The organism is Micromonospora sp. RTBAU3-60 (assembly GCF_054963695.1).
Map to the genome: position 1 here is coordinate 1 of NZ_JBUEGB010000047.1, position 48,897 is coordinate 48,897.

Annotated in this window: 46 protein-coding genes, 1 pseudogene and 1 riboswitch; of the genes and pseudogenes, 16 read left to right on the forward strand and 31 right to left on the reverse strand. The window is 73.9% G+C overall.

Going from position 1 to position 48,897, the window contains the following annotated elements:
* Positions 1-152 precede the first annotated feature (152 nt).
* Both ACY34I_RS29675 and ACY34I_RS29680 read left to right on the forward strand, forming a co-directional pair.
* Entirely contained in the window at positions 153-1,370 is a 1,218-nt protein-coding gene (locus tag ACY34I_RS29675) for an RNA-guided endonuclease InsQ/TnpB family protein (protein WP_462758361.1), read from the forward strand.
* Positions 1,371-1,543: 173 nt separating this feature from the next.
* Positions 1,544-1,632: riboswitch (ZMP/ZTP riboswitch) on the forward strand.
* Between the two features lie 18 nt (positions 1,633-1,650).
* Positions 1,651-3,087: a glycine hydroxymethyltransferase gene (locus tag ACY34I_RS29680; protein ID WP_462758362.1), complete on the forward strand. Its 1,437-nt coding sequence runs from the start codon at positions 1,651-1,653 to the stop codon at positions 3,085-3,087.
* 154 nt (positions 3,088-3,241) lie between these two features.
* On the opposite strand, the gene ACY34I_RS29685 is transcribed toward ACY34I_RS29680, so the two are convergent.
* The 6 genes from ACY34I_RS29685 to ACY34I_RS29710 form a co-directional block, all read right to left on the reverse strand.
* The gene (locus ACY34I_RS29685) at positions 3,242-3,493 is read right to left on the reverse strand and encodes a hypothetical protein (RefSeq protein WP_148799430.1); all 252 of its coding nucleotides are present in this window, start codon (positions 3,491-3,493) and stop codon (positions 3,242-3,244) included.
* Positions 3,494-3,561: 68 nt separating this feature from the next.
* Entirely contained in the window at positions 3,562-4,875 is a 1,314-nt protein-coding gene (locus ACY34I_RS29690) for an aminotransferase-like domain-containing protein (RefSeq protein ID WP_462758363.1), read from the reverse strand.
* A 1-nt stretch (position 4,876) separates the two neighbouring features.
* On the reverse strand, positions 4,877-5,983 hold the full coding sequence (locus ACY34I_RS29695) for an alpha-hydroxy acid oxidase (protein WP_462758401.1): 1,107 nt from the start codon (positions 5,981-5,983) through the stop codon (positions 4,877-4,879).
* Between the two features lie 4 nt (positions 5,984-5,987).
* A complete protein-coding gene (locus ACY34I_RS29700) occupies positions 5,988-6,974 on the reverse strand; it encodes an alpha/beta hydrolase (protein ID WP_462758364.1) in 987 nt (328 codons plus the stop codon).
* 9 nt (positions 6,975-6,983) lie between these two features.
* The gene (locus ACY34I_RS29705; RefSeq protein ID WP_462758365.1) at positions 6,984-8,201 is read right to left on the reverse strand and encodes a cytochrome P450; all 1,218 of its coding nucleotides are present in this window, start codon (positions 8,199-8,201) and stop codon (positions 6,984-6,986) included.
* A 60-nt stretch (positions 8,202-8,261) separates the two neighbouring features.
* Entirely contained in the window at positions 8,262-9,572 is a 1,311-nt protein-coding gene (locus ACY34I_RS29710; RefSeq protein ID WP_462758366.1) for an SGNH/GDSL hydrolase family protein, read from the reverse strand.
* A gap of 333 nt (positions 9,573-9,905) precedes the next feature.
* Here ACY34I_RS29710 and ACY34I_RS29715 point away from each other — a divergent pair, with 333 nt between their 5' ends.
* Together ACY34I_RS29715 and ACY34I_RS29720 are read left to right on the forward strand one after the other, a co-directional pair.
* Entirely contained in the window at positions 9,906-11,480 is a 1,575-nt protein-coding gene (locus tag ACY34I_RS29715) for a class I adenylate-forming enzyme family protein (RefSeq protein ID WP_462758367.1), read from the forward strand.
* Positions 11,477-12,700: an MFS transporter gene (locus ACY34I_RS29720; protein ID WP_462758368.1), complete on the forward strand. Its 1,224-nt coding sequence runs from the start codon at positions 11,477-11,479 to the stop codon at positions 12,698-12,700. Before ACY34I_RS29715 ends, ACY34I_RS29720 begins: the two co-directional genes overlap by 4 nt.
* A 155-nt stretch (positions 12,701-12,855) precedes the next feature.
* On the opposite strand, the gene ACY34I_RS29725 is transcribed toward ACY34I_RS29720, so the two are convergent.
* Positions 12,856-13,326, reverse strand: coding sequence for a hypothetical protein (locus tag ACY34I_RS29725; RefSeq protein ID WP_462758369.1), 471 nt, complete (start codon positions 13,324-13,326; stop codon positions 12,856-12,858).
* A gap of 189 nt (positions 13,327-13,515) precedes the next feature.
* On the opposite strand from ACY34I_RS29725, the gene ACY34I_RS29730 reads away from it, so the two are divergent.
* The 3 genes from ACY34I_RS29730 to ACY34I_RS29740 are packed head-to-tail and all read left to right on the forward strand — an operon-like array spanning position 13,516 to position 15,724.
* On the forward strand, positions 13,516-14,646 hold the full coding sequence (locus ACY34I_RS29730) for a CGNR zinc finger domain-containing protein (RefSeq protein WP_462758370.1): 1,131 nt from the start codon (positions 13,516-13,518) through the stop codon (positions 14,644-14,646).
* Positions 14,647-14,663: 17 nt separating this feature from the next.
* Positions 14,664-15,056: an MmcQ/YjbR family DNA-binding protein gene (locus ACY34I_RS29735; RefSeq protein WP_462758371.1), complete on the forward strand. Its 393-nt coding sequence runs from the start codon at positions 14,664-14,666 to the stop codon at positions 15,054-15,056.
* Complete coding sequence (locus ACY34I_RS29740; protein ID WP_462758372.1) at positions 15,053-15,724, forward strand: HAD family hydrolase; 672 nt, start codon at positions 15,053-15,055, stop codon at positions 15,722-15,724. The genes ACY34I_RS29735 and ACY34I_RS29740 overlap by 4 nt, the downstream gene beginning before the upstream one ends.
* A gap of 6 nt (positions 15,725-15,730) precedes the next feature.
* Here the strand turns inward: ACY34I_RS29740 and ACY34I_RS29745 are convergent, their stop codons facing one another.
* Positions 15,731-16,201, reverse strand: coding sequence for an SLOG cluster 4 domain-containing protein (locus ACY34I_RS29745; RefSeq protein WP_462758373.1), 471 nt, complete (start codon positions 16,199-16,201; stop codon positions 15,731-15,733).
* A gap of 98 nt (positions 16,202-16,299) precedes the next feature.
* Between ACY34I_RS29745 and ACY34I_RS29750 the strand changes: the two genes are divergently transcribed.
* From ACY34I_RS29750 to ACY34I_RS29760, 3 genes are all read left to right on the forward strand, one after another.
* Complete coding sequence (locus ACY34I_RS29750) at positions 16,300-16,908, forward strand: hypothetical protein (protein ID WP_462758374.1); 609 nt, start codon at positions 16,300-16,302, stop codon at positions 16,906-16,908.
* 71 nt (positions 16,909-16,979) lie between these two features.
* Positions 16,980-17,699 carry an SGNH/GDSL hydrolase family protein gene (locus ACY34I_RS29755; RefSeq protein ID WP_462758375.1) on the forward strand — a complete coding sequence of 240 codons (720 nt, stop codon included), beginning with the start codon at positions 16,980-16,982 and terminating at the stop codon, positions 17,697-17,699.
* 15 nt (positions 17,700-17,714) lie between these two features.
* The gene (locus tag ACY34I_RS29760; protein WP_462758376.1) at positions 17,715-19,232 is read left to right on the forward strand and encodes a hypothetical protein; all 1,518 of its coding nucleotides are present in this window, start codon (positions 17,715-17,717) and stop codon (positions 19,230-19,232) included.
* A gap of 6 nt (positions 19,233-19,238) precedes the next feature.
* Here the strand turns inward: ACY34I_RS29760 and ACY34I_RS29765 are convergent, their stop codons facing one another.
* The 11 genes from ACY34I_RS29765 to ACY34I_RS29815 all read right to left on the reverse strand — a co-directional run bounded on the left by ACY34I_RS29765 (position 19,239) and on the right by ACY34I_RS29815 (position 29,707).
* Complete coding sequence (locus ACY34I_RS29765) at positions 19,239-20,594, reverse strand: ATP-grasp domain-containing protein (RefSeq protein WP_462758377.1); 1,356 nt, start codon at positions 20,592-20,594, stop codon at positions 19,239-19,241.
* Between the two features lie 3 nt (positions 20,595-20,597).
* Positions 20,598-21,563, reverse strand: a complete 966-nt coding sequence (locus tag ACY34I_RS29770) for an alpha-ketoacid dehydrogenase subunit beta (protein WP_462758378.1) — start codon at positions 21,561-21,563, stop codon at positions 20,598-20,600.
* Positions 21,563-22,534 (reverse strand): thiamine pyrophosphate-dependent dehydrogenase E1 component subunit alpha, encoded by a 972-nt coding sequence (locus ACY34I_RS29775; protein WP_462758379.1) that lies wholly within the window; start codon positions 22,532-22,534, stop codon positions 21,563-21,565. The genes ACY34I_RS29770 and ACY34I_RS29775 overlap by 1 nt, the downstream gene beginning before the upstream one ends.
* Positions 22,531-23,454, reverse strand: coding sequence for a phytanoyl-CoA dioxygenase family protein (locus ACY34I_RS29780; protein WP_462758380.1), 924 nt, complete (start codon positions 23,452-23,454; stop codon positions 22,531-22,533). Before ACY34I_RS29780 ends, ACY34I_RS29775 begins: the two co-directional genes overlap by 4 nt.
* The gene (gene hppD, locus ACY34I_RS29785; RefSeq protein WP_462758381.1) at positions 23,451-24,557 is read right to left on the reverse strand and encodes a 4-hydroxyphenylpyruvate dioxygenase; all 1,107 of its coding nucleotides are present in this window, start codon (positions 24,555-24,557) and stop codon (positions 23,451-23,453) included. The genes ACY34I_RS29780 and hppD overlap by 4 nt, the downstream gene beginning before the upstream one ends.
* A 71-nt stretch (positions 24,558-24,628) precedes the next feature.
* Positions 24,629-25,963 carry a beta-ketoacyl-[acyl-carrier-protein] synthase family protein gene (locus ACY34I_RS29790; protein WP_462758382.1) on the reverse strand — a complete coding sequence of 445 codons (1,335 nt, stop codon included), beginning with the start codon at positions 25,961-25,963 and terminating at the stop codon, positions 24,629-24,631.
* A complete protein-coding gene (locus ACY34I_RS29795; protein ID WP_462758383.1) occupies positions 25,960-27,609 on the reverse strand; it encodes a class I adenylate-forming enzyme family protein in 1,650 nt (549 codons plus the stop codon). The genes ACY34I_RS29790 and ACY34I_RS29795 overlap by 4 nt, the downstream gene beginning before the upstream one ends.
* A complete protein-coding gene (locus ACY34I_RS29800) occupies positions 27,606-28,112 on the reverse strand; it encodes a beta-ketoacyl synthase chain length factor (protein ID WP_462758384.1) in 507 nt (168 codons plus the stop codon). The genes ACY34I_RS29795 and ACY34I_RS29800 overlap by 4 nt, the downstream gene beginning before the upstream one ends.
* The gene (locus ACY34I_RS29805; protein ID WP_462758385.1) at positions 28,109-29,203 is read right to left on the reverse strand and encodes a beta-ketoacyl-[acyl-carrier-protein] synthase family protein; all 1,095 of its coding nucleotides are present in this window, start codon (positions 29,201-29,203) and stop codon (positions 28,109-28,111) included. The genes ACY34I_RS29800 and ACY34I_RS29805 overlap by 4 nt, the downstream gene beginning before the upstream one ends.
* Entirely contained in the window at positions 29,196-29,441 is a 246-nt protein-coding gene (locus ACY34I_RS29810; protein WP_148799472.1) for an acyl carrier protein, read from the reverse strand. The genes ACY34I_RS29805 and ACY34I_RS29810 overlap by 8 nt, the downstream gene beginning before the upstream one ends.
* A complete protein-coding gene (locus tag ACY34I_RS29815; protein ID WP_148799474.1) occupies positions 29,441-29,707 on the reverse strand; it encodes an acyl carrier protein in 267 nt (88 codons plus the stop codon). The genes ACY34I_RS29810 and ACY34I_RS29815 overlap by 1 nt, the downstream gene beginning before the upstream one ends.
* 17 nt (positions 29,708-29,724) lie before the next feature.
* On the opposite strand from ACY34I_RS29815, the gene ACY34I_RS29820 reads away from it, so the two are divergent.
* Complete coding sequence (locus ACY34I_RS29820; protein ID WP_462758387.1) at positions 29,725-30,333, forward strand: 4'-phosphopantetheinyl transferase family protein; 609 nt, start codon at positions 29,725-29,727, stop codon at positions 30,331-30,333.
* An 8-nt stretch (positions 30,334-30,341) separates the two neighbouring features.
* Here the strand turns inward: ACY34I_RS29820 and ACY34I_RS29825 are convergent, their stop codons facing one another.
* From ACY34I_RS29825 to ACY34I_RS29865, 9 genes and pseudogenes are all read right to left on the reverse strand, one after another.
* Positions 30,342-31,709 (reverse strand): class I adenylate-forming enzyme family protein, encoded by a 1,368-nt coding sequence (locus tag ACY34I_RS29825; RefSeq protein WP_462758389.1) that lies wholly within the window; start codon positions 31,707-31,709, stop codon positions 30,342-30,344.
* Between the two features lie 340 nt (positions 31,710-32,049).
* Positions 32,050-33,303: a beta-ketoacyl synthase N-terminal-like domain-containing protein gene (locus ACY34I_RS29830; protein ID WP_462758390.1), complete on the reverse strand. Its 1,254-nt coding sequence runs from the start codon at positions 33,301-33,303 to the stop codon at positions 32,050-32,052.
* A 106-nt stretch (positions 33,304-33,409) separates the two neighbouring features.
* Entirely contained in the window at positions 33,410-34,678 is a 1,269-nt protein-coding gene (locus tag ACY34I_RS29835) for a beta-ketoacyl-[acyl-carrier-protein] synthase family protein (protein WP_462758391.1), read from the reverse strand.
* Entirely contained in the window at positions 34,675-35,082 is a 408-nt protein-coding gene (locus ACY34I_RS29840; RefSeq protein WP_148799484.1) for a cupin domain-containing protein, read from the reverse strand. Before ACY34I_RS29840 ends, ACY34I_RS29835 begins: the two co-directional genes overlap by 4 nt.
* The gene (locus tag ACY34I_RS29845) at positions 35,075-35,800 is read right to left on the reverse strand and encodes an SRPBCC family protein (protein ID WP_462758392.1); all 726 of its coding nucleotides are present in this window, start codon (positions 35,798-35,800) and stop codon (positions 35,075-35,077) included. Before ACY34I_RS29845 ends, ACY34I_RS29840 begins: the two co-directional genes overlap by 8 nt.
* 326 nt (positions 35,801-36,126) lie before the next feature.
* Positions 36,127-37,470 (reverse strand): annotated as a pseudogene (locus ACY34I_RS29850) (acetyl-CoA carboxylase biotin carboxylase subunit); the annotation flags it as partial.
* Complete coding sequence (gene accB / locus ACY34I_RS29855) at positions 37,470-37,943, reverse strand: acetyl-CoA carboxylase biotin carboxyl carrier protein (RefSeq protein ID WP_462758393.1); 474 nt, start codon at positions 37,941-37,943, stop codon at positions 37,470-37,472. The pseudogene ACY34I_RS29850 and the gene accB, both read right to left, overlap by 1 nt.
* Positions 37,940-39,646: an acetyl-CoA carboxylase carboxyltransferase subunit alpha gene (locus ACY34I_RS29860; protein WP_462758394.1), complete on the reverse strand. Its 1,707-nt coding sequence runs from the start codon at positions 39,644-39,646 to the stop codon at positions 37,940-37,942. Before ACY34I_RS29860 ends, accB begins: the two co-directional genes overlap by 4 nt.
* Positions 39,643-39,975 (reverse strand): TcmI family type II polyketide cyclase, encoded by a 333-nt coding sequence (locus ACY34I_RS29865; protein WP_148799492.1) that lies wholly within the window; start codon positions 39,973-39,975, stop codon positions 39,643-39,645. The genes ACY34I_RS29860 and ACY34I_RS29865 overlap by 4 nt, the downstream gene beginning before the upstream one ends.
* Before the next feature lie 419 nt (positions 39,976-40,394).
* Between ACY34I_RS29865 and ACY34I_RS29870 the strand changes: the two genes are divergently transcribed.
* From ACY34I_RS29870 to ACY34I_RS29890, 5 genes are all read left to right on the forward strand, one after another.
* Complete coding sequence (locus ACY34I_RS29870) at positions 40,395-41,246, forward strand: AfsR/SARP family transcriptional regulator (protein WP_462758395.1); 852 nt, start codon at positions 40,395-40,397, stop codon at positions 41,244-41,246.
* A 165-nt stretch (positions 41,247-41,411) separates the two neighbouring features.
* Entirely contained in the window at positions 41,412-41,759 is a 348-nt protein-coding gene (locus ACY34I_RS29875; RefSeq protein ID WP_148799496.1) for a TcmI family type II polyketide cyclase, read from the forward strand.
* A 227-nt stretch (positions 41,760-41,986) separates the two neighbouring features.
* Positions 41,987-42,706: a helix-hairpin-helix domain-containing protein gene (locus ACY34I_RS29880; protein ID WP_462758396.1), complete on the forward strand. Its 720-nt coding sequence runs from the start codon at positions 41,987-41,989 to the stop codon at positions 42,704-42,706.
* A 243-nt stretch (positions 42,707-42,949) separates the two neighbouring features.
* Positions 42,950-44,152, forward strand: a complete 1,203-nt coding sequence (locus tag ACY34I_RS29885) for a low temperature requirement protein A (RefSeq protein WP_462758397.1) — start codon at positions 42,950-42,952, stop codon at positions 44,150-44,152.
* A 155-nt stretch (positions 44,153-44,307) separates the two neighbouring features.
* The gene (locus ACY34I_RS29890; protein WP_148799502.1) at positions 44,308-44,514 is read left to right on the forward strand and encodes a hypothetical protein; all 207 of its coding nucleotides are present in this window, start codon (positions 44,308-44,310) and stop codon (positions 44,512-44,514) included.
* 154 nt (positions 44,515-44,668) lie between these two features.
* Here ACY34I_RS29890 and ACY34I_RS29895 read toward each other — a convergent pair whose 3' ends face one another.
* The 3 genes from ACY34I_RS29895 to ACY34I_RS29905 form a co-directional block, all read right to left on the reverse strand.
* Entirely contained in the window at positions 44,669-46,768 is a 2,100-nt protein-coding gene (locus ACY34I_RS29895) for an APC family permease (RefSeq protein WP_462758398.1), read from the reverse strand.
* Between the two features lie 426 nt (positions 46,769-47,194).
* Complete coding sequence (locus tag ACY34I_RS29900; protein WP_462758399.1) at positions 47,195-47,665, reverse strand: UPF0158 family protein; 471 nt, start codon at positions 47,663-47,665, stop codon at positions 47,195-47,197.
* Between the two features lie 71 nt (positions 47,666-47,736).
* Positions 47,737-48,108 carry a Rossmann-fold NAD(P)-binding domain-containing protein gene (locus ACY34I_RS29905; protein ID WP_462758400.1) on the reverse strand — a complete coding sequence of 124 codons (372 nt, stop codon included), beginning with the start codon at positions 48,106-48,108 and terminating at the stop codon, positions 47,737-47,739.
* Between the last annotated feature and the right edge of the window lie 789 nt (positions 48,109-48,897).

The following is a 48,897-nucleotide window of genomic DNA, read 5'->3' on the forward strand; positions in this document are numbered from 1 at the left end:
GGCTAGCCCATCAACTGTGGACGGACAGTAGCCAGCGTAGAGCTTATTATGCTTACGTATCCGCCACCCTGCGAATCTCCCAGACAATCATGCCCGGACCGCTCGCGCTGGCCGCCGTGATGCGGTGTGTCGAACAACAGAAGGGCCCCTGAGTGTTGACCGGCCGCCGATATCTGCTGGCGTTCACTGATGAGCAGGCCGCGTACGCGGAGCAGGTGGGTGCGGTGTGCCGGGCGGTGTGGAATACGGCGTTGGAGCAACGCCGCATTTACCGCCGCCGTGGCGGGTTCATCGGCTACAACGAGCAGGCCCGGCAGGTGGCCGAGGCGAAGAAGGACCCGGACTGTGCGTGGCTGGCCGATGCGCCGTCGCACACATTGCAGCAGACGTTGCGGGACCTGGACCAGGCATGCAAGACGCACGGCACGTGGAAGGTGCGCTGGCGATCCAAGACGCGTACCGCGCCGTCGTTCCGGTTTCCCGACGCCGACCAGATCGGCGTGCGCCGGCTCAGCCGCCGGTGGGGTGAGGTACGCCTGCCGAAGTTCGGGCCGGTCAGGTTCCGGTGGTCCAGGCCGCTCGGCGGTGTCCTCCGTAACGCCACGGTCTCCCGTGACGGCGGACGCTGGTACATCTCGTTCTGCGTCGAGGACGGCGTGACCAAGGCGGCTCCGAACGGTAAACCGCCGGTCGGCGTGGATCGTGGTGTGGCCGTCGCCGTGGCCACCTCTGATGGGGGTCTGGACGATCGGGAGTTCGTCACCCCCGGCGAGGCGGTCCGGCTCAAGCGGTTGCAGCAGCGCCTGTCGCGGTCGCTGCGCGTTCACGGTCGTAACCGTGGGTCGAAACGCCGGGACGCTACCCGCGCGCAACTCGGCCGGCTGAATGCGCGGATACGAGCCCGGCGGACGGACTTCACCGCGCAGACCGCCGTGCGGCTTGTCCGCGAGCACGGCCTGGTCGCTGTCGAGGGTCTGCGGATCAAGAACATGACCGCAAGTGCCAAGGGAACCGTTGAGCAGCCTGGCCGTAACGTACGACAGAAGGCTGGCCTGAATCGGGCCATCCTGTCCAAGGGTTGGGGTGGGTTCCTGCTGAAGTTGGAGCATGCCGCCCGCTACCACGGGGCAAAGATCGAGAAGGTCAACCCTGCGTACACGTCGCAGACCTGCAACGCCTGCAAGCATGTCGCACCGGAGTCCCGCAAGAGCCAAGCGGTCTTCCGGTGCGTCGCCTGCGGCCATCAGGACCACGCCGACGTGAACGCGGCCAAGAACATACTCGCCGCCGGACTGGCGGTAACAGGGCGTGGAGACCTCGCCGTCGGGCAGTCCGCGAAGCGCCAACCACCCGAACTGATCGCAGCGTAAACGCCGATCAGCCTCGGGAGTCCCCCGCCTTTAGGCGTGGGGAGGAGGTCAACGAGAGCGTGCTGCACCAAGTCACGTGGCACGGGACCCAGCGGGGTCGGGCCCGCGACCAGGTCCCGCCGCCGCCTCGTACGGAGGTGGACCGGGCAGGTCGCGGCGTACCCGGTAGGATCGGCGCGGGCCGTGACTGGCGCGTGGGATGGAGCACCATCGGGGAGCGGTCCCGTCACGAGGACGCACGCCGAGCGCCTGGGCCTTCCGCACGTCATCAGGAGGTCGCATGTCGCTGAACGCCGAATCCACCGCCTTCCGCAGCGCGCTCGAGGTGATCCGCGCCGTCGAGCCGCGGGTGGCGGACGCCATCGGGGCGGAGCTGGCCGACCAGCGCCAGTCGCTCAAGCTCATCGCCAGCGAGAACTACGCCTCCCCCGCCACCCTGCTGGCCATGGGCAACTGGTTCAGCGACAAGTACGCCGAGGGCACGGTCGGCCGCCGCTTCTACGCGGGCTGCCAGAACGTGGACACGGTCGAGGCGCTCGCCGCCGAGCACGCCCGGGAGCTGTTCGGCGCGGCCCACGCGTACGTGCAGCCGCACTCCGGCATCGACGCCAACCTGGTCGCCTTCTGGGCGATCCTGGCCGATCGGGTGGAGTCCCCGGCCCTGAAGAAGGCCCAGGTACGCCAGGTCAACGAGCTGACCGAGGCGGACTGGTTCGCGCTGCGCCGGGAGCTGGGCAACCAGCGGATGCTCGGCATGTCGCTGGACGCCGGCGGGCACCTGACCCACGGCTTCCGCCCGAACATCTCCGGCAAGATGTTCGACCAGCGCAGCTACGGCACCGACCCGGCCACCGGGCTGGTCGACTACGACAAGGTCGCCGAGGCGGCGCGGGAGTTCAAGCCGCTGATCCTGGTGGCGGGCTACTCGGCGTACCCGCGGAAGGTCAACTTCCGGATCATGCGGGAGATCGCCGACGAGGTCGGCGCCACCTTCATGGTCGACATGGCGCACTTCGCCGGCCTGGTCGCGGGCAAGGTCTTCACCGGCGACTTCGACCCGGTGCCGCACGCCCACATCGTCACCACCACCACGCACAAGTCGCTGCGCGGCCCGCGCGGCGGCATGGTGCTCTGCGGCCCGGAGCTGGCCGACCAGGTCGACCGCGGCTGCCCGATGGTGCTCGGTGGCCCGCTGCCCCACGTGATGGCCGCCAAGGCGGTCGCGCTGGCCGAGGCCCGCCGCCCCGACTTCGCCGGCTACGCGCAGCGCATCGTGGCCAACGCGCAGGCGCTCGCCGAGGGGCTGCTGCGCCGGGGCGCGAAGCTGGTCACCGGCGGCACCGACAACCACCTGGTGCTGATCGACGTCTCCGGGTACGGCCTCACCGGCCGGCAGGCCGAGCAGGCGCTGCTCGACTCGGGCATCGTGACCAACCGCAACTCCGTGCCGCAGGACCCGAACGGCGCCTGGTACACCTCGGGGATCCGGATCGGCACCCCGGCGCTGACCACCCGCGGTCTCGGCACCGCCGAGATGGACGCCACCGCCGAGCTGATCCACATCGTGCTCGCCCAGACCACCCCGGCCGCGAACGCGGACGGCACCCCGTCCAAGGCCAAGTACGTGCTCGACCCGGCGCTGGCGGACAAGGTGAGCAAGCAGGCCAGCGAGCTGCTCACCAACTTCCCGCTCTACCCGGCCGTCGACCTGGGCTGACCTCGCCCCCGCCCGCCTCCCCGACGCCCCGCCCGGCCCCGCCCGCGCGGGGCGTCGGCACATCCGGCCGGAACAGCGTTGATCATGAGGTTGGCGGCGGAGGAAACGCTCTCTCCGCGGCTAACTTCATGATCAACGGGGGTGGGGTGGGGGGTCAGCGGAGGGGGCGCTTGAGGTGGTAGCGGTGCACCTCGGTGCTGCCCTGGACGTTGTTCACGTCCTCGGCGGCGGAGACCAGCTCCCAGCCGTCCCGGCCGACCCGGTTGAGGTGCGCGATCGCGGTGTCCCCGTACGCGGTCACGTCGGAGCGCGACCCGTCCGGGCCGTACCAGACGAACGAGACGTGGAAATTGCGGCCCTGCCCCTGATAGCGGCGGACCAGCAACGCGTACTCCCAGGCAACCATCCGTCCATTATCAACGGTCACCTCCGCGCCGGGCACACGGGTGGTGGCGGAGCGGCGACACTGCGGCGTCAGGCCGGGGCGGCCAGCGCGGCCAGCTCGTCGGTGACCAGCGCGGCGAGCCGGTCCAGGCCCAGGTCGATCTGGTCCGGGGTGACCGCGCTGACCGACAGCCGCAGCGCGTTCACCGTGGCCCCGTCGTCGTAGAAGTGGGCCATCGGGGTCCAGAGCACGCCGTACTCGCGGGCCGAGCGGTGCAGCAGCGCGTCGTCCACGCCGAACGGCACGGTCACCACCACGAAGAAGCCGCCGGCCGGCACGTTCCAGCGCACCGGGCCGCCGGCCGGGAAGCGCCGGGCCAGCCCGTCGACCATGTGCCCCAGATTGCGGGCGTACGCGGCCCGCTCCCGCCCGTTCGCCGCCACCAGCGAGCAGTCGTGGGCCAGCAGCGCCCCACCGATCACCGCCTGGGCGATCGGCGAGGTGTTCACGGTGACCATGCTCTTGATCTTGGCGAGCTGGTCGGCGAGCGGGCCGACGGTCCCGTCGGAGCCGGCCACCCGCTGGTCGGCGACCACGTACCCGACCCGGGCCCCGGGCAGCACCGTCTTGGCGAACGAGCCGAGATAGACCACCCGGCGCCGGCCGTCCAGCGCCTTGAGGGTGGGCCGCCGCTCGGTGCCCCCGGCCGGGAAGAGGCCGTACGGGTTGTCCTCGATGAGCAGCAACTCCTCCTCGGCGGCGAGGTCGAGCAGCCGCCGCCGCTGCGCCAGGTCCATGCTGACGCCGGACGGGTTGGCGAAGTCGGGCATCACGTAGCAGGCGCGCGGCCGCAGCCCCTCGGCCCGCGCCCGGCGCAGCTGCGCGCGCAGGTCGGCCAGGTCGATCCCGTCCGGGCCGCCGGTGACCGGCCGCACCGGCAGGTCGACCAGCCGCGCCGCGCCGGTCAGCCCGACGTACGTGGGGGCGACCGCGAGCAGCACGTCCTCCGGCCCGGCCCGCAGCGCCCGCAGCACCAGGAACATCGCCTCCTGGCAGCCGACCGTCACCACGATCGCCTCCGGGTCGACGGTGATCTGCTCGTCGACGGCGAGGTTGCGGGCGATCAGGTGGTGCACGATCCCCTTGGTCCGGCCGTACTGCAGCAGGGTCCGGTCGACCTGGGCGGGGCTCAGGCCGAGGTCGTCGGCGAGGTGCCGGCGGAAGGTGTCCAGGTGCCGGTGCAGCACCGCGGAGTCGAAGAACTCCTCGTACGGCCGGCCGGCGGCGAGTGAGACCGCCTCCGGGTAGTGCTGCGCCACCTCGTTGAGGAAGTTCATCGAGTTCAGCGCGGGGTCGTCGACGCTGCGGTGCAGGGCCGCGACGGTCAGGTCCACCGGCTCCACGTCAGCCTCCGGTCAGGGTGCGCAGGTGACGGGCCGCCGCCGGGTCGGCACAGCCGGTCAGGGTGAGCGCATCGCGCAGCTCGGCGGCGAGCAGCGCCAGGGCCGCCTCGGCGCCGGCCCGACCGCCGGCCGCCAGTGCCCAGAGCAGCGGCCGGCCGACCAGCACGCCGGCCGCGCCGAGGGCGAGGGCCCGCAGCACGTCGGTGCCGCTGCGCACGCCGCTGTCCAGCAGCACCGCGCAGCGCTCCCCCACCGCCGCCACCACCTCGGGCAGCATCGTGGCGGTGGCGGGTGCGCCGTCGAACTGCCGTCCGCCGTGGTTGGAGACCACCACCGCGTCCGCGCCGACCTCCGCCACGCGGACCGCGTCGCGCGGGTCCAGGACGCCCTTGACCAGCAGCGGCAGCGGGGTACGCTCCCGCAGCCAGGCCAGGTCGGCCCAGCTCAGCGCCGGGGCGAAGACGGCGCCGGTGTGCACGGCGACCGCGGACACCCCGGGCGTGCCCTGATGCGCCAGGTCGTCGCGGCCACCGGGGAGGTTCGCCGCGGTCACCTGCGGCGGCAGGGCGAAGCCGTTGCGGACGTCGCGCAGCCGCCGGCCGAGCACCGGCACGTCGACGGTCACCATCAGGGCGGCGCAGCCGGCGGCGTGCGCCCGGTCCAGCAGGTCGGCAACCAGGCCCCGGTCGCGCAGCCAGTAGAGCTGGAACCAGACGTTGCCGCCGACCGCGGTGATCTCCTCGATCGGGGTGCTGCCCAGCGTGCTCGCCACATAGGGCACGCCGGCGGTGCGGGCGGCGGCGGCCAGCCCCAGCTCCCCGTCCGGGTGCAGCAGCTTCTGGTACGCCATCGGCGCGACCGCCACCGGCAGGGCGTACGTGCCGCCGGGCAGCGCCGCGTCGGTGCGCGGCCGGTCCACCCCGGTCAGCACCCGGGGCAGCACCGCCACCCGGTCCAGGGCGGCCCGGTTGGCCGCGAGGGTGGTCTCGGCGCCGCTGCCGCCGGCCACGAAGTCCCACACATCGGGGGGCAGCACGGCCCGGGCCAGCTCGGCGAAGTCGGCCAGGCTCGCGGGCGACGCGAAGCCCGCAGCGTCGTCGGCGAGCAGGGACTCAGTCACGGTCCGGCCCGCCCGTCGCCGTGCCGACGGCCGCCGAGGAAAGCGGGGCCAGGCCGAAGCGGTCCCGCAGGAAGGCCGCCGCCTGTTCCTGGGCCCGCCGGCCGGCGTCGAACACGCCCGGCATGGCGAAGAACCCGTGGATCATCCCGGCGTAACGGGTCAGCTCGGTGGGCACGCCGGCCTCCCGCAGCCGCCCGGCGTACCGCTCCCCCTCGGCGCACAACGGATCGTGTTCCGCGGTGATCACCAGCGCCGGGGGCAGCCCGGACAGGTCCTCGGCGAGCAGCGGCGAGACGAGCGGGTGGGCCGCGTCGGCGGGGTCGGCCAGGTAGTGCCGCCGGTACCAGTCGACCGAGTGCCGGTTGAACAGCAGCGGGTCCTCGTCGCCGGCCGGCGCCGGGCCGGGCCGCTGGTCGGTGTTGGGGTAGACCAGCAGCTGGGCGGCGAGCCGGGGGCCGCCGTCCGTGCGGGCCAGCAGCGTGACCGCGGCGGCGAGGTTGCCGCCGGCGCTGTCCCCGCCGACGGCGAGCCGGTCCGGGTCGACCCGGTACTCCTCGGCGTGCCCGGCCAGCCGGCGCAGCGCCGCGTAACAGTCGTCGACGGCGGCCGGGAAGCGGTGCTCGGGGGCCAGCCGGTAGCCGACCGTCACCGTCTGGCAGGGCGTGGCGTTGGCCAGCCGGCGGCAGATCCCGTCGGCCGTGTCCACGCTGCCAAGCGTCCAGCCGCCGCCGAAGAAGTAGACCAGCGTGGGCAGCGGGCCGTCGCCGGCCGGCCGGTGGATGCGCACCGGGAGCGGCCCGTCCGGGCCGGGAAGGTGCGTGTCGCGTACCTCGTGGACCGGCTCGACCGCGCCGGCGCCGGCGCGGATCGCGGCGAGGTCGGCGGCGCGGGCCTCGGCCAGGGTCTGCGTGTAGAGCGGTGCGGTGCCGGCGGCCGCGCGCGCGGCCCGGTACGCGACCACCTGCGGATCGAGGGCCATGACGTCCTCCTAGTTGCCGGTGGTGACGAAGAGCTTGTCGATGCCGCGCAGGAACAGGCTGCCGCTGTAGGTGAAGGGCTGGGTGATCGTCAGACGGGGGAAGCGGGCGAGGAGCCGGGGCAGGGCGAGCCGGCCCTCCAGCCGGGACACCGCCGAGCCGAGGCAGAAGTGCAGTCCCACGCCGAAGGCGAGCGAGGGCGGCCCCTGGCGGTGGGGGTCGAAGCGGTCCGGGTCGGGGAACCGGGACGGGTCACGGTTGGCGGCGGCGATCAGCAGCAGCACGTTCTCGGCCCGCTTGACCGGCACGCCGCCCAGCTCGGTGTCGCGCGGCGCGGACCGGGCCAGGAAGTGCACCGGACTCTCCATCCGCAGGATCTCGTCCACGCAACCCCGGGCCAGCGCGTCGTTGCCGGGCAGCGCGGCGACCACGTCGGGGTGGCCCAACAGCAGCGGCAGGCCGTTGCTGAACATGTAGACGGTGGTGACGAAGCTGGCGTTGAACAGCACGATGAGGTTGCTGATCAGCTCTTCCTCGGTCAGCTCGACGCCGCCCGCGTCGAGCACCTCGACCAGCCCGCTGATCAGGTCCTCGCCCGGCTGCCGGCGCCGGTGGGCGATCAGGTCCCGGTAGTACCGGCGCAACTCGTCGGCGGCCTGGTTGGCCCGGGCCAGCCGCTCCGGCGTCTTGCCGGCGACGTCCATGTACTCGTCGATCCAGTCGACCCGCTGCCGGTACCAGGCCAGGTCGGCCTCGGGCAGGCCGATGAACTCGGCCATCACCAGCGCCGGGACCGGGTACGCGAAGTCGGCGACGAAGTCGACCTCGCTCCCGTCGGCGCCGGCCTCGGCCAGTCGGGCCAGGCGCTCCTCGACGACCCGGACGATCACCGGCTCCAGCGCACCCAGCCGTCTGGGGGTGAACGTCTTCGCGAAGACGCCCCGCATCCGAGTGTGGTCGGGCGGGTTGATGAACATCATCGAGGAGAGGAAGGTGCGCAGGATCTCCTGCTCCTGCCAGCCCGGCGGGGCGCCCTTGTACCACTCGGGGTCGCGCAGCACCTGGTCGACCAGGTCGTACCCGCCGGCGACGGCGGTGATGGTGCTGTGCTCGGCGCGGGTCGGGATGGCGCTGATCGGCCCGTGCTCGTGCAGGGCCGCGTACCACGGATAGGGGTCCTGCCGGCCCTGCTCGCCGTACAGGCCGGTCAGGATCTCGTCGACGTCCAACGTGCCTCCCCAGGATCGGCGGCGGGGGCGGCATCTGGTCGACGCCGCCCCCGCCGGGTGTCACAGACCGAGCAGCCGCAGCGGTACAGCGTCCGCCATCGCCTGGGCCCCGGTGTCGTTCGGGTGGATGTGGTCCCCGGCGTCGTACGCCGGCAGCAGCCGGGCCGGGTGCTCCGGGTCGCGCAGTACCGCGTCGAAGTCGAGCACCCCGTCGAACTCGGTCGCGCCTTCGCCACGCAGCCAGGTGTTCACCGCCTGCCGGGTGGCCTCCTTCTCCGGCGTCCACACCCCGGGGCCGCCGTTGCCCTCGTACGGGGTGATGGTGCCGACCAGGCTGGTCAGGCCGCGGGCCTGGGCCTGGCGGTTGAGCTGCCGCAGCGAGCCGATGATGGCCTCCGCGCTGTCGCCGTTCATCCAGATGTCGTTGATGCCCAGGTGGGTGATGAGGGTGCGGACCCCGGTCTGCGGGAAGACGTCCTCGTTGAGCCGGGCCAGGGCGTTCGGGCCAAGCTCGTAGTAGCCGGGGAAGCCACCCGCGCCGGGCTCGGTGCCCTCGTGGTTGAGCCGGTTGCCGGACAGGCTCAGGTTGAGCACGCCCGGGGTGCGGACCTCGGGACGGGCGTCGACGAGCCGCTTGGCCAGCAGGTCCGGCCAGCGCCGATCGGCGTTGACGGTGCTGCCGTTGCCGTCGCCGATGGAGTCGCCGAGCACCACCACCGCGCCGGGGCTGAGCCGGCGTTCCACGTCGATGCCGGAGAGGAACATCCAGCAGCAGTTGGGCCGGATGGTGAAGCCGGTGCCGCCGGCCGCGGTGGTCAGGTCGCCCGCGCCGATGAAGTTGGTGACCCGGGACTGCCCGTGGAAGCTGACGGGGCCGGTGAGCACCGGGAAGTAGAGGGTGACGACCAGGTCCTCCTGCTCCGCCACCGGGAAGGCCAGCGGGTCGCTGAGCAGCTCGGCACCCTTGTTGATGGTGGCCGACGCGGCGCCGTTGAAGGTCAGCGGGCGGACGCTGGCCGGATCGATGTCAGACAGGTCGTCGGGGGTGGTGGTGTCGGGCCGGGCGACGGTGGCGTGCCCGACCTGCACGGCCTGCTCGCCGTAGAGGTTGGTCAGCCGGACCCGGAGCCGGTCACCACCGACGGTGGTCTGCACGGGCATCCGGATGCTCTGGTTGTTCAGGCCGGTGTTGGTCAGGCCGACGGTGTTGCCACGGGTCACCGCGGCGGCCCAACTGCCCGCCCACTCGGTACGCCCCGGCAGGGCGCCCTCGCTGTCGGCGGGGCCGGCGCTCGCGGTGACGGCCGGGGCGCCGGCGACCAGCATCGTTGCGGCGAAAGCTATGACGTGCCATCTCTTCGGGGTCGGCATGGATCCTCCATCGTTGGCAGCCCCGGGCGCGGCACGATCGGCGACTCCGCCCGGGCGATGGACCGGAAACTAGCCGCCGCCGATGACGAGCGTCAATCAACCTGATCGACATGATCGAATGTCCGCCGGGCGTCCGGGGCCACCGTTCGGCTCTGTCCTGTCCGGACCCGCGGGCCTAGTCTCGAAGCCGGCGGCGGTGCGGTCGCCGACCCTGGCACCTGTCGTCGCGTCCCGGCTCCGACCTGCCCGGACGCTGTTCTCGACGGTCGTCGTGGCGCCCCGCGCGGGCGGGCCACCCGCCGACCGCCGGCGGACCACGATGGGGGCTGCGCCATGACTGATCAGCCGAACTACGTGCACGAGGCACTGGACCTGTTCGCCCGCTTCGGCGACCGGGAGGCCCTCGTCGGCGGGGGCCGCCGGATGACCTATGCCGAGGTCGCCGCCGAGGTGCGCGGCCTGGCCGGCGCGCTGCTGCGGCACGGCGTACGACCCGGCGACGCGGTGCTGGTGATGCTCGGCAACCCGGTGGAGGGCCCGCTGCTGCAACTGGCCCTGCACCTGCTCGGCTGCCGGAGCATATGGATCGCCCCGGTGACCTCGCGGCGGGAGGTCGACGAATTCGTCGCCCTGGCCCGCCCCGACGCCTTCGTCCACGACCCGCGCGACCCGGTCGGCGCGGAGATCGCCGCCGGGCTGGCCGCCGTACCGGTGCTCTGCCTCGGGCCGGACGGCGCGGGACCGGACCTCACCGCCGGCGGCGGCGGCGAGCCGGTGGAGCTGCCCGCCGCGGTGCCCGCGCCGGAGTCGTTCCTGCAGACCAGCGGCACCACCGGCACGCCGAAGCTGGTGCACCACCGGGAGAGCTTCTACCGGCAGGTCCTCGCCCTGGCCGCCGATTTCCGGGCGGCCGGCCTCCCGCTGCTGCGGCACCTGTCGCACTCGCCGATGTGGCTGGCCAGCGGCCAGATCACCACGCTGTTCAACCTGTTCACCGGCGGGGTGCTGTTCCTGCGCGAACACTGGGACCCGGCGGCGTTCATCCGGACCGTCGACGCCGAGCGGCTCACCTCCACCTTCGTCACCCCGCCGATGCTCTACGAGGTGCTCGACCATCCGGCGCTGGACGGCGCCGACTTCTCCGCCATGTTCATGTTCAACGTGGGCGCCGGGCCCGCCGCGCCCGCCCGGCTGCGGCAGGCGATCGCCCGCTTCGGCCCGTGCCTGCGCATCGTGTACGGGCTGAGCGAGGCCGTGGTGATCTGCGCCCTGCCGGGGCTGACCGACGACCCGGAGCACCCGGAGCGGCTGCGCTCCTGCGGCCGGCCGTACGGGGACGTGGCGGTGGAGATCCGCGACGGCGACGGCCGGGTGCTGCCGCCCGGCGAGGACGGCGAGGTGTGGGTACGCACCAAGCTGAGCTTCGCCGGCTACCACGGGCAGCCCGAACTCACCGCCGAGACGCTGGTCGACGACTGGGTGCGGACCCGGGACATCGGCCACCTCGACATCGACGGCTACCTCTACCTGGTCGACCGGCTCCAGGACCGGATCCTCACCCGGCAGCGGAGCTGGCCGATCTACTCCCGCCCGATCGAGGACGTGCTCGCCGGCCACCCCGAGGTACGCGCCGCCGCCGTGATCGGCGTGCCGGACCCGGTGGCCGGTGAGCTGCCGCACGCGTACGTGGTGCCCGCCCCTGGGGCGACGGTGACCGGGGACGAGTTGATCGCGCTGGTCACCCGGGAGCTGAGCGAGACCTGGGCGCCCGGCGCGGTGGAGTTCGTCGACGCGCTGCCGCTCAACCGCTCGGCGAAGGTGGACAAGCGCGCCCTGCGCGCCCGGTACGCCGCGGCCCATCCGACCGACGCGGACGCGGTAGGCACCGTGATCGGCAGCTCGGCGTGACCCCGCGCCGGGAACTGTTCACCCTGGTCGGCGCGGACCTGCTGTCCAACCTGGGCACCCGGATCTCGGTGGTGGCCATCCCCTGGCTGGTGCTGGAGACCACCGGCAGCCCGACCCGGATGGGCCTGGTCGCGGCGGCGGAGACCCTGCCGTACATGCTCTCCAGCGCCCTCGCGACCCCGTGGGCGGACCGGTTCGGGGTCCGCCGGACCGCCGTCACGGTCGACGCCGCCAGCGCGGCGGCGATGGCGGTGGTCGCGCTGGCCCCCTGGCTGGGGTTCGGGGCGCTGCTGGTGCTGGTCGCGGTGGCCGGCGGGCTGCGCGGCATCGGCGACCGGGTCAAGCACGTGCTGTTCAAGCCCGCCGCCGAGCGGGCCGGCGTGCCGCTGATCCAGCTCACCTCCGCCTACGACGGGCTGAGCCGGGGCATGACGCTGTTCGGGGCGGTGCTCGGCGGGCTGCTCATCGACTGGGTGGGGGTGACCCGGGCGATCTGGATCGACGCGGCCACGTTCGCGGTCTGCGCGCTGCTCATCGGGGTGCTGGTCCGGCCGCCCGCCCCGGCGGAGCCGGCGCCGCGGGAAAGCTACCTACGGGCGCTGCGCGGCGGCTTCGGCTACCTGCGTACCGACCGGACGCTGCTGACCATGCTGGTGGTGGTCTCGGCGGCCAACATGTTCGCCAACGCCAGCGTCGCGGTGTGGATCCCGCTCTGGGTGGACCGGGTGCTCGGCGACCCGGCCGGCTTCGGCCTGATGCTCGGGGTGTTCTCCGGCGGGGCGCTGCTGGGCAACCTGCTGTTCACCCTCGCCGGGACGCGGCTGCCCCGCCGGTCGACCTTCGCGCTGGGGCTGGCGCTCAGCGGCGCACCCCGGCTGCTGGCGCTCGCCCTCAGCGACGAACTGGCGGTGGTGCTCACCGTGACATTCCTGTCCGGGGTGGCCATCGCGGCGGTGAACCCGCTGCTCGGTGCGGCCCTGTACGAGCGGGTGCCGGCGTCGCTGCAGACCCGGGTGCTGGGCATCTCCGGGTCGGTGGCCTTCCTCGGCCTGCCGGTGGGGGCGCTGCTCGGCGGCTGGTCGGTGGCGGCCCTCGGGCTGACCCCGGCGCTGCTGGTGATGGCGGTGGCCTGTCTGGCGCTGACCGTGGGGCCGCTGCTGCTGGCCCGGTCGCGCGCCGACCGCCCCGCAGCCGAACCAGCGGTGTCCACGCCGGCCTGAGCCGGGCCGCCCTCGGCAGTAGCGCAGCAGCACCACGCCGTTACCGAACCGGCGGTTCTCCGCCGGCTCCAGGTCCAGCCGGGTGCCCGCCGGGAAGAGCGGCGAGGGCTGACCGGCGCCACGGGCCGGGCGCCGGCCAGCCCGGTGCCCGGCGGTCAGTCCAGGTCGGTGCAGACGTTGTGGGTCGTGCCGTGCACCATGGTGAGGGTCTTGTAGTACGTCGGGGAGAACTCGAGGACGTACTGCCCGTCAATGCGCCACAGGCCGCGCGGGCGGGTGCCCGCGTTCTCGCCGAAACCGGCCAGGATCGGCCCGGTCGCGTACCAGGTCATCGAGCCGTCCGCCGCGTGCTCGACCATCGCGCTGCCGCTCACGTCGACCACCGTGCTGGCCCCGGTCGCGGTGTTCGTCACCCGGGTCAGCAGGTCGCCCTGGTACATCTCCCGGCGCGGCGAGCCGTCCGGAAACTCGGCCAGCACCAGCTTGCGGACCTCGTCCACCACCGCCTCGACCCGGATCGGGAAGTCGCAGCGCGCCCCGGCGGGCATGCTGTACGGCGTCTGCGGAGCCGGCAGCCAGCCGTGCCCGCTCTCGTCCCCGGCCGCGACCGCCGGGGGGCTGGACACCGCGGCCGCCAGCGCACCCGCGACGAGGGCGGACCCGAGGCTGACCAACTTGATTAGGAATCGTCAGTGATCATAGATTGGCGTGTGGGCCGCGACGCTTCGTTTTTGGGCTGGTTCGGGGGAGATTCCGGTGACGTGGGTCGGGTGTGAGCCGTGGTTCTCCTGGATTGATGTTGAGGCGATGAGTCGGTGAGCGGGAAGCTGCCGCTGGCCGAGGGGGAGACGTCCTATACCGCGTGTGCCCGCAGCCTGGTGCGCGCGGGTGTGGACGAGAAGACCGGCGAGGTGCTGTCGCAGGCCGCGGTTGCGCAACGGGTCGGCTGGTGTGCCGATCTGGTGGCGGGCATGGTGTCCGGCCTGTTGGTTGAGCACTGGAACACCGCGGATGTGGACGTGCTGGCCTCCGGACACGACGCGGGCGGCCGGAAACTTCCGTCGAATGCGTGGATGGCGCTGCGGCGCCTGGGCTGGACCGTCACCACACCGGAGGGTGTGAAGGTCAATGACCGGATCGTGCGCATGGCCCAGGAGCAGGCGGGGCGTGCCCTACGTTCCGGGAAGTGGCGCGCTGATCTGACCGCCGGGGTCCTGGCGTCCTGGCCGGCAGATCCCCGTAAGCGCACCGCACGGGAGTGGGAGCAGGTTCGGGCGTCGATCCCTGGCGGGGAGCATCTGCCGTCCAGCGTCATCAAGTCCCGCACTCGGCAGGCTGCGAAGTTCCGTGCCGTCAATGGCCGTCTGCCGGTGCACGTGTGGAGCGTCGGCGGGCACCCGGCGCTCGACTTCTGCAACACCTTCGCCGGCTGGGCACACCCGGCGCCCCCACCCGGCGCCGAGTGGCTGCGCAGCTACCGCATTCTGGCCGTGTGGGGCGGCCACGTCGGGCTGGTCGACGACGTGGCGGTGACCCGGCTCATCGAGCTGGCCCGGCGGGATCCCCGCGAGGCCGCCGCCGTGCTCGACGAGGCCCGGGCGCTGCGTGCCCGGCTGTACGCCTGCCTCACCGACCCGGGCGACCACCGCGCCTTCGATGCGGTGGCCCGGCACGCCGAGGCGGCCGCGCAGATGCAGGTGTTCCGCCGTGGACCGGACGGCCGCGGCCGGTGGTGGCCGGACCTGCGGGCCGGGCTGCGGCTGCCGATGCACGCCGCCGCCTGGAGCGCCGCCGAACTGCTGGCCGACCCGCGCCGGCTCACCATCCGGGCCTGCCCCGACCCGGCGTGCGGCTGGCTGTTCCTGGACGACAGCGGGATGCGCCGGTGGTGCAGCCTCGGCACGTGCGGCCGCTCGGGCGCGCAGGACCTGTGCCGGACCGCCTGACCCACTATGGTCGACCCATGGCGACCTGGGACGACGTACGCCGGATCGCGCTCGCCCTGCCGGAGACCACCGAGCGCGGCAGCCACGACGACCGGCCTGCCTGGCGGGTCCGGGACAAGCCGTTCGTCTGGGAGCGTCCACTGCGCCGCGCCGACCTCGACGCCCTCGGCGACGCCGCTCCCGACGGCCCGATCCTCGGCGTCCGGGTGCCCGACCTCGGCGCCAAGGAGGCGCTGCTGGCCGACGACCCCACGATCTACTTCACCACCCCACACTTCGACGGATACCCGGCCGTGCTGGTCCGGCTCGACCGGGTCGACGTCGCGGAGCTGGCCGAGCTGATCAGCGAGGCGTGGTACGCCCGCGCCCCGAAGCGGCTCGCCGCCGCCCACCGGGCGGAGACCCGGTGAGCGCCCTTCCGCGGCCCGGCTCGCCGTCAGTGCGCCGGGGGCACGCGGTGGCCGGGATCGTCTTCGACATGGACGGCACGCTGATCGAGTCGCACGCGGTGGTGCCGGCGGCGTACCGGGCCGCCATCGTGGACGGCGGTGGGCCGGCGCTCTCCGACGCCGAGATCATCGCCGGGTACCCGCTCGGCCCACCGGCCGCGCTGCTGTCCCACCTGCTCGGGCGCCCGGCCACCGACGCGGACCTCGCCGCCTACCACGCTCACCTGGCCACGCTCGCCGAGCAGGTCACCGTCTATCCCGGCGTGGCGGACGTGCTCGCCGACGTCGCCGGCCGGGTGCCGGTCGGCCTCTTCACCGGGGCCAGCCACCGGGCCGCCGAGATTCTGCTCGACCGGGCCGGGCTGCGCGGACACTTCCGGGTGGTCCTCGGCGGTGACGAGGTCGCGCGGCCCAAGCCGCACCCGGACGGCGTCCGGCTGGCCTGCCGGCTGCTGGGGCTGGCTCCCCGCCACGCCGCGTACGTGGGTGACTCGCCGCTCGACCTGCGGGCCGCCCGGAGCAGCGGCGCCGTCGCGGTGGCCGCCGGCTGGGGCCACCAGTACGACGCCGCGGAGCCGGCGGACCTGGCCGCCGGCCGGCCCGAGGAGCTGCTGGCGCTGCTCGGCTGAGCGCGGTCAGCCCGGCCGGCGCAGCGCGACGTCGACCGCCTCGTCCGGCGTGTCCACGTGCCGCGGGCCGGGCAGCGGGTCGCCGGCCGGGTCGAGGACCCGCCAGCCACCGAGCACGGCCACCGGTACGCCGCGCCGCATCGCCAGGGCCACCTCGCTGAGCGTCCCCCACGAGCCGCCGACGGCGATCACCGCGTCGGCGCTCCACACCAGGATCGCGTTGCGGGCCTGCCCCATGTTGGTCACCACCGCCGCCGACACGTCGGCCTCACCCGGGTCGGTGCCGTCGTCGGGGCGTACCCCGATCACCAGGCCACCGTGGGCCCGGGCGCCGGCGGCGACGGCGGCCATCACCCCGCCGCCCCCGCCACAGAAGACGGTCACCTGGCGCTCGGCCAGCAGCTCGCCGACCCGGCGGGCGTACGCCACCTCGGCCGGGGTCGCCGACGCGGGTCCGCAGACCGCCACCTGCACCATTGCCGGCTCACCCCTGGCGCGAGGATATCGCCGGCGTACGTTCCCGGGCGTGCGCCACGCGCCGCGTCCGCTGGATCGGTGCTCTTACCATCGCCCCTGTGAGACGTACCCGGGAGGAGTTGGCGGCCTCACGGTCGGGCGGGCGCGGGTTCGACGCTGGCATGTGGGCGATACTCGCCGTCCCTGTGCTGTTCCTGCTCGGGCTGACCCTCGGCGGCGTGCTCCTGCTGGTACGCGGCGTCGACGCCACTCTCGCCGAGTATTCGGGAATGCCTGGGCGGGTGGAGGTCACCCGCTGCACCCCCGACGGGCGCGTGGAGGGGCGGTGGCACTGCTCCGGGACATTCGTGGCGGACGACGAGGCATTCCACATCCGGGACGTCACGATCGAGCCCTACCTGGAGGAGCGTCCGACCGCGCCGGTCGACGTGCGGGTCAGCGGCCGGGACGCCACGCAGGCATGGACGTCGAGCGGCGTACCGTTCACCGCGATCGGTGGTGGGCTGGCGTTCCTCGGCATCGTGGCCTGGGGAATGTGGTCCTGGTTCCGGGACGACGACCCGGAGGAGGGGCTGTCGAAGCGGGCCCGTCGCCGCCTCGAACGGCAACGCAAGGGGCGGGCTGGTCCTCCGCAACTGGGCAACCGGGCTCGCCGCCGGCGGCGCAAGCGACGCCTGGACCAGCGTCAGGGCGACGTCCCGACGTGACCAGCCCTTCCACGTCCGTCCGCGTGTTTTCCAAGCTGCCGTCTCTCGCTCCCGTCGGATAGCGTGCCGTCATGCCATCGACGTTGAGCGAAGCGACCGACCCGCACTGCCTTCGGGAAGGCGAGAGCGCGGCGCTGCTGCGGGGGCATCCGTGGCGGCGATTCGTGGTGCTGGGCGACAGCGTGGCCGAGGGGCTGTGCGAGCCGGTCGACGGCTACCCCGACCTGCAGTGGGCCGACCGGATCGCCGCCGAGCTGCGCGCGGTCCAGCCCGCGCTGGTCTACCGGAACCTGGGGCGGCGCGGGCTGCGCGCGCACGAGGTGCGGGCGGCCCAGCTGGCGCCGGCGCTGGCGTTCGGCCCCGACCTGGCGCTGGTGGTGTGCGGCGGCAACGACGCCTTCCGGCCCGGGTACGACCCGGACGCGGTGGACGCCGAGCTGGGCGCGATGATCACCGCCCTCCAGGACGCCGGAGCGGACGTGATCACGGTCGGCATGTTCGACGTCTCGCACAGCCCCGCCGTCCCCGAAGCGCTCCGCGCCGGCCTCGGCGAGCGGATGCGTCGACTCTCGGCCCACACCGGACGGCTGGCCGAACGGCTCGGCACCCTGCACGTGCACCTCACCGACCATCCGGCCGTCGCCGACCCGTCGCTGTACAGCAGCGACGGCCGGCACGGCAGCGCCCGCAGCGACGCCATCGCCACCGCCGAGACCCTCCGGGTGCTGGGCACCCGCGTCACCGGCTCGCCACGCCGCGTGTCGAACGGGGCACAGATCGAACGCCGGTGATGGCACAATCCCGAAATGCCGCCTCTGTTCGCGACGACCCGTCCCGCCGCGTCCATCAGCGACCACGGCCTGTTCGACGCGGTCGAGGACGCCCTACCGGCCCTGGGGTCCGCCGACCCGGTGGTGCCCGACAACGACGCCGGCGCGCTCGGCTGGGGGCTCGCCTGGCGGATGCAGGCGTACCTGCTCATGGCGGAGGCGACCGGCGACCCGAGCCACCTCGGTCGCCTGGTGCGCATGGCGGACGCGGTCATCGCGGCGCGGGACCACCTGCGGGGCGTGCGGGACCACCGCGGCCTCAGCCTGCCGGTGTGGAGTTCCGCCGGCAAGTTCACCGTGGCCACCGCCGTGGTCCCGGACGCGGCCGGCGCCCCGGCCCTGCGCGTGCACCACTGTCCACCGCACGGGGTGAAGGCCACTGTCCAGGTCACCCCGGTCGGGGACGACCGATTCGCGCTCACGGTCACCCCGGCCGGTGACCGGCCGCCGATCGTGCTGGCGGACCTCAGCCTCGCTCCCACCGATCCGCGACGGGCCGACCGGGTGGCCTACGAGCAGCACAGCGCCGACGCGCCGGTGACCGTGGACCTGCTCGCCCCGCCGCCGGGCACCGCGGCGGCGGCGGCGACCGGCTCGCCCGACGTTCGCCGGATCCAGCCCGGCAGCTACCGGTGCCGGCCCGCCCGGGTGGCCCTGGCCGCGCAGACCGGGATGATCACCTACCCGCTCGCCGGTCTCGCTCGGCTCGCCCGCGAACGGCCCGACCTGGTGCCCGCCGCCGTCGCCGCGCGCACCGACGACTATCTCGCGGTGGCGCACGAGGCGCTGGCCGTGCACGACCACCAGTGGCGGGTCTCGGCCGACGGGGAGGGCTACCACGTCTGGTTGCCGGACGAGCCGGTCGGGTTCGCCGGGGCCGAACTGCCCACCAATGAGTTCCTCGCCGTCGGACGGACGCTGATCCAGCTCGCCGCCGCGACCGGCGACCGTGGCTACGTCGACCGCGCGGCCGCCATGGCCCGCACCCTGCGCCGGCAGATGCAGCTCCGGAGGGGTGCCCTGGTGTGGTCGTACTGGCCCTCGTTCGGCCGGGTCTACCGCGGCTGGGCGAAGACCGGCGACCCGGTCCGGGACGGCTCGCGCTACCGTCCGCAGTTCCACGGGGTGACGTCGGCCGAGGACGTCACCCACGCACTGCTCGACATCGACTTCGCCGTGCTGTACCACTCGACGCCCCGGCTGCCCGAGGTCTTCTCGGAGACCGACATGCGGGCCCTGGCGCGTACCTTCACCCACCACGTGCGCGTGCGCCGCCTCGGCCGGCGGCCGACCGTGCGCCGCGACGTCAGCGGCGCCGGTCGACCCGGCACGGCACGCCACGAGGCGCATGTCGCCGGGTGGCTGCCGCTGCGCCGCTGGGATCCCACGGTGGCGAAGGCGGTTTCCGCCGTCCAGCGCAGCCGCCGTCCGGTGCCGCCGATGGCCGTCGACGCCTACTGCGCCGCCCTCCTCACCCGTTGGCGCCACCCCTGACCCGGTTCAGTCGGTGAGGAGGACGCCGGTCATGAGGACGCCGCGGGCCAGGTTGAGCACCGGCTCGCAGCCCGGGTAGCCGACCCGGGCCAGGGCGCCGGAGCCGGTCCGGCCGAACAGGTACGGGGCCAGGCTGTACGGCACCGCGGCGCGGACCGTCTCCCCGGTCTCGATCTGCACGAAGTCCATCGCCACCCGGTCGGCCTCGTGGTAGCGCTGCAGGATGTTGCCGCCCGCGTCGATCGCGGCGCGGACGCCGTCCTCCCAGGCCACCGCGCTCATCTCCCGGCCGATCAGCACCCCGTGCCCGGCCGAGCCACCGGCCGGTTTCGCGACCAGGTCGGCCTGCTCGGCCAACGCGCGGTCCAGTTGGTCGGCGGTGAGCGCCACGGTGTGCGGGACGTACCGGCGGATCAGCGCCTGGTCGGTCTCCGACAGCAGCGGAAGGTCGGCCCAGAGCCAGGCGTAGTTCAGCTTGTTGCTGAGCAGCCAGGCGGCGGTGCTGACGAACATCGGCAGGGTGCCGGCCGCGAGGGCCCCGGCGACGGCGTCCAGGCCGGCGCTGGGGGTGACCCGGTTGGGCACGAACAGCCGGAACAGCGCGTCCACCGGGCCGCCGCCGACCACGAGCCGCCGCTCCTCGTCGAGGGTGGCGGTGGAGAGCGGGGCGATGACCAGGTCGATGCCGAACCGCTTGGCCTGGTCGGCGAGCGGGGAGAGGATCCGGATGAACGTCTCCGGGTCGTCCAGCCCCGGGTATTCCGCGTCGAAGTCCATCAGCAGCGCCACCCCGGCCCCGTCGGCCAGCCCGAGGGTGTCCCGGATCGCCACGAACCGCTGGTCCAGCAGGGACGGCGCCGGGCGGACCGGCAGCCCGTCGAGCAGGCCGTGTTCCCGGTAGAGGTCGGCGTACCGGTAGATCACCGTGTCCGCGTCGAAGCCGCCGCCGAGGCTGCTGTCGATGTTGTACTCCACGATGCACGGCACCCCGCCGGAGAGCAGCACGTCCGGCCGGTACGCGGCGAGCAGCCCCTCGTGCAGCGGCTCGTCCTCGTCGAGCAGTTTGGTCTCCCCCGCCGGCACGTCGAGCAGCCGGCGCAGTTCCCCGGCGGTGCGGGCGCGCCGCTGGCACGCCTCCAGGATGAGCTGGGCGATCCGGTCGCAGACCTCGTTCAGCTCGCGGAACGCGTCGGCGGTGAGCACCGGCGGCCGAGCCAGCCGCCACTGCTTGTTGTACGTCGCCCGGCCGTGGTAGATCCGCGCCCACTCGGCGGCGCCGGCGGCCACCATCGCCCGGCGGGTCGGCTCGGGAAGGTCCGTCCACGCCTGCTCGGCGGGCGGCCACGGGTAGTTCGGGTCCATCGGTCAACCGTCCTTCATGGTGAGTTGGATGGCGGCGGTGAGCTGGTCACGGCCGGGCTGCACGGCCCGGTCCAGGGCGGGTGCGAAGGGCAGCACGGCGCCGTCCGGGCGGGTGACCCGGCGGGGCGGCGCGAGCAGCCGCACCCGCTCGACCACCGTGGCGATGATCTCGCCGGCGATGCCGCAGGACCGGTTGGAGTCGTCCACCACGACGAGACGCCCGGTGCGCGACACCGACCCGACCAGCCCGTCCCAGTCGAACGGGTACAGCGTCCGGGGGTCGAAGACCTCCACCGACACCTGGTCGGCCAGCTCGTCGGCGACGGCGAGCGCGTCGTGCACCAGGTGCCCGACCGCCACCACGGTGACGTCCGTTCCCGGGTGCCGCACCACGCCCCGCCCGAGCGGCACCGGCGCCAGGTCCGCGACGTCGGCCCGCACGTCGAGGGCCCCGGCGGGGGCGAAGACCACCACCGGGTCGTCGCAGCGGATCGCCGACACCAGCAGCCCGTACGCGTCGGCCGGGGTGGCCGGCACCACCGTGGTCACCCCGACGTGGGCGAAGAGGCTGTACGGGTGGTCGGAGTGCTGCCCGGCCCAGCCGGTCCGGGAGCCGGAGCCGGGCACCAGGTAGGTGACCGGCACGGCGCACTGCCCCCCGGTCATCAGTGGGAACTTGTGCGCGTGGTTGACGATCTGCTCGAAGACCAGGAAGAGCAGCGACGGGATCTGGAACTCGAGCACCGGTCGCAGCCCGGCCAGCGCGGCGCCGGTGGCGAAGCTGGTGAACGCCTGCTCGGACAGCGGGGTGTCGACGACCCGCTCCGGCCCGAACCGCTTGAGCAGCCCGGAGGTGACGTTCGCGGCGGCGACCCGGATGTCCTCGCCGAGCAGGAAGACCGACTCGTCGCGGGTCATCTCGTCGGCGAGCGCCCGGGTGAGCGCCCTGCGGTAGGAGAGCCGGGGCATCAGCCACCTCCGGTCCGGGCGGTGAGCCCGCTGGCGTACAGGTGCTCCAGTGCCGCGGCCGGGTCCGGGGGCGGGCTGGCCAGGGCGTACGCGACGGCCGCGGCGAGGGTCGCCTCGACCTCGGCGTCGACGGCCGCCCGGGCCGCCGCGGGCAGCCGGGCGCCCTGGATGTCGACCGGGTCCCGGGACCGGCCGGCCGCCACCTCCTCCGGCGGGCGGTAGTCGAGGCGTACCGCGTGCTCGAAGGTGTGGTGGGCGTCGAACCGGTAGGTGTGCGCCTCGACCAGCTCCGGGCCGCCACCGGCGCGCATCCGGGCGACGGCGGCGGCGGTGGCGTCGCGTACCTGCTCGGGGTCCTGCCCGTCCACGACGGTGGCCGGCATGCCGAACGCGGCCGCGCGGCCGGCGATGGTGCCGGCGACCGCGCCCGCGACGGGCATGGTGGTGGCGTAGCCGTTGTTCTCGCAGACGAACAGCACCGGCACCCGCCAGAGCGCGGCCAGGTTGAACGCCTCCAGCAGCATTCCCTCGTTGACCGCGCCGTCGCCGAAGAAGGTAGCCCCGACGAGGTCGTCGCCGCGCCGCCGGCGCGCCCACACCGCTCCGGTGAGGATCGCGCCGGCGGCCCCGACGATGGCGTTGGCGCCGAGCACCCCGACGCCGAAGTCCGCGGCGTGCATCGACCCGCCCCGGCCCCGGTTGAGCCCGGTGACCCGGCCGCAGAGCTCGGCGAGCATCCGGGCCGGGTCGGCGCCCTTCGCGAGCACGTGCCCGTGCCCGCGGTGGGTGCCGGTCACCAGGTCGCCGTCGCGCAGCGCGGCGCAGACCCCGGCGGCGATCCCCTCCTGCCCGAGGTACGGGTGGATGCCGCCGACGATCTCCCCGGCGCGGACCAGCTCGATGGCCCGCTCCTCGAAGCGGCGGATCAGCCGTACCGTCTGGTAGAGCCGGACCGGGTCGGCGCCGGTCACGTCGGCCGGTGGGCGCGGTCGCGCCAGATGACCGGGCAGATATCGGGGTCCGCGTAGTCCGGCCGGCCGTCGGGGGTGCGGCGGACCAGCACGTCGTGGTTGTACGCGGCGAGCGTGCCGTCGGAGAGCGGATACTCCCGCCAGGCGTTGCCCCCGTCCTGCAGGTGCAGCGAGATCGCCCGGCGGGGCCGGCCGCTGACGTTCGCGCCGCTGCCGTGGTAGATCCGGCAGTGGTGGAAGCTCATGTGCCCCTTGGGGATGACCATGGGGATCTTGCGGATCTCCGCGTGGTTGTGCGCGGCGTTCTCGGCGAGCATCACCTCGAGCTGGTCGCGGTCCCGGTCGGCGAAGTGTCGGACCACGGTGTCGTCGGCGCCGATCTCCTGCCAGCGGTGCGACCCGTCGACCATGGTGATGGTGCCCATCTCCTCCCCGCAGTCGTGGAAGGGGATGAACGCGGTGAGCATGCGCTCCGACGACAGGGCCGCCCAGTAGTGCTTGTCGAAGTGCCAGGGCACGATGTTGGACGGCTCGCCGGCGACCGGCGGCTTGTAGATCAGCGTGGACTGGAAGACGCGGATCTCCGCGGCCTCGGCCAGCCGGGCGGCGACCGCCCCGATCAGCGGCTTGCGCAGGATCCGGCCGATGACGTCGTGCTCGTAGTGCACGTAGTCGTTGTGCCGCTGCACGTCGCCTTTCGCCGGCTCCCAGTAGGCCAGCTTCGGCGGCCGCACCGGCAGCCGCCGGTCGCGTTCCCCGGCGTAGTAGCGGTCGGTCGCCGCGAGCAGCTCGTCCACCTCGTCGTCGGTGAGCAGCTTCTTCGACAGGTACCAGCCGTGTTCGGCGTAGTGGCGCACGTCCTCGTCGGACGGCAGCAGCGCCGTCTCCTCGGCGGTCAGTTCCGGATGTGTGGTGGTCATGCCCCAACCCCTCCCGCGGTGGCGGTCGCGACGGCGGCGCTCGCCCCCGCCGCGGCCAGTTCCCGTTCCTTGGCCTCGTAGAGCGCCTTGATGTTGCCGCTGCCGAAGGTGCGCGCCCCGCGCCGCTCGATGAGTTCGAGGAAGAGGGTGCGGCGCACGTGCATCGACTCGGTGAAGATCTGCAGGAGCTGGCCCCCGTGGTCGGAGTCGACCAGGATGCTCAGGTCGCGCAGCCGGTCCAGCGGCGCGTCGACCGGCCCGACGCGTTGCTCCAGGTCGTCGTAGTAGGTGGCCGGGGTGCCGGCGAAGCGCACGCCCCGCTCGGCGAGGGCGCCGACCGCGGTGACGATGTCGTCGGTGCGCAGCCCCAGGTGCTGCACCCCCGCGCCGGCGTGCCAGCGCAGGAAGTCCTCGATCTGCCCGGGCCGGCGGCTGGTGTCCGGCTCCAGCAGCACCACGGTGACCCGCTCGGACGGGCTCTGCACCACCTTGGAGTTCATCGCCTGCCCGGCGACCTCGATGTGCTCCTCGAAGATCTGCGCGAAGCCGAACACCCGTTCGTAGTGCGCGACCGTCTCGTCGAGCTGCCCGGGCGGCACGCAGACCGCCAGGTGGTCGATCTCGGCGAGCAGCTTGTCGTCGCCGCCGGCGGGCAGCGACTCCACCGCGCCCGGCAGGAACTCCGTCCGGTCGCCGCGCCGCTCGACCAGCCGGTGCACCACGTCGCCGAAGCCGCCCACCTCCGCGGTCACCACCTCGGCGTCCGCCCCGGTGAAGGTGCGCGGCGGGGTCACCTCGGTCGCCCCCCGGTCCACCAGCTCCGCGTACGCCCCGGCGGCGTCGTCGACCTCGAGGGCGACCACCGCGATGCCGTCGCCGTGCCGTTGCACGTACGCCGACGCCGGGTGCTCGGCGGTCAGCCCGGAGGTGAGCAGCATCCGGATGTCGGCCTGCGCCAGCAGCAGCGAACGCTGGTCGGCCAGCCCGGTCTCCGGGCCGCCCTGGCCGCGCAGCCGGAACCCGACCGCGGTGCCGAAGTAGAAGGCGGCCTGCCGGGCGTCCCCCACGTACAGTTCGATGTGGTCTATACCGTTGATGTTCATCTGTCAGCCTTTCCCCATGTCCCCCCGTGACTGCCGATCCGGGCCTGCGCCGCCCGGGGTGGAACGTCGCATCACCTCCCCGCTCCGGCGGCCGGCGTCGCGGCACCGGCGGCCCGCCGCGCCGCTGACGACCACTCCGGCTCGGCGCGGCTGTCGCCGCGCCGCGACCCGGAGCCGTCGCCGGCCACCCGGCGGAGCAGCAGGCTGACGTTCTGGCCGCCGAACCCGAACGAGTTGGTCAGCGCGTACTCGGCCCGGGTGCTGCGGGGCGCGGCGCGGATGTGGTCCGCCACGCAGTCCGGGTCCGGGTCGTCGAGGTGGTAGGTGGGCGGCAGCAGCCCGCGGCCGAGCGCGAGCGCGGTCGCCGCGGCCTCCAGCACTCCGGAGGCGCCCAGCAGGTGCCCGGTGAGCGCCTTGGTGGAGCTGACCGGCACGCCCCCGACGCCGAACACCTGGGCCAGCGCGGTGGTCTCGGCGATGTCGCCGAGCTTGGTGCCGGTGCCGTGCGCGTTGACGTAGCCGACCTGGCCCGGTTCGGCGCCCCCGCCGGCCAGGGCGCGGCGCATGCACCCGGCCGCCCCGGCGCCGTCCGGTCGTGGCGCGGTCGGGTGGTACGCGTCGGTGTTCACCCCATACCCGGCGACCTCGGCGTAGCCGGTGACGCCCCGGGCGGCGGCGTGCTCGGCACGCTCCAGCACCAGCAACGCCGCCCCCTCGGCCAGGACGAAACCGTTGCGCCGCTTGTCGAACGGGCGGCTGGCCTCGGTCGGCTCGTCCCAGCCCCGGGCGAGGGCTCGGGCGTTGCCGAAGGTGTCGGCGAAGGTCGGGAACAGCGGCGCCTCGCTCGCCCCGCAGAGCACCACGTCGGCCTCGCCGGCCCGGATGAGCCGTACCGCGTCGGCGACGGCCTGCGCGCCGGACGCGCACGCCGTGCCGACCGACGAGCTGTAGCCGCGGATCCCGTGCGCGATGGCGATCCGGGCCGAGGGCATGTTCGGCAGGATCCCGGTCAGCAGATACGGGCTGACCGCGGCGCGGCCCCGGGCGGCCCGGGCGAGCACCTGGCTCTCCAGGGTGGACATGCCGCCGACCCCGCCGACGATCACTCCGATCCGGTCCGGGTCGACGTCCCGCCCCACCTCGATGCCGGCGTCGGCGAGCGCCTCGGCGGCGGTGATCAGGGCCAGCAGCACGATCCGGTCGAGCACCTTCGTCTCCGGCCCGGAGGCGACGCTGCGCGGGTCCACCTCCGGCAGCACCCCGGCCACCTCCAGGCAGTCCCGGGCCGGATGCCCCTCGGGCGGGCGGCGCAGCCCGGACCGGCCGGTGGTGAGTGCGTCGAAGGTCTCCTCGACGCCCCGGCCGGCCGGGGTGAACAGCCCCATGCCGGTGATGACGGCGGTCATGAGGAGTACTCGGTCAGGTAGTGCTCGCGCAGCGCGACCTTGCGGACCTTGCCGGTCACGGTGACCGGGAGGTCGTCGGTGCGGACCGGCACCACCCGGCGCAGGGTGGCCCCGACGTCCGGCCCGAGCGCGGCCCGGATCCGCTCGGTGCGGTCCTCGGCCGGGTCCGCGCCGGCGGCCAGTTCGAGCAGCACGTCGGTGACGACGGCTCCGAGTCGCGGCGCGGCGTCGGACACGGCTCCGTCGTCGTCCTTGACGATCACCACTGTGCAGTCGGTGACGTCGGCGCAGGCGGCGAGGATCCGCTCCTCGGACAGCGCGGTGAAGAAGCGCTTCCCGTCGCCGGCGTCGACCGAGTCGACGGCCCGGTCCAGGTGGTAGTAGCGCCCCTCGTCGTCGGCGTACACCAGGTCACCGGTGAGGTACCAGCCGCGCAGCCGGGACCGGTGGGTGGTGACCGAGTCGTTCCAGTAGCCGCGGAACAGCGACGGCGAGTCGATGCCGAGCCAGCCGACCCGCCCGGGCGGCAGCTCGTCGCCGTCGTCGTCGAGGACGGCGACCCTGGTGAACCGGTACGGGCGGCCGACGCAGCGGCCGTACCGGTTGGTGTCGACGGTGTGGGTGATGTGGAACATGGAGTGCCCCATTTCGCTGGAGCCCAGCCCGTCGATGAAGACCGACCCGGGCACCCGGGTCACCCCGTCGCGGGTCATCACGTCCCGCGAGCCGACCTTGACCAGCCGGCGCACGTGCGGCTCGTGCGAGCAGTCGCCGGTGTTGAACCACAGCCGCACCGAGTCCAGGTCGCACCCGGACAGGTCGAAGCGGGCCAGCTCCGCCCAGGTGACGGAGAACCCGAAGACCCCGTCCGGCCGCCACCGCTGGATCGCGTCGAGCACCCGCTCGCCGTTCTGCTCGGACAGCAGGAACATCTCCGCCCGGTTGCCCAGCGCCTGGTTGACCATCAGCACCGTCGCGGTGTGGGGGGCGGGCAGCGCGTTGAGGATCCGGTTGGTGCCCTGCGCCTGCGGCATGGCCAGCAGGTGCCGGGTGGCGGCGAAGAGGCTGGCGTGCGAGTGCAGCACCGCCTTCGGCACGCCGGTGGTCCCGGAGGTGTGGGTGATGACGACCGGGTCGTCGGGGTGGTGCCGGTGGTGCGCCGGGGCGGCGGCCGGGTCGCCGGCGCCCGCGTCGGCGGGCTGGCCGAGCAGCGGCGCGCCCAGGTCGTGCCCCGCCAGCGCCGCGGCGTGGGCGGCATCGGCGAGCACCCCGGCGGCCCGCAGCCGGCGGATGTACTCGGCGGCGATCTCCGGCCGCAGCTTGCCGTTCATCAGCGCGGGGATCGCGCCGAGCCGGGCCAGCGCCAGGAACGACAGCACCATGTCGGCGGCGCTGCCGGCCCACACGGCGACCGGGTCCCGCCGCCGCACCCCGCGTGCGTGCAGCCAGGCGGCCCGGGCGGTGACCCGCTCGTCGAGCTGCCCGAGGGTCAGCGGTTGCTCGGCCGGGTGGCCGTCGACCGGCGTGTCGAAGGTGAGCCCCGGCCCGTCCGGGTCGGCGCCGTGGGCCAGCACCCGGGCGAGCACGTTGCCCGCGCCGAGTTCGGTGTCGGCGGCCAGCGCGCCGCGTAGTCCCTTCGTCCTCATGGACGCGTTCCTCCCCCCAGCAGCACCGCGGTCGCCTCGCCCGGCGTCCCGTCCGGTGCCTGTTCGATCAGGACCAGCAACGCCTCGTCGGCGTCGCCGTCGTACAGCAGCAGTTCCGCCTCGGCGACGGCGTCGGCCCGCGGTTCCCCGGTCGGGCTCAGGCAGACCACCGGGCCGTCCAGTCCCCAGCGCGCCGCGACGTGCCCGGCGACGCTGTTGGGCACCGACTGGAAGAAGAACAGCGGCCCGACCCGGCCGCCGGCGGCGACCGTGGCCCGGACGTGCTCCGCGCTGGCCCGGTCGCCGCTCGCGCTGACCAGCACGATGGCCGTCCGGTTGCCCGCCGGCCGCGGCCCCGCGCCGTACCGCCGGGTGAGGCAACGGTCGGCGACCGCCGCCACCAGCGGGTGGAACGCCGAGTGCACGAAGCCCGGCAGCGGGGGCGGCGGGCCGTCCCCGGGCTCCGGCCAGCGGGCCTCGGCGAGCACGGTCGGCGCGGTCACGGCACACCGACCAGCAGGGCCGTGTTGGCGCCGCCGAAGGCCGCGTTGAGAGTCAGCGCGTGCCCGGTGGCCGCCGGGCGGGGCGCGTCGGTGATGACGTCCAGCGGGCAGGCCTCGTCCGGGCCGAGGAACCCGGCGTTGACCGGCAGCTTGCCATGCCGCAGGGCCAGCACGGTGACCACCAGTTCGAGCAGCCCGGACGCTTCGAGGGCGTGCCCGTGCACCGACTTGGTGGAGCTGACCGGGATCCGGCCCGCCCGGTCGCCGAGCACCCGGCGCAGCGCCGCCGCCTCGGCGGCGTCGCTGTACGGGGTGCCGGTGGCGTTGGCGTTGACGTAGCCGAGCGCCTCGGCCGGCAGCCCGGCCCGGCGCAGCGCCGCGCCGACCGCCCGGGCCAGCCCGCGCCCCTGCGGGTCGGGCTGACAGGGGTGGTACGCGTCCCCGGCCCGACCCCAACCCCGCACGGTGGCGAGCGAGGAGGCGTCCCGGCCGGCGGCGGCGCTAGCCGACTCCAGCACCACGGCGGCCACCCCGTCACCGAGCAGCAGCCCCTGCCGTCCGGCGCTGAACGGGCGGACCGCCCCGTCGGGGGCGAACGCCCGGCCGGCGTCGAAGAGCGCGTACTGGTCGGGCTCGACCAGGTAGCCGGCCGCGACGACGACCCGGTCCAGGTCGCCCCGGCCGATCAGGGTCGCCGCGTCGGCGACCGCGGTGCTGGCCGACACGCAGGCGGTGGTGTAGACCCGGTGGGCGTCGACCAGCCCGCAGCGCCGAGCCAGGTTCGCGGCGAGCGCGGACACCTCCGGTCCGCCGTGGACGGCGAGGAACAGCGCCGCCCCGGCCCGGTGGGTGCGGTCCAGCCCGGCCGCCCGGCAGGCGGCGTCGACCGCGTCGGCCAGCTCGTCGGCGAGCGGCCCGGCGTCGGGCAGGGTGGCCGCCACGGTGACCCGGCGGCCGGTGGTGTCGAACCGGCGGACCGGCGCGAACGCCGGGGTGCCGGCGAGCACCCCGGCGAGCAGCGCGTCGGCGCCCCTGCCGAGGGCGCTGAGCGCGTGGACGCCGGTGATCCGCAGGTGCTCCCGCTCAGCCATCTGCGGGGGCGGTCAGTGAATGGTGGAACACGGCGAGGGCGTCGTCGACGGTGCGGATGCCGGCGAGCTGGTCGTCGCTGAGCTCCATCCGGCGGTCGTAGCGCTGCTCGACGAGGTGCACCAGCCAGGCCAGCTCCATCGAGCCGATCCGGTCGGGCACCTGGTCGACGGGTTTCGCGGTCAGTTCGGCGAGCATGCTCACCAGGTCAGCTCGCCCCAGGTCGGGCTGACCGGCCATCAGGGGCGGTCGCTCGTCGCGCCGGCCACCCGGTCGGCGACCATCGTGGTGAACTCGCCGACCGTCATCAGGGCCAGCTGCTCCGACTCGTCGTCGGCGAACTTCAGGCCGTACCGGTCCTCCACGCGCACGGCCAGGTCGGCCAGGGCGAGCGACTCGAGATCGACGCCGGAGGGGCCCAGGGTGGTGTCGTCGTCGAGGTCCTCGACGTCGTAGTTCATGTCGGCGAGCTGCTCAATGACGAAGGTGCGGACCTCGTCGCGCATGGCGTTAACCTCTTTCCGTGAGGCAGCTACCGGTGCCCGGTCGGGACACCGTGTACGTGTGGCTCGGCCGTACCGCCGGCGACCAGCGGGAGCTGGCACGGCGGCTGCTGCGGCGCGCGGGTGGCGCACTGCTCGGCCGGTCGGGGGCGGAGCTCGGGGTGCGGCGGGCGCCGGGCGGGCGTCCCGAGGTGCGGGCCGGCGACGGGCGGACGCTGCCGGTGAGCGTGAGCCACGTCGACGGGCTGGTCGTGGTGGCCGCCCGGGCGGGCGGGCCGGTCGGGGTGGACGTGGAGCGGCGCCGGCCGCTGCCCGCCGCCCCTCTCGCGGGCCGCTGGTACGACCCGGGCGAGGCGGCCTGGCTGCGGGCCCGGGACGAGGCCGGCCGGGACCTGGACTTCCTGCGCCTGTGGACGGCGAAGGAGGCGGTCGGCAAGGCGCTCGGCACGGGGCTGCGCGACGGCGGGCTGCGCCGGCGGATGCCGGTGCCCGACGGCCCCGGCGAGCTGCTGCGCCCGGTGCCCGGCTGTCCCGGCGTACGGGTGGGCCATCCGGCGGCCGGGGACGGCCTGGTGCTCGCGGTGGCGGTCGCCGGGGCGGCCGGGGAGGTCGAGGTCGTGCTCGGGTAGCGGGCCGGTCATGATGCCGCGTCCCGCAGCGCCGCCGCCGAGCGGACCAGCTTGCCGGTGGTGGTGCGCGGCAACTGGTCGAGCAGGTGCAGGGTCCGCGGCCGCTTGTAGCCGGCGAGGCGTTCGGCGAGCAGCTTGTCCAGCGTCTCCTCGGACAGCGGCCCGTCCGGCTGGACGTACGCGGTGATGCCGTCGTCCCAGACCACCACCGCGGCGCCCACCCCGGGCAGCTCGGCGACGGTGGCCTCCACCTCGGTCAGGTCCACCTTCATGCCGCCCACCGACACCTGCGAGTCGAGGCGGCCCTTGACCGTGACCAGCCCGGTCTCCGGGTCGACGGTGCCGGCGTCGCGGGTGTGCAGCCAGCCGTCGGACCAGCGGGTCGGGTCGGCGAGCCCGACGTACGGGGACGCCGGGCAGCTCACCCAGAGCTCGCCGCCGGACTCCCGCACCCGCATGCCGGGGGCGGGGGCGATGGCGGGACGGTTCGCCCCGTACAGGTCGGTGCCGATGACGCCGACCTCGGTCATCCCGTACATGTTGCCCAGCGGGACGCCGTAGCGGTCGGTGAAGGCGCGGGCGACGGCGGCCGGGACCAGCTCGCCGCCGGTGGTCATCCGTTTGAGCTGGGGCAGCGGCCCCGGCGGGGTGGTGGAGGCGAGCAGCCCGATGTGGAACGGCACGCCGAGCACGGTGGCCGGGGTGTCCTGGGCGGCGACGGCGGCGAGGATCGCGTCGCCGCTGAGCCGCTCCGGCGGCACCAGTTCGACGCCGGCGTGCAGCCCGTAGAGCAGCCCGCCGACCAGGCCGAGCACGTGCACCATGGACGGCAGCAGGATGATCCGCTCGCCGGGCAGCGCCACCCCGTCGATGCGCGTGTAGCGGTGCACCTCGCCGACCAGGTCCTCGGCGGTCCGGCCGATCACCTTCGACGGCCCGGTGGACCCGGAGCTGAGCTGGATCACCGCGTGCGGGCTGCCGGCCGGGCGGTCGGAGTAGGGCGTGATCCCCTCGGTGACGTCGACGAAGATCCGCAGCGCTCCCCCGCCGGTCCGCACCGGGGCCACCACCACCTGCGGGGTGAGCCGGCGCAGCGCCCGGTCGACCTCGTGGTCGGTGAGCCGGTGGTCCAGCAGCACGGCCTGGGCGCCGCTGCGCCAGGTGGCGAGCAGGTTCACCACGTACGCCAGCGACGGCGGCAGCCGCAGCGCGGCGGCGCCGCCGGGACGCAGGCCGGCCGCGGCGAGCCGGGTCTGCGCCTCGCTGACCAGCCGGCGCAGGGTGGCCTTGTCGACCGGCTCGGGCAGGCGTAGGCAGACGTCGGTGGGACGCCCGGTGAACAGGACGTCGTCCACCCAGTTCGCCTCTGCCGCCACGGGATCTTCTGCCGCAGGATGCCCAGTCACGATCGCCCACCGCCCAGCCTCAAAGTGGGCGAAATCCGCCCAACAGGTGCGTTCTCCGGGGTGCTGACGAGACCCTACGGCAGCCCTTCGATGCATTGCCACATGCAAATGGCTAGATCAGGAAAAGCGGCTGGGTGGATTGCCGAGGCTCGATCGGACAGGCAGGATCAGGCGGGTACGCCGGCTCGGTACACCGCCGGCCGTCCCGCCCTGCGCGCGCCTCGGAAAGCCGGCGGATCGGTGCGCAGAACGGCGAGAGGGCGGCGTCCCGGCACTTCGGACACCGCCCTCTCGCCGACCTGCGGCGCGCCTACCCCGGGTTCCCGGTCGCGGGTGGTGGCGCGGCGCCACGCAGCACCAGCGCGCTGTTGAAGCCGTCGAAGCCGCGCGCCCCGACCAGCGCGATGCGGCTGCGCGGCCGGCGGTGCTCCCGCAGGAAGGGCAGCTCGCAGCCCGGGGCGGGCCGCTGCGGGCCGGCGGAGGCGGGCAGCAGCCCATGGTGGAAGGCGAGCAGCGCGGTGGCCGCGTCCAGCGCCGACCCACCCTGGTGGGCCCGGCCGGTCAGCGGCTTCTGGGTAGTGACCGACGGGGTGCGTTCCCCGAACACCGCCCGCAGGGCACTCGCCTCGGCCCGGTCGTACGCGGGCACGCCGAGCGCGTCCGGCCAGACCACGTCCACGTCGTGCGGGCGTACGCCGGCCCGGTCCAGGGCCAGCCGGAGCGCGCGGCCGTAGTGCGTCGGGTCGGGGCCGGCCTCGGGATCGGTGGGGGCGGCGTCGTGCGTGGCCGCCCAGCCGGTGATCTCGCCGTAGATCCGGGCGCCCCGCTCCAACGCGTGTCCCAGCTCCTCCACCACGAAGACGGCGCCGCCCTCGGCCGGCACGTATCCGCTGGCCCCGGCGTCGAACGGCCGGTACGCCCGCTCCGGGTCGGCGACGTCGCTCAGCAGCCCCGAGCGGAGCTGGCAGGCCAGCGCGTACGGGCTCAGCGGACACTCGGTCGCCCCGGCCACCACCAGCGGCGTGCCCCGGCGGACCGTCCGCACCGCGTGGGCGAGGCTGTCCAGCCCACCGGCCGACTCCGACACCGTCACCCCGCACGGCCCCTTGAGCTGGTGGTGGATGGACACCTGCCCCACGCTGGCCGCGTAGAACCAGGCGATCGACTGGTACGCCCCGACGGTGCGGGTCGGCCCACCCCACAGCCGCTGCAGCTCCCGCTGCCCGAACAGGTTGCCGCCAGAGGAACTGGCCAGCGTGACCGCCCACCGGTACGGGTCGGGCGCCCGCTCGGGCAACCCGGCGTCGGCCAGCGCCAGCCGGGTGGCGGCGAACCCGAGGTGGGTCCACCGGTCGGTCTGCACCCGCTGCCGGGTGTCGGCGAACCCGGCGGCGTCGAAGTCGGGCACCTCCCCGGCGACCCGGGTCGGATAGCTCGCCGGGTCGAACAGGGTGATCGGCCCGACGCGCCGGGTGCCGGCGAGCAGGCTGGCCCAGTGCGCGTCGTTGCCGACCCCGGTCGGCGCCACCACCCCGATCCCGGTCACCACCGCCCGCGAGGTCATGATGCCTCCTCAGTTCGCGACTGCGGGGCTCGCAAACCCGGCTCATGCGCGCATTCCGGCTCCGCCGCGTCCCACGCGAGCGGCCCCGGAACGCGCGTCCTCGCGCTCACGGGGTGACCGCCAGGCGGCGGAAGATCATCGCGGACTGGAAGCCGCCGAAGCCGCTGCCCACCGACAGGGCCACGTCCACGGGCAGCTCCCGCGCCTCGTTGGGCACGTAGTCCAGGTCGCACTCCGGGTCGCGGGTGGCCCAGTTGGCGGTGGGCGGGACCACCCCGTACTCGATGGCGAGCGCGCACGCGGCCATCTCGATCGAGCCGATGGCGCCGAGCGAATGCCCCACCATCGACTTGATCGAGCTGATCGGCACCTGGTACGCGGTCGAGCCGAGCGCCCGCTTGAACGCGGCGGTCTCGTGCCGGTCGTTCTGCCGGGTGCCGGAGCCGTGCGCGCTGACGTAGGAGACGGCCGACGGGGCGAGCCGGGCCTGGCGCAACGCGTCGCTGATGGCCACGGCCATCTCCACGCCGTCCGGGCGCAGTCCGGTCATGTGGAACCCGTTGCTGCGGCTGGCGTACCCGGCCACCTCGCAGTAGACGTGGGCGCCCCGGCGGCGGGCGTGTTCGGCCTCTTCCAGCACCAGCACGGCCGCGCCCTCGGCGAGGACGAACCCGTGCCGGTCGGCGTCGAACGGCCGGGAGGCGTGCTCCGGGTCGTCGTTGTCGGGGCTGGTGGCCTGGATGGCGTCGAACGAGGCGACCGTGACCGGGGAGATCGGCGAGTCCGCCGCCCCGGCCAGGACCACGTCCGCCTCGCCGTCGGCGACGAGCTGGTGGGCGTAGCCGATGGCGTCGATGCCGGAGGTGCAGCCGGTGGAGACGACCTGGGCCGGGCCGTGCAGGCCGTGCCGGCAGGCCACGTCGGCGGCCAGGCTGCTGGGGATCAGCGCCTGGTAGAGGTACCGCCCGCCCAGGGTGTGATCCACCAGCCAGCGCCGGCCGGAGTCGCTGACCCGGACGTACTCCTGCTCCAGTGCCATGGTGCCGCCGACGGCGGTGCCGAGCACCACGCCGGCGCGCTCGCGGTCGGCGTCGGTGAGGGTGAGGCCGCTGTCGGCGAGCGCCTCGATGGAGCAGGCTAGGGCGAACTGCACGTACCGGTCGGCGCGTTGCCGTTCGGCGAGGGTGACCCCGGCGGCGTCCGGGTCGAAGTCGCACTCGGCGGCGATCTGGGAGCGGAACGGCGACGGGTCGAAGAAGCTGATCCGCCGGGTGGCGGTCCGCCCCTCGGTGACGGTCTTCCAGAACCGGTCCCGGGTGGCGCCGCCGGGTGCGACGACGCCGACCCCGGTGACCACGGTCCGCCGGCCGGTCACGACGATTCCCGAGGTGGCGGGGCGGTCTCGGTGTCGACGTGGCCGAGCTCGGGGCGCGGGGCGAGGGGTCCGAGGTGGAAGACCACCTCGGCCGGTTCGTCGCCGGTGTTGCGCAGCCGGTGCCGGACGTCCTTGGGCACGAAGAGCGCCTCCCCCGCGCCGAGCGGCACCGGCCGGTCGTCCAGGTCGACGGTGATCGCGCCGCGGGCGACGTAGAGGAACTCCTCGCTGTAGGGGTGGTAGTGCTCGGCGATGCGTTCCCCGGGGGCGAGGGCGGCCACGCCCATGAACCCGGAGGTGCTGCCGACGGTCTTCGGGCCGAGCAGCACCCGCAGTTCGCCGCCGCGCCGCCGGTCGGCGGGGACGTCGTGGACGGAGATCCGGGCCGTGGTGGTCTCAGGCATCGCGGCCTTCCTTCCCGGTCGACGCGGCCGCCCGCCGTTCGATCTTTTCCTTGATGACGGCGAGTTGGACCTTGCTGTTGCCGTTGATCCGCTCGGTCATGCCGGCGTTGTCGACCGGCGCGGTGGGCTTCATGGCGAAGTCCTGCACCCAGGTCATCCGGGTGCCGCCGGGAATCTCGTCGTAGCGCCAGTGGATGCGCATGTACTCGAACGGGCCGGTCTCCACCCGGTGGGCGTGGACCTGCCGGGTCGCCCGGTCGGCGGTGCGTTCGCTGACCCAGCTCCAGGCCACGCCGTTCTCGTCGGGGTGCATGGTGAGCCGGAACCGCACCGTGTCGCCATCGCGGTCCAGGATCTCCACCGCCGCGTACTCGGTGAACAGCTCGGTCCACCGGGCCACGTCGTTGGTGACGTCCCAGACCAGCGGCAGCGGCGCGGCGATGTCGATGCCGTTCTCGGTGTGCCCGGGCGGGTCGGCCTTGCGGGCCACCAGGTCGGCGACGCCGGCGATGCTCAGCTGCGCGGCCTGCTCGGGGATCTTGACCCGCCACCGGTCGGAGACGACCGCGGAGAGTTCGAGCAGGGCGAGCGAGTCCATGCCGAGCTCTTCCAGGCTCGCGGCCGGGGTGCGGGCGGCGGCATCCGCGTCCAGGCCGCAGTGGGTGACAAGGATGTCGGTGATCTGTGCGGCAATTGGGCGGTCGGAAGCGACGGTCATCGGGTCCTCCAAGCGGTCGGGCTGGCGGCGGGCACGGCGGTGACGGGGGTCCGGCTGGCCGGGTCGGCCTCGGCACGGGTGACGAATGCGGGATCGGCGGGCACTGGTGGCGCCCCGGGGACACCGCCGGGCGCGGCGCGGTCGGAACCCGGCCCGCCGTCGGCGGGCCCGGCGCCGTTGGCCGGCCCGGCGGTGTTGGCAGGCCCGGCGCCGTTGGCCGTCGCGCCACCGTTGGCGGGCGCGGTCCCGTTGGCGGGCGCGGTCCCGTTGGCAGGCGCGGTCCCGTTGGCAGGCGCGGGATCGGGCGCGGGGCCCTCGGCGGGGGCGGCGAGCAGCCGTTCGACCAGGCCGGTGGTGTGTCGTCCCTGGCGGAACGCCGGGTCGCGCAGCACCCGCCGGACGAACGGGATGGTGGTACGGACACCCGGGCCGGCCACCTCGAACTCGCCGAGCGCGCGGTCGAGGCGGTCGAGCGCGCCGTCCCGGTCCGGCGCCCAGACCGCCACCTTGGCCAGCAACGAGTCGTAGTGCGGGCTGACCAGGTAGCCGGCGTGGCCGTGGGTGTCGACCCGGGTGAACGGGCCGCCGGGTGGCCGGAACCGGTCGAGCCGGCCGGGCGCGGGGGCGAAGTCGCGGTCCGGGTCCTCCACGTTGACCCGCGCCTCGACGGCCACCCCGCGCAGCCGGATGTCCTCCTGCCGCAGGCGCAGTGGCGTACCGGCGGCGATGTGCAACTGCTCGTGGACCAGGTCCACGCCGGTGACCAGCTCGGTGACCGGGTGCTCCACCTGGATCCGGCAGTTGATCTCCAGGAAGTGGCCCTGTTCCGCCCCGTCGACCAGGAACTCGACGGTCCCGGCGCCGGTGAAACCGACCGACAGGACGCCGCGCAGCGCGGTCTCCGCGAGCATGTCCAGGGTGGACGGCTGCAGCGCCGGGGCGGGTGCCTCCTCGATCAACTTCTGGTGGCGCCGCTGCACCGAGCAGTCCCGGGTGCCCAGGTGCACCCCGTTGCCGTGGCCGTCGCAGAGCACCTGCACCTCGACGTGCCGGGCGTCGGCCAGGTAGCGCTCCACGTACACCCGGTCGTCGCCGAAGGCGACCTGGGCCGCGGCGCGGGTACGCGCGTATGCGCGGGGCAGCTTGGCCGCGCTGTGCACCACCGTCATGCCACGCCCGCCCCCGCCGGCCGCCGCCTTGATGATCACCGGGTAGCCCACCTCGGCGGCTACCTCGAGCGCGTCGGCGACCGTCGGCAGCGTCTGCACGGCGCCCGGCGGCAGCGGCAGTCCCGCCTTGCTCATCAGCGCCCGGGCGGTGGACTTGTCGGCCAGCGCCGACATCACCTCCGGCGGCGGACCGATGAAGGTCAGCCCGTTCGCCGCGCAGATCTCGGCGAAGTCGGCGTCCTCGGAGAGGAAACCGTAGCCGGGGTGCACGGCCTGCGCACCGGTCTGCCGGGCGGCCTCGACGATCGCCGCGGCGTTCAGGTAGCTCTGCCGGCTCGCCGCCGGTCCGATCCGGACGGTCTCGTCGGCCAGCCGCACCGGCAGCGAGTCGGCGTCGGCGGTGGAGTGCACCACCACCGTGCGCACACCCAACTCCCGGCAGGCGCGCAGCACCCGCAGCGCGATCTCACCCCGGTTGGCGATCAGCACCTTCTCGAACATCAGCTTCCTCGCGTGGCTTGCGGTTCCAGGGCGACCAGCGGCTGGTCGTACTCGACAGGCTTGCCGTCCTCGACCAGCACCTCGACCACCTGTCCGGCCTGGTCGGCGGTCACCTCGTTCATCAACTTCATGGCCTCGACGATGCCGACCACCTGGCCCGGCCGGACCAGGTCGCCGACCGCGACGAAGGGAGCGGCACCGGGCTCCGGGGAGCGGTAGAAGGTGCCCACCACGGGCGCCCGCACCGCCAGCCGGTCCGGCCCGGACACCGGCTCCGTGGCCGGTTGCGCCATCGGCTCCGGGTCGGCGCGCGGCACGGGCGCCGGCTGGGCCGGACCGTGCCACTCCACCTCCAGCACCGTCTCGCCGCTGCGCAGCCGGACCCGGCGCACCGGGCCGGCCAGCTCGGCGACCAGCTTGCGGACGTGCCGGCGCAGCCCGGCCAGCACCTCGTCGGGGGCGTCGCCGCTCATCGGTTCACCCCCGCGGCACGGGCCGCGCCGAAGCGACGGAACCGCTGCCGGCGACGGCGGACCAGGGTGGCCGGCGGCACGTCGAGCAGCGGGCCGAGATTCGCGGTCACCGCCCGGCCCAGCACCTCGGCCGCGCTCACCGGGTCACCGTGCGCGGCGGGCTCCGGTTCCGGCACCACTTCGTCGACCACGCCGAGCCGGCGCAGATCGGCGGCGGTGAGCCGCAGCGCGCGGGCGGCCTGCGGCGCGGCCGAGCTGTCCGGCCACAGGATCGCGGCGCAACCCTCCGGGCTGATCACCGAGTAGACGGCGTGTTCGAGCATGAGCACCCGGTCGGCCACCGCCAGCGCGAGCGCCCCGCCGCTGCCGCCCTCGCCGGTGACCACCGCGACGACCGGGGTGGGCAGCATGCTCAGCGCGAGGATGTTCTCGGCGATCGCGGCCGCCTGCCCCTGCTGCTCCGCGCCCACCCCCGGGTCGGCGCCGGGGGTGTCCACCAGGGTCACCACCGGCAGGCCGAGCCGGGCCGCGAGCCGCATCAGCCGCAACGCCTTGCGGTGCCCGGCCGGGCTGGCCATGCCGAAGTTGTGCGCCACCAGCTCGGCGGTGGTGTGCCCCTTCTGGTGCCCGATCACCATCACCGGCCGGCCCTCGAGCCGGGCCAGGCCACCGACGATCGCCGGGCAGTCCGCGCCGAGCCGGTCACCGTGCAGCTCGACGAAGCCCTCGAAGGCGGTGTCCAGGTAGTCCAGTGTGGTGGGCCGGCCGGGGTGGCGCGCGGTGCGTACCGTCTCCCAGGCGTCCCGCTGCCGGCCGGCCGCCGTCGCGGGCGCGACGACGCCCGCCCCGGGCGCCGGTCGCGGCGCCGGCACCTGCCGGGGTACGGCCACCCGCCGGCGGGCAGCCTGTGCCGCGGCGAGCAACGCGGTCAGCCGGCCGCGCAGCGCGTGCCGGGGCACCACCATGTCGACCTGCCCGTGCCGCAGCAGGAACTCGGCGGTCTGGAAGCCCGCGGGCAGCGCGGCGCCGGTGACCTGCCGGATCACCCGGGGGCCGGCGAAACCCATCCGCGCCCCGCTCTCGGCGAGCACCACGTCGGTGTTGGTCGCGTAGGAGGCGGCCACCCCGCCGTACGTCGGGTCGGTGAGGACGCTGACGGTGAGCAGGCCCGCCTCGCGCAGCCCGGCGAGGGCCTGGCTGACCGTGGCCATCTGCATCAACGACAGCGCCCCCTCCTGCATGCGGGCCCCGCCGGAGGCGGTGACCAGCACCAGCGGCACCTCGTCGGCGAGCGCCCGCTCGGCGGCGCGGGTGATCAGCTCACCGACCGCGCAACCGAGGCTGCCGCCGAGGAAGCGGAAGTCCATCACCGCCAGCGCCACCGGGTGACCGCCGATGCGGGCGGTGCCGCACAGCACGGCCTCGTCCAGCCCGGTGGCGGCGCGCGCCGCGCCGAGCCGGTGCGGGTACGGCACCGCGTCGACGAACTCGATCGGGTCGACCTGGACGGCCCGCTCCGGCAGCGGGGTGAACGAGTCCGGGTCGACCAGCTGCGCCACCCGGTCCGGCGCGTCCAGCCGGGCGTGCGAGCCGCACTCCGGGCAGACGTCGAGGTTGCGGCGCAGCCGCTTGCGGTACAGCAGGGCGGCGCAGCCGTCGCAGCGCGACCAGAGCTGCTCGTCCTGCGGAGCGGTGGTGGTCATGGCCGCCGCCCCGGCGCGTCGTACCGGTAGAAGCAGTGGGCCATGGCGTCCTGCGGCGAGCGCCAGTCCGGCAGGTACGGCGAGATGTACGGGCGCAGCCGGTCGCTGACCCGGACGAACTCGGGATGCCCCCGGGCGTCCTCCACGGCGCTCCCGGCAGGTCGCTCCGTCTCCAGGAGGTGGACGTAGAGGTCGTGCAGCCGGTAGAGCGACCGGTGGCGGACGCCGACCAGGCCGGGCAGTTCCGTCGCGTCGGACGCGGCGAAGATCTCGGCGACCCGATCCTCGGCGGTCGGCACCACCTTGGCGACGATGAGCGAACGGTCCATGGAGAGCCTCCCCTTGGGTGCGAACCCCGGCGCACGGCGCGGCCGGTCCCGCTGGACGACTCCGTCACCGTCCCGCCGGCACCGTCAACGCGGCGTCACCTGTGGCCCATCCGGTGCGAAATGTCGTGACGCTGCGTTGACGCACCCTGTGCGGCAGCTATCAGAAGATCCACTTAGGGAAATCTCATTCCGACACTTTTTCGCAGTTCAACGCCGGTTCTTGCGAGGGGTGTGGACAGTCGCATTTGGCACGACGTCTGTTGACCCAGAGTAATCATAGTTGGTAACGTTCGTTGCGGTCAGCCCGGCTGCAGCGGTGCCAGCCGCCGCAGCGGGAGCCGTTCCGACACCGGAGTCGCGGGCACCGCGCCGGGCAACATGACAGTCGGAACGAAGGTTCCGGTGCAGGGGGTGCGCCCGTGACCGGTGAATCGAGGACGCCGACGGCCGGAGATCCGTCCGCGCCACCGGTGTCGTTGCACCTGCTCGGCGGCTTCCGGCTGCTGCACGACGACGTGCCGGTGGTGGTGCCCCGCGGGCTGCAGCGGGTCATCGCCCTGATCGGGCTGCGCCCCGGCGCCACCCGCAGCCACCTGGCCGGGCTGCTGTGGCCGGAGACCTCCGAGGAACGGGCGTTGTCGTCGCTGCGTACCGCCCTGTGGCGGTTGCGGCAGGACCCCTGCTGCCCGCTACTCACCGACGGTGACACCGTCCGGCTCGGCGACACGGTCCACCTCGACGTCGACGAACTGGTCGACACCGCCGCCCGCGTCCGGGACGGCGAGGCGCCCCGCGCCGCCGTCAGCGCCGGCCGCCACGACCTGCTCCCCGGCTGGTACGACGACTGGGTGCTGCTGGAACGCGAACGGCTGCGCCAACTGCGGCTGCACATGCTGGAGGAACTCGCCGGCAACCACCTCGCCGCCGGCCGGCACGGCGAGGCCCTGGAGGCGGCCCTGGAGGCGATGGCCGCCGAACCGCTCCGGGAGACCCCGCACCGCCTGGTGGTCCGCATCCACCTCGCCGAGGGCAACGCCTACGAGGCGGTGCACGCCTTCTACGTCTACCGTGACCTGCTGCGACGCGAGCTGCGCCTGGAACCGTCCGCGGCGATGTGCGCGCTGCTCGACGACACCCTCGCCCCGATCCGGCGCGCCTCCCGGCCCGAGCCCCCGTCCCGCCGGTCCGACCGGAGCAACCCGCCCGGCCGCCCCTCCGGTCCGCCGTCACACCGCGGCCCGACCGCGCCCACCACGCCCGGCCCGCGCTGACCGGACACACCGTACGGACCCGACTGCCGCGCGTCACGACCAGCATCACCGATCGACGACCGATCGTGACGGACAGATGACAGCCGACCCGGCAGGGTGAGCGCACACGGTGTCCGAGGCCCCGGCCGCGCGGGGACGGAGGCATCGCCGGCGAGAGGGGACCCGATGAGTCGACTGTTGGTCGTCAGCCGGATCGTGCCGGGGGCGGAGGGACGGGTCGCGCAGATCTTCGCCGAGTCCGACGCGACCGACCTGCCGAGCCTGACCGGCATCCGGCACCGGTCGCTGTACAGCCTGCACGACCTCTGCGTCCACCTGATGGAGATCGCCCACGTCGATCCGGACGCGGCGGCGGGCGTACGCAACCACCCGCTCTTCCGGCAGGTCAACCAGCGACTGTCGGCGCACACATCGCCGTACCTGCCGACCTGGCACTCCCCACGGGACGCCGTCGCCGGCTGCTTCTACAGCTGGGACGCCGCCGACGCCCCCGCACCGGGACCGGCCCGCTGACCGCACCGCGGCGGCGGGCGTGACCGGGCGCCCCGGACCCGAAGGCACCAGGGTCCGGGGCGCCCCTGCCGCGGCACACGCTCGGTCATCCCACCGCCACCGTTCGGCATGAACCGTCCCACCACCGACGAAAGCCGCGGACCGCCCTGTCATCCCCGACGTACGTGTGCGAAGCTGCCCCGAGTTTTCTCACAACTTTCGTTCACGTACTGAGGAGGAGGTTGGCCGTGTCGTCGAGTTTCGCGCTATGGCTGGTCGGGATCCTGATTGTGGTGACGGGCCTGGTGATCTGGCGGGTGCTGACCGGAGGCCGCACCGCGGAGCCGGCGGCGTCCACCGTGGAGGACGAGCCTGCCACCGTCACCGGTGAGCAGGAACGGCCCGCCGCGGTGACCGAGGAGCCGGCCCCGGCCCAGGAAGACAGCAGGCCGGCCGCGCCGGTCACCCAGCCGGCCGGCTCCGTCCCGGCGGTGGCGGAGCCCGCCGCCGAGAACGAGCCGGTCGCCGTCGACGCCGAGCCCGTCATCACCGCGACCGAGCCGGTCGCCGCTGAGATCGAGCCCGTCGCCGTTGAGACCGAGCCGGTGGCCGCCGACGTCGCCCCGACGCCGGACGAGACGGCCACGCCGGTGGCCATCCCCGCGCCGCGCACCTCGGTCGAGAACACCACCGCGGCCGCGGCCGAGCCCGTCGCGACCCCCGTCGCCGCACCGGCCGACCAGGCCGACGATTTCCGGCAGATCCAGGGCATCGGGCCGAAGATGGCCACCGCGCTGCAGGCCGCCGGCATCCGCACGTACCAGCAGCTCGCCGAACTGGACGAGGCGGCGCTGCGGGAAACCCTCAAGGCCGCCGGAGTGCGCGCCGCGCCGAGCGTGGCGACCTGGCCGCAGCAGGCAAAGGTGCTGGCCGGCGCCCGCGCCGAGGCCGAGGCGGTGCTCCCCTGAGCGCCCCCGCAGGCGCCTGAGCACACCCGGGCCGATGGTGACACTGCGTCACCATCGGCCCGGAGCGGCGCCGCTCGGGACGGCGTCAGCACCCGCCCCGGACACCCCGGCGACGTAGCCGCCGCGTCCCGAAAGGGTGCATCGGAAAGCGCGAAAACGGACACAGGTCCGGGCCGCCGTGACTACCGTCGGTGAAGGGCCGGCCGGCCCGCCGCGCCGATCCCGCCACCGCAGGAGCAGTCCGTGCCCTCCGCCACGCCGGAGCAGCCCGCCCACCGCCAGCCCCCGGTCCGCGATCCCGAGTCACCTCGCCGGGTGACCCTGCTGGAGCTCTTCTTCGACCTGGTCTACGTGGTCGCGCTCGCCCTCATCTCGCGCGGCCTGTACGCCGAGGTCACCTGGGAACGGGCCCTCCAGTCCCTGCTCATGCTGATGGCGATCTGGTGGACCTGGGCCATCACCACCCTGGTCACCGACATGTACGACCCGCAGCGCCCCCAGATCAAGCTGCTGATCGCCGTGGTGATGTTCGGCGCGCTGCTGATGACCGCCGCCGTCCCGGACGCCTTCGGCGCCAGCGGAACGCTCTTCGCCGGCGCGTACGTGGCGATCCACCTCGGACGCGGGCTGTTCCTCATGCCGGCGGTCCGGCACGACCGGCAGGCCCAGCGGCGGGCGGCCCGGGTCTTCCTCTGGTTCGCGGTCTCCGCCGTGCCCTGGCTGGTCGGGGCCGTGACGTCCGGGCACGCCCGGGAGGCGCTCTGGGCGCTGGCGTTGGGCATCGACTACCTCGGCCTCCGGCTCGCGTACCCGGTGCCCGGACTCGGGGTGGTGCCCGAGTCGCAGCGGGAGGTCACCGCCGAACACCTGTCCGAGCGCTACCAGCAGTTCTTCATCATCGCCCTCGGCGACTGCATCCTGGTCATCGGCACGATGTTCAGCCTCGACCACTCGGAGGCGGAGAACATCGCCGCGTTCGGGGTCGCCTTCGTCACCACCCTGCTGCTCTGGCGGATCTACGTGCACAAGTCCGGTGAACTGCTGCCGCAGGCCATCTCCGGGTCGCGGCAGCCGAGCCGGTTCTTGAACACCGCGCCGTACACCCACCTGCTCATGGTGGCCGGGGTGGTGACCACCGCGGCCGGCTTCGACCTGGTGCTGCACGAGCCGACGGGACGTACGCCGCCGGCCTGGGCGGCGATCATCCTCGGCGGGCCGGCGATGTTCCTGGTCGGCCGCAGCATCTTCGAATACGAGGTGTTCAGCCGGGTGTCCCGGTCCCGCCCCGGCGGGCTGCTGGCCCTGCTCACCATCGCGCCGGTGGTGCTCTTCCTACCCCCGCTGTGCGCGGCGCTCGGCGCCATGCTGGTGCTGGCCGGCGTGGCCGTCGCCGACCACCTGCGCAGCCACGGCCGGCCACCGGAGGATCCGTCCCCGCCGACCTGATCCGGCGTGCCGGGAGCGGCGCCGCTGCGGGCCGCACCGGGAAATCGCAATGGTCGAAATCGGCCGCACCGCCATCGCGGCGCCGTTTGGCCGCTCACCCGCGCGGGGTACATGGACTCCACCTCGAATACGCCACAACCCCTCGGAGGCACCCCATGCGCGGCTCCTCGATACTCGGCGTCCTGGTCGTCATCTGGCTCATCATCGGCGCGATCGCAGCCGGTCAGCGCGGCTACTACGGCAACGACGAGACCAACTGCGCCGAGGCCGGCACGATCTTGGTCACCATCGTGGCCGGTCCGCTGAACTACGTCGGCGCCAATCCCAAGGTGGACTGCAAGCTCCCCGAACCGTCCAAATAGGCCACTCCCCTTCCGGCCCGCGCCCGCTCCCCGGCGGCGCGGGCCGCTCCGTGCCCGCAGCGGCCACCGCCACCTCCGATACGGCGTCCTAGGAGGCTGGGTTTCCGGGGCGTTGGACGGGCCGCGCGCCCCGGGGCAGGCGCGGGAGGCCGGCTCAGCCGCCCACGTGGATGCCGGGGCGGTGCGCGGGGTCGGGCTCGGCCTTGCGGATGATCTCCCGGACCACCGGCGGGGTGTCGCCCCGGCCGAGGATCAGGTAGCGCAGCAGGTGCGCGATCGGGTTCCCCTCCGACCACTCGAAGTGGGCGTGCGGGCGGACCCCGGTGGCGTCCCGGAGCGCGAGCAGGATCGCCGCGATCGCGTTCGGCACCGCCGGGCTGCTGGCCCGCAGCACCCGGTACCCGTCCACCTCCACCCCGTGCACCCGCAGCACCTGGCTGAACTGGGACGGGTCGATCACGTCGATCTCGAGGAAGAGGACGTCGGCCTTGCCCGGCACCGGGTTGATCGTCCGCTGCGCCCGCTCCTTGGCCCGGTATTCCTGCACCGTCCCGGTCTGCCGCTTGTTCGCGACGAGGTGCAGCCGACCGTCGTACGCCAGCGAGTCGGCGATGAACCGGCGGGCCGGCTCGTCGAACTCGATCCGCTCGGCGCGCAACTCGGTGGTGCGGGTGACCCGGGAGACCAGCGAGACGACGATGATCCCGAGGATGAAGAACGCGGAGATGGTGATGCCGTCCGGCTTCTCGATGACGTTCGCCAGCAGCGCGTAGAGCAGCACCAGGGTCAGCACCGTGAAGCCGACCCCGGCGACCCGGTGCCGGACCCGGATCGCCGAGATGGCCACCGCGATCGAGCCGGAGAACATCATCGCCAGGATGCCCGTCGCGTACGCCCCGGCCTGGGCGTTCACGTCCGCCCGGAAGGTCACCGTGATGGCGATGCTGATCAGCGTGTAGACGAGGACCACCGGGCGGACCGCGCGGCCCCACTCGGGCGCCATGCCGTAGTCCGGCAGGTAACGCGGCACGATGTTGATCAGCCCGGCCATCGCCGAGGCGCCGGCGAACCAGAGGATCAGGATGCTGCTGATGTCGTAGATCGTGCCGAACCCCTCGCCCAGGTGCTCGTGGGCCAGGAAGGCCAGCGCGCGTCCGTTGGCCGCGCCGCCGGGCTGGAACTCCTTGGGCGGGATCAGCACGGTGGTGACGAAGGTGGTCGTGACCAGGTAGACGGACATGATGAGCGCCGCGGCGGTGAGCAGCTTGCGGGTGTTCCGGATGCGGAAGGCGAGCCGCTCCCGCGGGTCCGCGCCCGCGCCCCGGACCAGCGGCATCATGCTGACCCCGGTTTCGAAGCCGGAGAGACCCAGCACCAGCAGCGGGAACGCCAGCACGGCGGGCCCCACCAGGTCGCCGACGCCGGTGACCCGGGCGGTGAGGAGGTCGAGCCACCCGCTCAGCACCTCCGGGTGGGCCGCCACCTCACCGAGCCCGACCACCACGACCACCGCGTTCAGCACCAGGAAGACCGCGACCAGGGGGATCGCGACCTGCACCGCCTCGCTGAAGCCCATCAGGAACACGCCGCCGAGGATGAGCAGGAGCACCACGGTCACCAGCACCGCGGCGGTGGCGTCGTGCGGGAACGACGCCGGCAGGTAGGGGTTCTCCAGCAGGTGCACGGTGGCGTCGGCGGCGGAGAGGGTGATCGTGATGATCCACGAGGTGGCCACGAAGCCGAGCAGGATCAGCACGAAGATCTTGCCCCGCCAGAACGGCAGCAGCCGCTCCAGCATGGCCACCGAGCCCTGCCCGTGCGGGCTCTCCCGGGCCACCCGCCGGTACATCGGCAGCATCCCGAACAGGGTCAGCGCCACGATCAGCAGGGTGGCCACCGGGGAGAGCACGCCGGCCGCCAGGGCGGCGATGCCGGGCAGGTAGGAGAGGGTGGAGAAGTAGTCCACGCCGGTCAGGCACATCACCTGCCACCATGGGTGGGCCGTGGCCTCCGGCTCGAGCGTCTCCGGGCCGACCGGATGCACCCGGTGCTGGAACAGCCACCGGCTCAGCCGGTTGCGGGGCCCCGCCGGCCGGGCGTGGCTCGGCACGCACTCCGGGATCCGCGCCGGCGTCCGGCCGGTGCCCCGGGCCCGGCCCCGGTCGCCGGCCGCGTCGAGCCCGCGCTCCTGGCCGTGTCCCCCGTCGCTCCGCCGCCCCCGCCCGCGTCGCGGCCCGTCCCGCCCGTCCGTCATGTCCACCCCTCGGCACCTGCCCCGACGGTAGGCGGTACCCGCCGTGCCGACCGGCGAACCCGGCAAGCCGGAAAGATCGGCCGGACCGGACGGGACGTTCCGTCCGGTCCGGCCGGCCCGCTCAGGCGATGCCCCGCAGGGCGCGGACCAGCCCGTCCTGATCGATGACGGTCACCGTGACGCCCGGGTGGCGCGGCCAGGGCCCCGCCGCGGTCCCGGACCGGCGCCGGTGGTCGGCACCGCGCCCGGGGCCGCGCGGACGAATGCCGCTCAGCCACCCGGGTGAAGGTGAGGACGTGCCCGTGCGGCCCTTGCTGTCGGTACGGCGACGACGCCTATGCGATTGCTCTCTTGCGTTGATCGCGGCCTTTGAGGTGGAGTCGAGCGACTCGCTGCGACCCTGACGTCATTCGGTGGCGCTGCGGATCACGGCACCGCCGGATCAGGGTGCTCGGCCCGGGCTCGCTCCGCCGCATCCTCCGCGATGAGGTTGTTGTCCGCCAGGAATTCGATCGCACGCCGGAGGGCGCGCGCGTTGTGGAGGTCCTGCCACACCGGCACCAGGTGCGGGTACTCCTCGTACAGTTCGTTCCGGAAGCGCCGGAAGGCGCCCCTGCCGTCGATCGCTCGATGCAGTCGTCGGCTGGCGCGCTCGTCGCTGAGCAGGTCGGCGAAGTCGACCATGTCCTCGTACCACACGTAGGACGGCAACGGGTCGATGGGCACCACATCGAGTTCGTCGAGGTCGACGGGTGTCTTACCATCGATGCCGCCATCGGCGGTCCACAGCAGCACCTCTCCCGTTGCCGGGTCGATCAGCCACCGGTGCTCGTACGCGCTCTGGTCCTCCAGCGCAGTGGCGATCTCCTCAAGGTCGAAGTCGTGGGGATCGCGCATCCGTTCCGCCTTCGCCGGCCGTGGCAGTTCTCAAGCCATCGAGAATACGCCGCGGATCACGCTTGGGTGGATCACGTCGTTCCGGTTCCTGGACCCAGGCTCGTGCCGTTGAGCACTTTCACGAGGGAGGCCGGTTCGCGACCGGCCAGTTCGGTGACGCGTCGGAAGTCGCTACCCACAGCCCTAGCGGAGGGACTCGAACATGCCCGCCACGCGTAGGTCCGCCATGGCTCCTCGCCGAGGCGCAGCAGCACGCTGGCGAAATTGGCCGTCGCGGCGTCGGCGTACCCGACGACCGAGGCGGTCGCCTCGACGGTGAAGCTCTCCGGCCCCGTCACGTCGTGGTGCCCGTTCGTGGGTTCCCACAGTGCCAGGGCGGCCAGGCCGCACGCCACGTCGCTTCGTGCGACAAGGGAGACGCGACCGTCGGCGGCCGGAAGCACGGCCCGTCCCGTCGGTGCTCGTGCAGGCCTGCCTGATCAAGCCGAGGAAGAACTCCGCGAACCGGCCAGTGCGCGCGACGGAGTACGGGAGGCCGGAGGCGCGGAGCAGCCGCTCGGTATGACCCAGCGGGCAGCAGGCCTTGGCAATATCGCCAGCCGCTCGCGTGGAGGGTCGCGCTGGCCGCCATCGCCCGAACCAGCAAATCCCAGTCGGGCCGAGGCAATTTCCGGGGGTGCCTCGCCAGGTAGTCGAGGTTTCCATCGTGGCGTACTCGGCGTAAGAACCCCTGGGGATCCCTAAGAAGCATTAGGGAGTCGGGGCGGGTTGATCTTGCCGATGGGTTCGTATCGGATCCTGTTTCCGCAGCTCAGCCACCTGACAGGGCGGATCGGCAAGGCTCGTTTGGGGCCTCGAATCGCCGACGCCCCCAACCGAGCCCCCGATGCCGCACCCAGCCGAGCCCCCACACGCGAGCTGACAACCACGGGCCAGCTCGGCGGCGACGAGCGCCCACGACAGGCCCCTTTTCGACCGCTCGCACGGGTCGCCGCACAGCCCGCAGGCCACCGCGACGGTCGCGGGATTCCACACCGCTGCTGCACCCTTGTCAGCCTCCGTCAGGGCCGACACAGCCACCGACCCGAACGTGCCCTCGGTTCTATGGAGACCAGCTGCTTGGCCCACCCGTCGGGTCAGGTCCTGTCAGGTCCTGTCAGGTCCTGTCAGGTCGGGTCAGGTTCTGTCAGGCAGCGGGCTTGCGGACAGCAGCGCCCGCTCGCCTCACAGAC

Excerpts from the sequence above, each read along its gene's own strand:
- ACY34I_RS29715 (WP_462758367.1), top strand. The coding sequence starts at position 9,906 with ATGACTGATCAGCCGAACTACGTGCACGAGGCACTGGACCTGTTCGCC.
- ACY34I_RS29745 (WP_462758373.1), bottom strand. The coding sequence starts at position 16,201 with ATGGTGCAGGTGGCGGTCTGCGGACCCGCGTCGGCGACCCCGGCCGAG.
- ACY34I_RS29760 (WP_462758376.1), top strand. The coding sequence starts at position 17,715 with ATGCCGCCTCTGTTCGCGACGACCCGTCCCGCCGCGTCCATCAGCGAC.
- ACY34I_RS29780 (WP_462758380.1), bottom strand. The coding sequence starts at position 23,454 with ATGACCACCACACATCCGGAACTGACCGCCGAGGAGACGGCGCTGCTG.
- ACY34I_RS29710 (WP_462758366.1), bottom strand. The coding sequence starts at position 9,572 with ATGCCGACCCCGAAGAGATGGCACGTCATAGCTTTCGCCGCAACGATG.
- hppD (WP_462758381.1), bottom strand. The coding sequence starts at position 24,557 with ATGAACATCAACGGTATAGACCACATCGAACTGTACGTGGGGGACGCC.
- ACY34I_RS29840 (WP_148799484.1), bottom strand. The coding sequence starts at position 35,082 with ATGCCTGAGACCACCACGGCCCGGATCTCCGTCCACGACGTCCCCGCC.
- ACY34I_RS29765 (WP_462758377.1), bottom strand. The coding sequence starts at position 20,594 with ATGGACCCGAACTACCCGTGGCCGCCCGCCGAGCAGGCGTGGACGGAC.
- ACY34I_RS29770 (WP_462758378.1), bottom strand. The coding sequence starts at position 21,563 with ATGCCCCGGCTCTCCTACCGCAGGGCGCTCACCCGGGCGCTCGCCGAC.
- ACY34I_RS29895 (WP_462758398.1), bottom strand. The coding sequence starts at position 46,768 with ATGACGGACGGGCGGGACGGGCCGCGACGCGGGCGGGGGCGGCGGAGC.
- ACY34I_RS29735 (WP_462758371.1), top strand. The coding sequence starts at position 14,664 with ATGGCGACCTGGGACGACGTACGCCGGATCGCGCTCGCCCTGCCGGAG.
- ACY34I_RS29755 (WP_462758375.1), top strand. The coding sequence starts at position 16,980 with ATGCCATCGACGTTGAGCGAAGCGACCGACCCGCACTGCCTTCGGGAA.
- ACY34I_RS29845 (WP_462758392.1), bottom strand. The coding sequence starts at position 35,800 with ATGACCGTCGCTTCCGACCGCCCAATTGCCGCACAGATCACCGACATC.
- ACY34I_RS29685 (WP_148799430.1), bottom strand. The coding sequence starts at position 3,493 with ATGGTTGCCTGGGAGTACGCGTTGCTGGTCCGCCGCTATCAGGGGCAG.
- ACY34I_RS29875 (WP_148799496.1), top strand. The coding sequence starts at position 41,412 with ATGAGTCGACTGTTGGTCGTCAGCCGGATCGTGCCGGGGGCGGAGGGA.
- ACY34I_RS29860 (WP_462758394.1), bottom strand. The coding sequence starts at position 39,646 with ATGACCACCACCGCTCCGCAGGACGAGCAGCTCTGGTCGCGCTGCGAC.
- ACY34I_RS29890 (WP_148799502.1), top strand. The coding sequence starts at position 44,308 with ATGCGCGGCTCCTCGATACTCGGCGTCCTGGTCGTCATCTGGCTCATC.
- ACY34I_RS29830 (WP_462758390.1), bottom strand. The coding sequence starts at position 33,303 with ATGACCTCGCGGGCGGTGGTGACCGGGATCGGGGTGGTGGCGCCGACC.
- ACY34I_RS29865 (WP_148799492.1), bottom strand. The coding sequence starts at position 39,975 with ATGGACCGTTCGCTCATCGTCGCCAAGGTGGTGCCGACCGCCGAGGAT.
- ACY34I_RS29795 (WP_462758383.1), bottom strand. The coding sequence starts at position 27,609 with ATGAGGACGAAGGGACTACGCGGCGCGCTGGCCGCCGACACCGAACTC.
- accB (WP_462758393.1), bottom strand. The coding sequence starts at position 37,943 with ATGAGCGGCGACGCCCCCGACGAGGTGCTGGCCGGGCTGCGCCGGCAC.
- ACY34I_RS29810 (WP_148799472.1), bottom strand. The coding sequence starts at position 29,441 with ATGGCCGGTCAGCCCGACCTGGGGCGAGCTGACCTGGTGAGCATGCTC.
- ACY34I_RS29815 (WP_148799474.1), bottom strand. The coding sequence starts at position 29,707 with ATGCGCGACGAGGTCCGCACCTTCGTCATTGAGCAGCTCGCCGACATG.
- ACY34I_RS29680 (WP_462758362.1), top strand. The coding sequence starts at position 1,651 with ATGTCGCTGAACGCCGAATCCACCGCCTTCCGCAGCGCGCTCGAGGTG.
- ACY34I_RS29805 (WP_462758385.1), bottom strand. The coding sequence starts at position 29,203 with ATGGCTGAGCGGGAGCACCTGCGGATCACCGGCGTCCACGCGCTCAGC.
- ACY34I_RS29700 (WP_462758364.1), bottom strand. The coding sequence starts at position 6,974 with ATGGCCCTCGATCCGCAGGTGGTCGCGTACCGGGCCGCGCGCGCGGCC.
- ACY34I_RS29790 (WP_462758382.1), bottom strand. The coding sequence starts at position 25,963 with ATGACCGCCGTCATCACCGGCATGGGGCTGTTCACCCCGGCCGGCCGG.
- ACY34I_RS29900 (WP_462758399.1), bottom strand. The coding sequence starts at position 47,665 with ATGCGCGATCCCCACGACTTCGACCTTGAGGAGATCGCCACTGCGCTG.